General features: G+C 70.3%; 59 protein-coding genes and 1 pseudogene (2 of these 60 cut by a window edge). 26 read left to right on the forward strand and 34 right to left on the reverse strand.

Going from position 1 to position 53,485, the window contains the following annotated elements:
• Positions 1-118: the 3' portion of a DUF1465 family protein gene (locus tag VM685_RS08485; protein WP_325459708.1), read on the forward strand. The gene continues 392 nt to the left of window position 1, outside the view; 118 of the gene's 510 nt are visible here — the last part of the coding sequence; its start codon lies beyond the left edge, outside the window; its stop codon occupies positions 116-118.
• Between the two features lie 107 nt (positions 119-225).
• Here the strand turns inward: VM685_RS08485 and rpmE are convergent, their stop codons facing one another.
• Positions 226-450 (reverse strand): 50S ribosomal protein L31, encoded by a 225-nt coding sequence (gene rpmE, locus VM685_RS08490; protein WP_257815520.1) that lies wholly within the window; start codon positions 448-450, stop codon positions 226-228.
• 120 nt (positions 451-570) lie between these two features.
• On the opposite strand from rpmE, the gene VM685_RS08495 reads away from it, so the two are divergent.
• Positions 571-2,424, forward strand: coding sequence for an ABC transporter transmembrane domain-containing protein (locus tag VM685_RS08495; RefSeq protein WP_325459709.1), 1,854 nt, complete (start codon positions 571-573; stop codon positions 2,422-2,424).
• Here VM685_RS08495 and VM685_RS08500 read toward each other — a convergent pair.
• Both VM685_RS08500 and VM685_RS08505 read right to left on the reverse strand, forming a co-directional pair.
• On the reverse strand, positions 2,421-3,479 hold the full coding sequence (locus VM685_RS08500) for a glycerophosphodiester phosphodiesterase (protein WP_414693352.1): 1,059 nt from the start codon (positions 3,477-3,479) through the stop codon (positions 2,421-2,423). The two genes, VM685_RS08495 and VM685_RS08500, sit on opposite strands and share 4 nt — an antisense overlap.
• A 16-nt stretch (positions 3,480-3,495) precedes the next feature.
• Entirely contained in the window at positions 3,496-4,290 is a 795-nt protein-coding gene (locus VM685_RS08505; RefSeq protein WP_325459710.1) for an inositol monophosphatase family protein, read from the reverse strand.
• 86 nt (positions 4,291-4,376) lie between these two features.
• Here VM685_RS08505 and VM685_RS08510 point away from each other — a divergent pair, with 86 nt between their 5' ends.
• Positions 4,377-4,787: a GFA family protein gene (locus tag VM685_RS08510; RefSeq protein ID WP_325459711.1), complete on the forward strand. Its 411-nt coding sequence runs from the start codon at positions 4,377-4,379 to the stop codon at positions 4,785-4,787.
• On the opposite strand, the gene thiE is transcribed toward VM685_RS08510, so the two are convergent.
• From thiE to VM685_RS08530, 4 genes are read right to left on the reverse strand one after another with little or no spacing between them, the layout of a single operon-like run.
• The gene (thiE, locus tag VM685_RS08515; RefSeq protein ID WP_325459712.1) at positions 4,784-5,434 is read right to left on the reverse strand and encodes a thiamine phosphate synthase; all 651 of its coding nucleotides are present in this window, start codon (positions 5,432-5,434) and stop codon (positions 4,784-4,786) included. The two genes, VM685_RS08510 and thiE, sit on opposite strands and share 4 nt — an antisense overlap.
• Positions 5,435-5,448: 14 nt before the next feature.
• Positions 5,449-5,595: a DUF2474 domain-containing protein gene (locus VM685_RS08520; RefSeq protein WP_325459713.1), complete on the reverse strand. Its 147-nt coding sequence runs from the start codon at positions 5,593-5,595 to the stop codon at positions 5,449-5,451.
• The gene (gene cydB, locus VM685_RS08525; RefSeq protein WP_325459714.1) at positions 5,579-6,607 is read right to left on the reverse strand and encodes a cytochrome d ubiquinol oxidase subunit II; all 1,029 of its coding nucleotides are present in this window, start codon (positions 6,605-6,607) and stop codon (positions 5,579-5,581) included. Before cydB ends, VM685_RS08520 begins: the two co-directional genes overlap by 17 nt.
• The gene (locus VM685_RS08530) at positions 6,604-8,016 is read right to left on the reverse strand and encodes a cytochrome ubiquinol oxidase subunit I (protein WP_325459715.1); all 1,413 of its coding nucleotides are present in this window, start codon (positions 8,014-8,016) and stop codon (positions 6,604-6,606) included. Before VM685_RS08530 ends, cydB begins: the two co-directional genes overlap by 4 nt.
• 183 nt (positions 8,017-8,199) lie before the next feature.
• On the opposite strand from VM685_RS08530, the gene VM685_RS08535 reads away from it, so the two are divergent.
• The 3 genes from VM685_RS08535 (at position 8,200) to VM685_RS08545 (ending at position 9,508) form a co-directional block, all read left to right on the forward strand.
• The gene (locus tag VM685_RS08535; protein WP_325459716.1) at positions 8,200-8,385 is read left to right on the forward strand and encodes a (2Fe-2S)-binding protein; all 186 of its coding nucleotides are present in this window, start codon (positions 8,200-8,202) and stop codon (positions 8,383-8,385) included.
• Positions 8,386-8,498: 113 nt separating this feature from the next.
• Positions 8,499-8,981, forward strand: a complete 483-nt coding sequence (bfr, locus tag VM685_RS08540) for a bacterioferritin (RefSeq protein WP_325459717.1) — start codon at positions 8,499-8,501, stop codon at positions 8,979-8,981.
• 56 nt (positions 8,982-9,037) lie between these two features.
• The gene (locus VM685_RS08545; RefSeq protein WP_325459718.1) at positions 9,038-9,508 is read left to right on the forward strand and encodes a TspO/MBR family protein; all 471 of its coding nucleotides are present in this window, start codon (positions 9,038-9,040) and stop codon (positions 9,506-9,508) included.
• Positions 9,509-9,513: 5 nt separating this feature from the next.
• Here VM685_RS08545 and VM685_RS08550 read toward each other — a convergent pair whose 3' ends face one another.
• The 6 genes and pseudogenes from VM685_RS08550 to tkt all read right to left on the reverse strand — a co-directional run bounded on the left by VM685_RS08550 (position 9,514) and on the right by tkt (position 16,432).
• Entirely contained in the window at positions 9,514-9,759 is a 246-nt protein-coding gene (locus VM685_RS08550) for a hypothetical protein (protein WP_325459719.1), read from the reverse strand.
• 79 nt (positions 9,760-9,838) lie between these two features.
• Positions 9,839-10,861, reverse strand: coding sequence for a class I fructose-bisphosphate aldolase (locus VM685_RS08555; protein WP_325459720.1), 1,023 nt, complete (start codon positions 10,859-10,861; stop codon positions 9,839-9,841).
• Between the two features lie 14 nt (positions 10,862-10,875).
• On the reverse strand, positions 10,876-12,075 hold the full coding sequence (locus VM685_RS08560; protein ID WP_325459721.1) for a phosphoglycerate kinase: 1,200 nt from the start codon (positions 12,073-12,075) through the stop codon (positions 10,876-10,878).
• A gap of 10 nt (positions 12,076-12,085) precedes the next feature.
• Positions 12,086-13,093, reverse strand: a complete 1,008-nt coding sequence (gene gap / locus VM685_RS08565) for a type I glyceraldehyde-3-phosphate dehydrogenase (protein WP_325459722.1) — start codon at positions 13,091-13,093, stop codon at positions 12,086-12,088.
• A 172-nt stretch (positions 13,094-13,265) separates the two neighbouring features.
• Positions 13,266-14,468: pseudogene (gene purT / locus VM685_RS08570) on the reverse strand (formate-dependent phosphoribosylglycinamide formyltransferase); the annotation flags it as partial.
• On the reverse strand, positions 14,462-16,432 hold the full coding sequence (tkt, locus tag VM685_RS08575; protein WP_414693353.1) for a transketolase: 1,971 nt from the start codon (positions 16,430-16,432) through the stop codon (positions 14,462-14,464). The gene tkt and the pseudogene purT, both read right to left, overlap by 7 nt.
• 210 nt (positions 16,433-16,642) lie before the next feature.
• Between tkt and VM685_RS08580 the strand changes: the two genes are divergently transcribed.
• From VM685_RS08580 to VM685_RS08595, 4 genes are all read left to right on the forward strand, one after another.
• The gene (locus VM685_RS08580) at positions 16,643-16,912 is read left to right on the forward strand and encodes a DUF4164 family protein (RefSeq protein WP_325459724.1); all 270 of its coding nucleotides are present in this window, start codon (positions 16,643-16,645) and stop codon (positions 16,910-16,912) included.
• A 4-nt stretch (positions 16,913-16,916) separates the two neighbouring features.
• The gene (locus VM685_RS08585) at positions 16,917-17,255 is read left to right on the forward strand and encodes a cell division protein ZapA (RefSeq protein ID WP_325459725.1); all 339 of its coding nucleotides are present in this window, start codon (positions 16,917-16,919) and stop codon (positions 17,253-17,255) included.
• A 235-nt stretch (positions 17,256-17,490) separates the two neighbouring features.
• Entirely contained in the window at positions 17,491-18,057 is a 567-nt protein-coding gene (locus VM685_RS08590; RefSeq protein WP_325459726.1) for a 5-formyltetrahydrofolate cyclo-ligase, read from the forward strand.
• Positions 18,058-18,066: 9 nt separating this feature from the next.
• The gene (locus VM685_RS08595; protein ID WP_325459727.1) at positions 18,067-18,903 is read left to right on the forward strand and encodes a TIGR00282 family metallophosphoesterase; all 837 of its coding nucleotides are present in this window, start codon (positions 18,067-18,069) and stop codon (positions 18,901-18,903) included.
• Here the strand turns inward: VM685_RS08595 and VM685_RS08600 are convergent.
• A complete protein-coding gene (locus tag VM685_RS08600) occupies positions 18,900-20,618 on the reverse strand; it encodes an ATP-binding protein (protein WP_325459728.1) in 1,719 nt (572 codons plus the stop codon). The two genes, VM685_RS08595 and VM685_RS08600, sit on opposite strands and share 4 nt — an antisense overlap.
• Positions 20,619-20,806: 188 nt before the next feature.
• Here VM685_RS08600 and VM685_RS08605 point away from each other — a divergent pair, with 188 nt between their 5' ends.
• Together VM685_RS08605 and VM685_RS08610 are read left to right on the forward strand one after the other, a co-directional pair.
• The gene (locus tag VM685_RS08605) at positions 20,807-21,163 is read left to right on the forward strand and encodes a phage holin family protein (protein WP_325459729.1); all 357 of its coding nucleotides are present in this window, start codon (positions 20,807-20,809) and stop codon (positions 21,161-21,163) included.
• Between the two features lie 17 nt (positions 21,164-21,180).
• Entirely contained in the window at positions 21,181-21,432 is a 252-nt protein-coding gene (locus VM685_RS08610; RefSeq protein WP_325459730.1) for a hypothetical protein, read from the forward strand.
• Between the two features lie 69 nt (positions 21,433-21,501).
• Here VM685_RS08610 and groL read toward each other — a convergent pair whose 3' ends face one another.
• Together groL and groES are read right to left on the reverse strand one after the other, a co-directional pair.
• Positions 21,502-23,151: a chaperonin GroEL gene (gene groL, locus VM685_RS08615; RefSeq protein ID WP_325459731.1), complete on the reverse strand. Its 1,650-nt coding sequence runs from the start codon at positions 23,149-23,151 to the stop codon at positions 21,502-21,504.
• A gap of 41 nt (positions 23,152-23,192) precedes the next feature.
• Complete coding sequence (groES, locus tag VM685_RS08620; RefSeq protein ID WP_325459732.1) at positions 23,193-23,504, reverse strand: co-chaperone GroES; 312 nt, start codon at positions 23,502-23,504, stop codon at positions 23,193-23,195.
• 238 nt (positions 23,505-23,742) lie between these two features.
• On the opposite strand from groES, the gene VM685_RS08625 reads away from it, so the two are divergent.
• From VM685_RS08625 to VM685_RS08655, 7 genes are all read left to right on the forward strand, one after another.
• Positions 23,743-24,960 (forward strand): cyclopropane-fatty-acyl-phospholipid synthase family protein, encoded by a 1,218-nt coding sequence (locus VM685_RS08625; RefSeq protein WP_325459733.1) that lies wholly within the window; start codon positions 23,743-23,745, stop codon positions 24,958-24,960.
• 74 nt (positions 24,961-25,034) lie between these two features.
• On the forward strand, positions 25,035-25,445 hold the full coding sequence (locus VM685_RS08630) for a hypothetical protein (RefSeq protein ID WP_325459734.1): 411 nt from the start codon (positions 25,035-25,037) through the stop codon (positions 25,443-25,445).
• 261 nt (positions 25,446-25,706) lie between these two features.
• Entirely contained in the window at positions 25,707-26,102 is a 396-nt protein-coding gene (locus tag VM685_RS08635; protein ID WP_325459735.1) for a hypothetical protein, read from the forward strand.
• A 136-nt stretch (positions 26,103-26,238) separates the two neighbouring features.
• Entirely contained in the window at positions 26,239-27,564 is a 1,326-nt protein-coding gene (locus VM685_RS08640; RefSeq protein ID WP_325459736.1) for an acyl-CoA dehydrogenase family protein, read from the forward strand.
• Between the two features lie 95 nt (positions 27,565-27,659).
• Entirely contained in the window at positions 27,660-28,964 is a 1,305-nt protein-coding gene (locus VM685_RS08645) for an MFS transporter (RefSeq protein ID WP_325459737.1), read from the forward strand.
• A 165-nt stretch (positions 28,965-29,129) separates the two neighbouring features.
• Positions 29,130-29,885: a TSUP family transporter gene (locus VM685_RS08650; protein ID WP_325459738.1), complete on the forward strand. Its 756-nt coding sequence runs from the start codon at positions 29,130-29,132 to the stop codon at positions 29,883-29,885.
• A 139-nt stretch (positions 29,886-30,024) separates the two neighbouring features.
• Complete coding sequence (locus tag VM685_RS08655; protein ID WP_325459739.1) at positions 30,025-30,606, forward strand: GNAT family protein; 582 nt, start codon at positions 30,025-30,027, stop codon at positions 30,604-30,606.
• Here VM685_RS08655 and VM685_RS08660 read toward each other — a convergent pair.
• From VM685_RS08660 to tadA, 3 genes are all read right to left on the reverse strand, one after another.
• Entirely contained in the window at positions 30,603-31,487 is an 885-nt protein-coding gene (locus VM685_RS08660; protein ID WP_325459740.1) for an SDR family NAD(P)-dependent oxidoreductase, read from the reverse strand. The genes VM685_RS08655 and VM685_RS08660 overlap by 4 nt on opposite strands.
• 65 nt (positions 31,488-31,552) lie before the next feature.
• Complete coding sequence (locus VM685_RS08665) at positions 31,553-31,996, reverse strand: DUF6265 family protein (protein ID WP_325459741.1); 444 nt, start codon at positions 31,994-31,996, stop codon at positions 31,553-31,555.
• Positions 31,993-32,442, reverse strand: coding sequence for a tRNA adenosine(34) deaminase TadA (gene tadA, locus VM685_RS08670; RefSeq protein ID WP_325459742.1), 450 nt, complete (start codon positions 32,440-32,442; stop codon positions 31,993-31,995). The genes VM685_RS08665 and tadA overlap by 4 nt, the downstream gene beginning before the upstream one ends.
• A gap of 12 nt (positions 32,443-32,454) precedes the next feature.
• On the opposite strand from tadA, the gene VM685_RS08675 reads away from it, so the two are divergent.
• Both VM685_RS08675 and rsmD read left to right on the forward strand, forming a co-directional pair.
• Positions 32,455-33,603: a pseudouridine synthase gene (locus VM685_RS08675; protein WP_325459743.1), complete on the forward strand. Its 1,149-nt coding sequence runs from the start codon at positions 32,455-32,457 to the stop codon at positions 33,601-33,603.
• A 6-nt stretch (positions 33,604-33,609) separates the two neighbouring features.
• Positions 33,610-34,191, forward strand: a complete 582-nt coding sequence (rsmD, locus tag VM685_RS08680; RefSeq protein WP_325459744.1) for a 16S rRNA (guanine(966)-N(2))-methyltransferase RsmD — start codon at positions 33,610-33,612, stop codon at positions 34,189-34,191.
• 11 nt (positions 34,192-34,202) lie between these two features.
• Here rsmD and VM685_RS08685 read toward each other — a convergent pair whose 3' ends face one another.
• Both VM685_RS08685 and mutL read right to left on the reverse strand, forming a co-directional pair.
• Positions 34,203-34,613 carry a VOC family protein gene (locus VM685_RS08685; protein WP_325459745.1) on the reverse strand — a complete coding sequence of 137 codons (411 nt, stop codon included), beginning with the start codon at positions 34,611-34,613 and terminating at the stop codon, positions 34,203-34,205.
• Positions 34,614-34,666: 53 nt separating this feature from the next.
• Positions 34,667-36,520, reverse strand: coding sequence for a DNA mismatch repair endonuclease MutL (gene mutL, locus VM685_RS08690; RefSeq protein WP_325459746.1), 1,854 nt, complete (start codon positions 36,518-36,520; stop codon positions 34,667-34,669).
• A 72-nt stretch (positions 36,521-36,592) separates the two neighbouring features.
• Between mutL and VM685_RS08695 the strand changes: the two genes are divergently transcribed.
• Entirely contained in the window at positions 36,593-37,597 is a 1,005-nt protein-coding gene (locus VM685_RS08695) for a TraB/GumN family protein (RefSeq protein WP_325459747.1), read from the forward strand.
• 172 nt (positions 37,598-37,769) lie between these two features.
• Here VM685_RS08695 and VM685_RS08700 read toward each other — a convergent pair whose 3' ends face one another.
• The 7 genes from VM685_RS08700 to VM685_RS08730 all read right to left on the reverse strand — a co-directional run bounded on the left by VM685_RS08700 (position 37,770) and on the right by VM685_RS08730 (position 45,693).
• Complete coding sequence (locus VM685_RS08700; RefSeq protein ID WP_325459748.1) at positions 37,770-38,324, reverse strand: DUF3035 domain-containing protein; 555 nt, start codon at positions 38,322-38,324, stop codon at positions 37,770-37,772.
• A 78-nt stretch (positions 38,325-38,402) separates the two neighbouring features.
• On the reverse strand, positions 38,403-38,912 hold the full coding sequence (gene lspA, locus VM685_RS08705) for a signal peptidase II (protein WP_325459749.1): 510 nt from the start codon (positions 38,910-38,912) through the stop codon (positions 38,403-38,405).
• Positions 38,909-41,854 (reverse strand): isoleucine--tRNA ligase, encoded by a 2,946-nt coding sequence (gene ileS, locus VM685_RS08710; protein ID WP_325459750.1) that lies wholly within the window; start codon positions 41,852-41,854, stop codon positions 38,909-38,911. The genes lspA and ileS overlap by 4 nt, the downstream gene beginning before the upstream one ends.
• A 202-nt stretch (positions 41,855-42,056) precedes the next feature.
• Complete coding sequence (locus VM685_RS08715) at positions 42,057-43,007, reverse strand: bifunctional riboflavin kinase/FAD synthetase (protein ID WP_325459751.1); 951 nt, start codon at positions 43,005-43,007, stop codon at positions 42,057-42,059.
• Positions 43,004-43,426 carry a MaoC family dehydratase gene (locus VM685_RS08720; protein WP_325459752.1) on the reverse strand — a complete coding sequence of 141 codons (423 nt, stop codon included), beginning with the start codon at positions 43,424-43,426 and terminating at the stop codon, positions 43,004-43,006. Before VM685_RS08720 ends, VM685_RS08715 begins: the two co-directional genes overlap by 4 nt.
• Before the next feature lie 47 nt (positions 43,427-43,473).
• Positions 43,474-44,346 carry a TIGR01459 family HAD-type hydrolase gene (locus VM685_RS08725; protein WP_325459753.1) on the reverse strand — a complete coding sequence of 291 codons (873 nt, stop codon included), beginning with the start codon at positions 44,344-44,346 and terminating at the stop codon, positions 43,474-43,476.
• A gap of 60 nt (positions 44,347-44,406) precedes the next feature.
• The gene (locus VM685_RS08730) at positions 44,407-45,693 is read right to left on the reverse strand and encodes an EAL domain-containing protein (RefSeq protein ID WP_325459754.1); all 1,287 of its coding nucleotides are present in this window, start codon (positions 45,691-45,693) and stop codon (positions 44,407-44,409) included.
• Between the two features lie 169 nt (positions 45,694-45,862).
• Between VM685_RS08730 and VM685_RS08735 the strand changes: the two genes are divergently transcribed.
• On the forward strand, positions 45,863-47,344 hold the full coding sequence (locus tag VM685_RS08735; protein ID WP_325459755.1) for an NAD(P)/FAD-dependent oxidoreductase: 1,482 nt from the start codon (positions 45,863-45,865) through the stop codon (positions 47,342-47,344).
• A 9-nt stretch (positions 47,345-47,353) separates the two neighbouring features.
• Here the strand turns inward: VM685_RS08735 and VM685_RS08740 are convergent, their stop codons facing one another.
• Together VM685_RS08740 and gcvA are read right to left on the reverse strand one after the other, a co-directional pair.
• A complete protein-coding gene (locus VM685_RS08740) occupies positions 47,354-48,232 on the reverse strand; it encodes a 3-hydroxybutyryl-CoA dehydrogenase (RefSeq protein ID WP_325459756.1) in 879 nt (292 codons plus the stop codon).
• A 132-nt stretch (positions 48,233-48,364) separates the two neighbouring features.
• On the reverse strand, positions 48,365-49,270 hold the full coding sequence (gcvA, locus tag VM685_RS08745) for a transcriptional regulator GcvA (RefSeq protein WP_325459757.1): 906 nt from the start codon (positions 49,268-49,270) through the stop codon (positions 48,365-48,367).
• Positions 49,271-49,395: 125 nt separating this feature from the next.
• Here gcvA and VM685_RS08750 point away from each other — a divergent pair, with 125 nt between their 5' ends.
• Positions 49,396-49,758, forward strand: coding sequence for a hypothetical protein (locus VM685_RS08750; protein ID WP_325459758.1), 363 nt, complete (start codon positions 49,396-49,398; stop codon positions 49,756-49,758).
• 101 nt (positions 49,759-49,859) lie between these two features.
• Here the strand turns inward: VM685_RS08750 and VM685_RS08755 are convergent, their stop codons facing one another.
• Positions 49,860-50,804 (reverse strand): electron transfer flavoprotein subunit alpha/FixB family protein, encoded by a 945-nt coding sequence (locus VM685_RS08755; protein WP_325459759.1) that lies wholly within the window; start codon positions 50,802-50,804, stop codon positions 49,860-49,862.
• On the reverse strand, positions 50,804-51,556 hold the full coding sequence (locus VM685_RS08760; RefSeq protein WP_325459760.1) for an electron transfer flavoprotein subunit beta/FixA family protein: 753 nt from the start codon (positions 51,554-51,556) through the stop codon (positions 50,804-50,806). Before VM685_RS08760 ends, VM685_RS08755 begins: the two co-directional genes overlap by 1 nt.
• 156 nt (positions 51,557-51,712) lie before the next feature.
• On the opposite strand from VM685_RS08760, the gene VM685_RS08765 reads away from it, so the two are divergent.
• The gene (locus tag VM685_RS08765; protein WP_325459761.1) at positions 51,713-51,979 is read left to right on the forward strand and encodes a hypothetical protein; all 267 of its coding nucleotides are present in this window, start codon (positions 51,713-51,715) and stop codon (positions 51,977-51,979) included.
• Positions 51,980-51,982: 3 nt separating this feature from the next.
• Here the strand turns inward: VM685_RS08765 and VM685_RS08770 are convergent, their stop codons facing one another.
• Together VM685_RS08770 and VM685_RS08775 are read right to left on the reverse strand one after the other, a co-directional pair.
• A complete protein-coding gene (locus tag VM685_RS08770) occupies positions 51,983-52,552 on the reverse strand; it encodes a cob(I)yrinic acid a,c-diamide adenosyltransferase (RefSeq protein ID WP_325459762.1) in 570 nt (189 codons plus the stop codon).
• A 7-nt stretch (positions 52,553-52,559) separates the two neighbouring features.
• Positions 52,560-52,757, reverse strand: a complete 198-nt coding sequence (locus tag VM685_RS08775) for a twin transmembrane helix small protein (protein ID WP_325459763.1) — start codon at positions 52,755-52,757, stop codon at positions 52,560-52,562.
• Positions 52,758-53,181: 424 nt separating this feature from the next.
• On the opposite strand from VM685_RS08775, the gene VM685_RS08780 reads away from it, so the two are divergent.
• Positions 53,182-53,485, forward strand: the beginning of a protein-coding gene (locus VM685_RS08780) for a helix-turn-helix domain-containing protein (RefSeq protein WP_325459764.1). The gene runs 347 nt beyond the window's last position; the window shows 304 of its 651 coding nt (coding positions 1-304); its start codon is at positions 53,182-53,184; the stop codon falls past the right edge of the window.

Consider the following 53,485-nt stretch of genomic DNA (forward strand, 5'->3'; position numbering starts at 1 on the left):
CTATGAGCGCGTGCGCCACCTCGACCGGCGGATGTATGTCGAAGGGGCCGTGGACCAGGCGCCGCACCCCGTGCTCTCGCAGCTCGATCGGCTGAAGACGGCGCTCGGCGCGTTCTAAGGCTCAGGAGGCCAGGCAAAAAGAAGACGCCGCGGAGGAGACTCCGCGGCGTTCTTTTTGCCTGCAGTGGATCCCGACTTTCGCCGGGATGACCCGCCTGCGGCGGGTCACTTGCGGGTGAAGGCGCCGAACTTGGCGTTGAAGCGCGACACGCGACCGCCCCGGTCCAGCATCTGGTGACCGCCGCCCGTCCACGCCGGGTGGGTCTTCGGGTCGATGTCCAGGTTCAGGGTCGCGCCTTCCTTCCCGTAGGTCGAACGGGTCTGGTAGGTGGTGCCATCGGTCATCACCACGGTGATGAAGTGGTAGTCCGGGTGAGTGTCTTGTTTCATCGCGCGGGCGCCTGACGTAAAGGAGCGGCCAAAGTGAGAAGGCCGCCCGCGAAGGCGGCCTGCAAAAGGAAGCCGGGCGTATACCCGAAAGCCCGGCCGGATTGCAAGGTGTGAGCGCGTATGAGCGACCAGACGTCCGAGGCCCAGGCTGAGGGCCGGCCCAGCGTCGGCGCCGAACTCGCCCAGAGCCTCGCGACCGAGGGCCAGCGGCGGGGCAAGAGCCGCAACGTCCGCGCGCTCGGCCGGCTCATCCCCTTCGCCCGCGCCCACCTGACCGACGCCCTCCTTGCCCTGGTGTTCCTGGTCTTCACCGCCTCGGCGACCCTGGGGATTTCCGGCGCCCTGCGGCTGCTGGTGGACCACCTCACGGGCCAGGGCGGCGAGGCCCCGACCGTGCGGTCCGTCGCACCCTGGTTCTGGCTGCTGAGCAGCGTGGCCGTGGCGCTCGCGGTGGGCAGCGCGCTGCGCTACTTCTTTGTCACCAAGCTCGGCGAGCGGATCGTCGCCGATCTCAGGAAGGCGGTTTACCGCCACATCCTGACGCTGGACCCGGCCTTCTTCCTGCAGACCCGCACGGGCGAGGTGCTGTCGCGCCTGACCACCGACGTCCAGATCGTCGAGAACCTGCTCGCCACCTCGATCTCGTTCGCGCTGCGCAACCTGCTGACCCTGGTGGGCGCGCTGGTGCTGCTGGTGATCGTCAGCCCGCAGCTCACCGGCCTCGTGCTGCTGGTCTTCCCGGTGGTGCTGGCGCCGCTGTTCCTGTTCGGCCGTCAGGTGCGCAAGCTGACCACCAGCGCCCAGGACAAGTTCGCCGCCGCCGTGGGCTTCGCTGGCGAGAGCCTGGACGCGCTGGAGACCGTGCAGGCGTTCGGGCGCGAGCGCACGGCGGCCGAGCGGTTCGGCGCGGCGGTGGAGGATAGCTTCGCCACCTCGCTGACCCGGATGCGGGCCCGCGCCCTGATGACCGCCATGGTCATCGCGCTGGTGTTCGGCGGGATCGTGTTCGTCTTCTGGCTGGCCGTAGGCGCGGGCCTTCGCGGCGAGATGAGCTGGGGCCAGCTCTTCCAGTTCGCCTTCCTGGCGGTGATGGCGGGCAGCTCCGTGGGCGCGCTGGGCGAGGTCTGGGGCGAGGTGCAGAAGGCGGCCGGCGCCATGGAGCGGATCGCCGGCCTGCTGGACGCCCGGCCCGGCATCGCGCCGCCGGCCAAGCCCGTGCCCCTGCCCCGGCCACGCGGAGACGTCGCCTTCGAAGCGGTGACCTTCGCGTACCCGGGCCGGCCGGACCTGCCGGCGCTGAAGGGCTTTTCCCTCCACGTACACCCGGGCGAGCGGGTGGCGCTGGTGGGGCCGTCGGGATCGGGCAAGACCACGGTCTTCCGCCTGTTGCTGCGCTTCTACGATCCGCAGGCGGGTCGGGTGGTGCTGGACGGGGTCGATCTTCGCGACGCGGACCCGGCCGAGGTGCGGGCCAGGCTGGCGCTGGTCGCCCAGGACTCGGCGCTGTTCTCCGGCTCGGCGGCCGAGAACGTGCGCTTCGGGCGCGAGGACGCGAGCCCGGAGGCCATCCTCGCCGCGGTCCGCGCCGCCCAGGCGGAGAGCTTCCTGGAGGCCCTGCCGCAGGGCCTGGACACCCCGGTGGGCGAGCGGGCGCGGGGCCTATCCGGCGGCCAGCGCCAGCGGCTGGCGATCGCCCGGGCCCTGGTGCGCGAGGCGCCGGTCCTTCTGCTCGACGAGGCCACCAGCGCCCTGGACGCCGAGAACGAGCGGCTGGTGCAGGAAGCCCTCGACCGGGCCATGGAGGGCCGCACGACCCTGGTCATCGCCCACCGGCTGGCCACCGTGCTCAAGGCCGACCGCATCGTGGTCATGGAGGAGGGCCGGGTGGTGGAGGAGGGGACCCACCACGACCTGGTGGCGAAGGGCGGCCTCTATGCGCGCTTGGCGGCCCTGCAGTTCGGGGAAGCCGCCTAGCCGCAGCGCACGTGGAAGCGCGCCTTGGCGGCCAGGCCGGGGAAGTCGGAGAACACCCCGTCCACGCTCGCGCACTGCAGGGCGTCGAACACCGCCTCAGCATCACCGTGGTCGCCCGGCGAGGTCCCTCTACGCAGCTTGGCGGGCAGGAAATTGTTCTCCGCCCGCACCGTCCAGGGGTGGACCTGCAGGCCGGCGGCGTGCGCCCAGCCGACCAGGGGCGTGGGCGGGCCGAGCGCGCCGTCCGCCACCGGCACGACCAGCGGCCATTCCGGCCCAAGGCCATCGGCGAAGGCGGCGATGGCCTTCACGCCCGCCTCGCTCGTCACGTCGACGGGCGCGGGCCCCTGGGCCACCAGCATCACGCGCCGGGCCTTCGACAGCGCCATGAAGCGCTTCAGCGGCTCCACCTCGAAGCACTGGACGAACACGGGCGCGGTGCGGCTGTCGAGGCCGTTGGCCTTCAGGGCCTCGGCCAGGCGTTCCTCGAGCGGCAGGCCGATCCCGCGGAAGTAGGCCGGGTGCTTCATCTCGGGGTAGGTGCCGATGGTCCGCTTCAGTCGGCGGCTCTCGGTCTTCGCCAGGTCCACGACCTCCTGGTAGGTGGGGATGGCCTCCTGGCCGTCGAAGGCGGCGCTGGCGGGGCGCAGGTGCGGCAGGCGCTCGCGGGCGCGCAGCGTCTTCAGCTCGGCGAGGGTGAAGTCCTCGGTGAACCAGCCTGCGACCTTCTCGCCGTCGATCACCTTCTCCGCGCGGCGGGCCGCGAACTCGGGGCGGCGGGCCACGTCGGTCGTGCCGGAGATCTCGTTCTCGTGGCGGGCGACGAGGTGGCCGTCCTTCGTGGACACGAGGTCCGGCTCGATGAAGTCCGCGCCCTGGGCGATCGCCAGGCGGTAGGCGGACAGGGTGTGCTCGGGGCGCTCGCCGCTCGCCCCGCGGTGGGCGATCACCAGCGGCCGGCGCCCCATGCGGGCGGCGGCGGGCGTGGCGGCGAGGACGGCGGCGGAGGCGGCGAAGGCGCGGCGGGTGAGGCTCATGCCCGCCAGCTTAGCCATTCCTGTGACGGTTTCGCTATTTCGCGGCCTGCAGGCGGGCCAGCAGCAGCGGATGAATGTCGAGGTTGCCGCAGCAGACCGAGCCGGCCGCCAGGACGTCGTCGTCCCCGTCGGCCGAGGTGATCTTGCCGCCCGCCTCGGTGACCATCAGCACGCCCGCGGCGATGTCCCAGGGCTTCAGGTCGCGCTCCCAGTAGCCGTCGTAGCGGCCGGCCGCGACCCAGGCGAGGTCCAGGGCGGCCGAGCCGAAGCGGCGGACGCCCGCGACCCGCTGGCTGACCTGGTGCAGCTCCTTGAGGAACTTCGCGTGCTGGCCGTGGCCGAGGAACGGGATGCCGGTGGCCAGCACCGACTCGTCCAGCCGGGTGCGCGCCGCGACCCGCAGGCGATGGTCGTTGAGGTAGCAGCCCTTGCCCTTCTCGGCCCAGAAGGTCTCGTTGGTCACTGGGTTGTGGGTCAGCGCCGCCACGATCACGCCCTCGCGCTGCAGGGCGATGTTGATCGCGAAGTGCGGGATGGCGTGCAGGAAGTTGGTGGTGCCGTCGAGCGGGTCGACGATCCAGGTGTGGGTCTTGTCCGTGCCCTCGATCATCCCGCGCTCCTCCGCCAGGAAGCCGTAGCCGGGACGCGCCTTGGTCAGCGCCTCGAACAGCACCTGCTCGGCCTTCAGGTCGGCGGCGGAGACGAAGTCGGCGGGCGCCTTCTTGGCCACCTGGAGCTCGGCGAGCTCGCCGAAGTCGCGGTTGAGGCCGCGGGCCGCCTTGCGCGCGGCGTCGCTCATGACCTTCAGAAGGGCCGATTGGGAAATCACGGTGTGAAAGATCTCGGAGGCGATAGAGGGCGCGGAACCTAGTGGCGAGGGTCGCCCAAGGCAAGGCGCGTCGCTATCGTCCCCTCATGAACGAAGTCGTGACACGCGAGGCGACCTGCGCCTGCGGGGACCTGAGGGCGACGCTCGCGGGCGAGCCGCTGATGGTCTCGAGCTGTTGCTGCACCCGCTGCCAGCGCCGCACCGGGGCCTTCTTCGGGGTCACCGTCTACTACCGGCCCCGCCAGATGACGGCGCAGTCCGGGACGGCGGCGACCTTCCATCCGCCGGACGGCTCGACCACCTTCCACTTCTGCCCGCGGTGCGGGTCGAGCGTCTGGTGGGTCCCGGAAGAGGAGGACGACGTGATCGGCGTGGCCGGCGGCTGTTTCGCCGACACCAGCCTGCCTGCGCCCCAGCGGATGGTCTGGACCGAGCACCGGCACCCCTATGTGCGCCCGCCGCCCGGCGTGCCGACCTTCACGGGCGCGCCGGACTAGCCGCGCGCGGCGAGGCCTGCGGCGATCTCGGCGTTGAGGGCCTTCACCGCCGCGGCGGGGCCGTCGCCGTGGGACCAGACCCCGGCCGAGACGGCCAGGAAGTCGGCTCCGGCCGCGGCGAGGCCACGGGCGTTCTCCACCTTGATCCCGCCGATGGCGACGCAGGGGGTTTCCATGGTCTCCTGCCAGATGGTCAGGATCTCCGGGTCGGGATGGCCGATGGCCTCCTTGGTGGTGGTCGGGAAGAAGGCGCCGAAGGCGACATAGTCGGCGCCGGCCTCCGCGGCCTCCATAGCCAGGTGGCGGCTGTCGTGGCAGGTCACGCCGACCATGCGGTCCCTGCCGACGATCCGGCGGGCCTCGGCGTAAGGGGCGTCGTCCTGGCCCACGTGCACGCCGTCGCAGCCGAGCTTCGCCGTCAGGTCCGGGCGGTCGTTGAGGATCACCGCCACGCCGCGGGCATGCGCGATCGGCATGAGGACGTCCACGGCCGCGGCCACGACCTCGTCGGGCTGGTCCTTCAGCCGGATCTGCAGGGCCGCCACGTCGTCCGCGTCCAGGGCGTGCGCCAGGACGTGTCCGAAGGCCGCCAGGTCGTCGAGCCTGGGCGGCGTGATCAGGTAGAGGCGGCAGAGCGGCGGGGTCATGCGCGCCTAGAAGCCTATTTCAGCAGCGCCCTCAAGCCGTAGGCGACCAGGACGGTGGCGAGCGACGCGGCGACCGCCAGGCCGAAGAACCAGGCGAGCCGCTTCCAGAGCGGCGGCAGGGGCGCGCCGGGCTCGGGCGGCGGCTCAATGATAGCCGGCATCGGCCGAGACCTTGCCGCGGAACACCCAGTAGACCCAGGCCGTGTAGCCGAGGATGGCCGGTAGCAGGATCAGCACGCCCACCAGCATGAAGCCGAGCGCGTTGTCGGGCGAGGCGGCGTCTCGGAAAGTCATGTCGTAGGGCACGATGTTGGGGAAGAAGCCGACCGCCAGGCCGAGGTAACCCGACAGGAAAACCAGGAAGGCGCCGAGGAAGGGCCAGCCGTGCGAGCGCCGCAGGAGGCCCACGACGAGGAGCGCCAGACCGGCGAGCCCGACCACCGGAATCGGGAAGAGCGCCAAGAGGCGGTCGGGGTCGAAGGCCCCGCCATCGAAGCCCCAGCGGCTGGCGACGCGCGGGTGGACGAAGAGGGTGGCGATGCTGACGGCGGCCAGCATGGCTGCGGTCATGGCGCCGGACGCCCAGGCCCAAAGGCGGGCGCGTCCGTGCAGCTCGTTCTCGGTCTTCCAGATCAGCCAGGTGGCGCCCAGCAGGGCGTAGCCGGCGACCAGGCCGACGGCCACGAGGATCGTGTAGGGCGTCAGCCAGTCGAACCGGCCGCCGGCGAACCGCCCGGCCTCGTCCAGCGTGACGCCCTGGATGAACCCGCCGAGGACGAAGCCCTGGGCGACGGTCGCGGTGATCGAGCCCACCGCGAAGGCCACGGTCCAGAACTTCTTGCCGCGCCGGCGCCCGCGCAGGCGGAACTCGAACGCGACGCCGCGCAGGATCAGGGCCATCAGCATCAGGAGGATCGGGATGTAGAGCGCCGGCATCAGGGCCGCGTAGGCGTAGGGGAAGGCGGCGAAGAGGCCGCCGCCGCCCAGCACCAGCCAGGTCTCGTTGCCGTCCCAGACGGGGGCGACGGAGTCCATCATCACGTCACGGTCCGTGGGCGAGCCGGCGAACGGGAAGAGGATGCCGACGCCGAGGTCGAAGCCGTCCAGCAGGACGTACATCAGGACGCCGACGGCGATGACGGCCGCCCAGATCAGCGGCAGGTCGAGGTTCATCGGCGGACCTCCTCATCCGGCGCATCGGGGGCGGCGCCCAGGGCGTAGCCGGGCGGGCGGGGCTTCAGCGGCGGCTCGGTGTCCTGGGCGGGGGTCGGCCTCGGACCCTCGGCGATCAGCCGCAGGATGTAGAGCGCGCCGACGGTGAAGACGATGGCGTAGACCACCATGAACGCCAGGAGAGAGGCCGAGACCTCGCCCGCGCCCACAGGGGAGACGGCGTCACGCGTCCTGAGCACGCCCGTCACCACCCAGGGCTGGCGGCCCACTTCGGCGACGATCCAGCCGGCGATCACGGCGACGAAGCCCGTGGGCGACATGGCGACGGCGGCCTTCAGGAACAGCGGGTGCTTCTCGGGACCCCCGCCGCGCCAGATCAGCCAGACGCCCCAAAGCCCGAGGAGGATCATGGCGATGCCCAGGCCCACCATCACCCGGAAGGCCCAGAAGACGATAGCGACCGGCGGGCGGTCCTCCGGCGCGAAGGACTTGAGCCCCTTGATCTCGGCGTCGGAGCGGCCGGCCGTGATCCAGCTGCCGATCTTGGGGATGGAGATCTCCCAATGGTTCTTCTCAGCCGCCCGGTCGGGCCAGGCGGCGATGTGGAAGGGCTGTTCGGTGCGGGTCTCCCAGAAGGCCTCGATGGCGGCCAGCTTGGCGGGCTGCACCTCCAGGACCTCCTTGCCCGACAGGTCGCCCACCAGGAGCTGCAGCGGGGCGACGATGGCGAACATGCCGATGGCCATCTTGAGCGCGATGCAGGACTCCTGGTCCTCGCGGTTCTTCAGGAGCCGCCAGGCCGAGGCGCCGCCGACCACCAGGGCGGTGGTCAGGAAGGCGGCCAGCAGCATGTGCGCCAGCCGCTCGGGGAAGGTGTCGGTGAACACCACCTGCCAATAGTCGGTGGCCCGAAGCGTGCCGTCGGTGAGGCGCTCGAAGCCCTGCGGAAACTGCATCCAGCTGTTGGCCGAGATGATCCAGAAGGCCGAGATGATGGTGCCGATGGCGACCAGGCTGGTGGCCGCGAAGTGCAGGCCCGGGCCCACCTTCTTCCAGCCGAACAGCATGACGCCCAGGAAGCTCGCCTCGAGGAAGAAGGCGGTCAGCACCTCGAAGGCCAGCAGCGGCCCGATCACCGGCGAGGCCACGGCCGAGAAGACGCTCCAGTTGGTGCCGAGCTGGTAGCTCATCACCACGCCGGAGACGACGCCCATGCCGAAGGAGAGGGCGAAGATCTTGATCCAGAAGAGGTAGAGGGTCTTGAAAGCCTCGTTCTTCGTGGTCAGCCAGAGGCCTTCCAGCACCGCGAGATAGCTCGCCAGCCCGATCGTGAAGCTCGGGAAGATGATGTGGAACGCAATGGTGAAGGCGAACTGCAGCCTCGAAAGAAGCAGTGCGTCGAATTCCATGCCTGGCCTCGAACGTCGCACCGGCGGACCGGCCACGAGTCTCCCGCTGCCACAACGCACGAGACGCCGAAACAAGCCTTGCGACAGGACGCCGCATCCGGGCCTCTACGTAATTGCGAATGACTTGCAAACGCGTTCTCATTCGGGTTAAGTCTTAGTCACCAGTCGAGGAACGGGCGGTCCATGTACGTCTGCAACTGCAACGGCATCCGTGAGCGCGAGGTCCGCGCGGCGATCGCCGCCGGCGCGTCGCGGCCCGCGGAGATCTTCAAGGCCTGCGACAGCCGTCCCCAGTGCGCCCGCTGCGTCTGCGACATGCGCGAAATGCTCGAGAGCGAGCGCGAGATGCTCCGCTACGCGGCCGAATAGCCGGGGCCTGGTGGCCTTTCGGCGAGCGCAACTCAGTCGCAAACTTTGGCTTTGACTCCGCGAGGGGCGGGTACGAGGGTCCGCGCCGTTCACGATTTCAGCGGAGGCTTCCCGTGCAGGGCGACAAGGCGATCATCCGGCTGCTCAACCAGGTGCTCACCAACGAGCTGACCGCGGTCAACCAGTACTTCCTGCACGCGCGGATGTACGAGAACTGGGGTCTCAAGCGCCTCGGCAAGATCACCTACGACGAGTCGATCGGCGAGATGAAACACGCCGACCTGCTGATCAAGCGCATCCTGTTCCTGGACGGCCTGCCCAACCTGCAGGACCTGCACAAGCTGAAGATCGGCGAGACGGTGGGCGAATGCCTGGCCTCGGACCTGGAGGTCGAGGTGGGCGGGCGCTCGGTGCTCGTCGACGGCGTGAAGCAGTGCGAACTGGCGCAGGACTATGTGAGCCGCGAGATCCTCACCGAAATCCTCGTCGACACCGAGGAGCACATCGATTTCCTCGAGACCCAGCTTGGCCTCTTGAAGAGCCTGGGTGAGCAGAACTACCTGCAGAGCGCCATGGGCGAGCTCCCGGACAGCTGAGCCGGAACCGAGCCGGCGCCCGTGGATTAGGTCGCGAGACGTCAGGGAGGCCCGCCATGCTTGAGAACGCCCACGCGCCCGCGAGGGGGCGGCCGCTTGCGCAGGACGTGCTGACGGGCCTGGCGCTCACCGCCGGGGCCGTGGCGGTCTCCGCCGTGCTCGCCAAGGCCTTCTCGCCGCCCGAGGACTATCCGGAAGCCTATTCCGACTACGAGGATCCCAACCCGCCGGAGCCGGCGGCGGCCACGCCCCGGCGCACCCTGTTCGGCGTGCTCTGGCCGCCGCTGTTCCTGGCGCTCACCCTGTCGGGCCTGCGCATCTGGAGCGCGCCGCGGGGACCTGCAAGGACCCAGGCCCTGACCCTGTGGGCGATGGCCCAGGCGCTCAACACCGTCTGGATGGCCTTCGGGCCGCGGCGGCTGGGCGGCCAGGTGGCGTCCACCGTGGCCTCGATCGGCGCGGCCGGCGCCTACGCCATCCGCGCCCGCCGGGTCGACCCCGCGGCCAGTCGCGCGACGATGCACTGAGCCGTTTACCAGCGGTCGCGATCGACCCGGTCGTCGTAGCCGTGGTTGGCGGAATAGAAGGCGAGCCACATCAGGAAGCCGGCCAGGGCGGCGACCACGAGGACGCCGCCGACCACATAGGGCCAGATGGGGCCCAGGCTCGCCCAGCCGCCGCCGATCTCCGAGGCGGCGAAGAACGCCCAGCCGGCGAACACCGCAAACGCGGCGAGGCCCAGGAAGGCCAGCCCCAGGACGACGGCGTGTTTCCCCATGGACGGGCAACCGGCGCGCCGTCGCGGAAGTTCCTCAAATGAGGATCTCTCCCCGCCGGGGCGGGGAGAGGAAAGGGCCTCAGGCCGCCTTCTCGAGGGCGCCTTCCCATTGGCCGACGCTGGCCAGGCCGTTCATCCTGGCCCGGTGGGCGAAGGCGCGCTGGGCAGCGGCGATGTTCTCGGACTTCCCGGACCAGGCCTTCTGCGGCGCCGCCTGCAGGGCCCGGCCGTAGGAGAAGGTCATCTTCCAGGGGAAGCCGCCGATCTTGTTCATCGCGTCGAGGTGGGCCGTGGCCTCCTCGTCGCTCTGGCCGCCCGACAGGTAGGCGATGCCCGGCACCGCCGACGGCACGGTCGCCTTCAGCGCCGCGATGGTGCGATGCGCCACCTCGTCCACCGACGCGCGCTTCGTGCACTTCTTGCCGCAGACGACCATGTTCGGCTTCAGCACCATGCCTTCCAGGGCCACGCGCTGTTCGAACAGCTCTTGGAACACGGTGGAGAGCACCCACCGGGTGACCTCGTCGCAGCGGTCGATGTCGTGGGCGCCGTCCATCAGGATCTCGGGCTCGACGATCGGCACGATCTGGCTCGCCTGGCAGATGGCCGCGTAGCGCGCCAGGGCGTGGGCGTTGGCCTTCACCGCGCCCCAGGTGGGGATGCCGTCGGCGATGTCGATCACCGCGCGCCACTTGGCGAAGCGGGCGCCGCGCTCATAGTCCTTCTTCAGCCGGTCGCCGAGGCCGTCGAGGCCCTCGGTGATCGTCTCGCCCGGGAAGCCGGGGAGGGGCTTGGCGCCCTTGTCCACCTTGATGCCCGGCACGGAGCCGGCCTGGGTGATCAGGTCCACCAGCGGCGTGCCGTCGGCGGCGTTCTGGTAGAGGGTCTCCTCGAACAGGATCACGCCCGAGATGTGGTCGCGCATGGTCTCGGTCGCGCGGAACAGCAGCTCGCGGTAGTCGCGGCGGTTCTGTTCGGTGTTCTCGACGCCGATGGCGTCGAAGCGCTTCTGGATCGTGCCGGTGCTTTCGTCCGCCGCCAGGATGCCCTTGCCGGGCGTCACCATCTTCTCGGCGATTTCGTTCAGAGCCGCGAGATTCATCACTTCCCCACTCGTTATTGAGACAGGGCCGCCACTCCGGGCAGCTCCTTGCCTTCCATCCATTCCAAGAACGCACCGCCCGCCGTTGAGACGAAGGTGAAGTCGTCCACGACGCCGGCCGCGTTGAGGGCGGCGACCGTATCACCCCCGCCCGCCACCGCCACGAGCTCGCCGGACCTGGCGAGCCGTGCGGCCTCCTGCGCAGCTTGAACGGTCGCCTTGTCAAAGGGTTGCACTTCGAAGACGCCGAGCGGGCCGTTCCAGATCAGGGTCTTCGACTGGCGCATGGCACCGAGGATCTCGGCCACGGTCTCGGGACCGGCGTCGAAGATCTTGCGGGCCTCGCCGAGCGGCGTGTCCTTCGAGAGCTTCACCACCTCGCTCGCCGCGCCGGGCTTCAGGTCCTCGGCCACGACCACGTCGACCGGCAGGATGATCCGGCAACCGGCGGCTTCGGCCTTTTTCAGGATCTCGCGGGCGGTGTCGGCCATGTCCTTTTCGCAGAGCGAGCCGCCGACGTCGTAGCCCTGGGCGTACTGGAAGGTGTTGGCCATGCCGCCGCCGATGGCGAGGTACTGCAGCCGGCCCACCAGGTTGTTCAGGAGGTCGAGCTTGGTGGAGACCTTGGCGCCGCCGACGATGCCCATCACCGGCCGCTCGGGCTTGCCCAGGGCCATGTCGAGGGCTTCCAGCTCCCGCCGCATCTGCTCGCCCGCATAGGCCGGCATGAGCCGCGCCAGGCCCTCGGTGGAGGCGTGCGCCCGGTGGGCGGCCGAGAAGGCGTCGTTGACGTAGAGGTCGCCGTTGGCGGCCAGGGCCTTGGCGAATTCCGGTTCGTTCTTCTCCTCGCCCGCCTCGTAGCGGACGTTCTCCAGCAGCAGCACGCCGCCGGCCGGGAGGGCGTCCACGGCGGCCTTGGCCGCCTCGCCGGAGCAGTCGTCGGCGAAGGCCACCGGCGCGCCGAGCAGCTTCGAGAGCGGCTCGACCACCGGCTTCAGGCTCATCTCCGGCACGCGCTTGCCCTTCGGCCGGTCAAAGTGGGCCAGCAGGACGACCTTCGCGCCGCCCTTGCGCAGCTTCTCGATGGTCGGCAGGGCCGCGCGCAGCCGGGTGTCGTCGGTCACACGGCCGTCCGCCATCGGGACGTTGAAGTCGACGCGGACCAGTGCGCGCCGGCCCTGGAGTTCGGCGTCGTCGAGGGTGCGGAAGGCCATCGTCGCGGTCTTAGAGGTACTTCGCCATGTGGACGGCGGTGTCGCTCATCCGGGTCGAGAAGCCCCACTCGTTGTCGTACCAGGAGAGCACGCGGGCGAGCTGGCCCTCGATCACCTGGGTCTGCGGCAGGGCGACGGTGGACGAGGCGGGGTTGTGGTTGAAGTCCATGGAGACCAGCGGCTCGTGAGTCACCGCCAGGACGCCCTTCAGCGGGCCGTTCGCGGCGGCCTCGAGGGCGGCGTTGATCTCGTCCTTGGTCACCGAGCGGCCCGGCACGAACTTCAGGTCGACGACCGAGACGTTCGGGGTCGGCACGCGGATCGAGGAGCCGTCCAGCTTGCCGGTCAGCGCCGGGATCACCAGGCCCAGCGCCTTGGCCGCGCCGGTGGAGGTGGGGATCATGGACATGGCCGCGGCGCGGGCGCGGTAGAGGTCCTTGTGCATGGTGTCCAGCGTCGGCTGGTCGCCCGTGTAGGAGTGGATCGTGGTCATGTAGCCACGCTCGATCCCGCAGAGGTCCTGCAGCACCTTGGCCACCGGCGCCAGGCAGTTGGTGGTGCACGAGGCGTTGGAGATGATGGTGTCGTCGGCGGACAGGGTGTCGTGGTTCACGCCGTAGACGATGGTCTTGTCGACGCCGTCGCCGGGGGCCGAGATGATCACCCGCTTGGCGCCGGCCTCCAGGTGGGCGGCGGCCTTGTCGCGGGCGGTGAACAGGCCGGTGCACTCGAGCGCGATGTCCACGCCCAGGTCCTTGTGCGGCAGCTCGGCCGGATTGCGGATCGCGGTGACCTTGATCTTGCCCCGGCCGACGTCGATCGTGTCGCCGTCCACCGTCACGGATTGCGGGAAGCGGCCGTGGACGCTGTCGTAGCGCAGCAGGTGGGCGTTGGTCTCCACCGGGCCCAGGTCGTTGATGGCCACGACCTCGATGTCCGTCCGCCCATGTTCGACGATCGACCGCAGGACCAGGCGGCCGATGCGACCGAAACCGTTGATGGCGACGCGAACGGGCATGGGGAGGACCTCCTTGGCGGCCTAAGGGCGTGATTGCGGGGCGTTCTTTCGGTCGCCGACAGCCAAGTCAACCCCTGGCGGGGTCAACTCTGGCGCCGCTTTGTGACCGACACCGCTGTCATCCCGCGAACAGGGGCTCAATCCATGAAACCGCGGATCGTGCCCCGGAAAATCAGCCGCGGACCGGCTTGACCTTGCCGGCGGCCTGCCGGGCCCGTTCGCGAGCCTCCTCGACGTTCCCGCCGCGGGCCACGGCGACGCCCATCCGCCGGCGCTCGAAGCTCTCCGGCTTGCCGAACAGGCGCAGGTCGGCGCCCGGCACGGAAAGGGCGTCGGCGACGCCCTCGAAGGCGATGCCCGTGGCCTCCATGCCGCCGTAGATCACCGCGCTGGCGCCCGGCTCCTTCAGGCGCGTGTCCACCGGCAGGCCGAGGATGGCGCGGGCGTGCAGCTTGAACTCGCTCATCTGCTGGCTGACCAGGGTGACGAGGCCGGTGTCGTGCGGGCGCGGGCTGACCTCGCTGAACCACACCTCATTGCCCTTCACGAACAGTTCGACGCCGAAGATCCCCAGGCCGCCCAGGGCCTCGGTGACCGCGCGGCTGATCTCCCGCGCCTTCTTCAGCGCCGGCGGGCTCATGCCCTGCGGCTGCCAGCTCTCGACGTAGTCGCCCTTCACCTGCCGGTGGCCGATGGGGTCGCAGAAGCTGGTGACCACCTCGCCGTGGACCAGGCTGCGCACGGTGAGCTGGGTGATCTCGAAGTCGAAGTCCACGCGGCTCTCGACGATGACCCGGGGCTGCTCCACGCGGCCGCCCTCGAGGGCGTAGCGCCAGGCTTCGGCGATCTGCTCGGGACCTTCCACATAGGACTGGCCCTTGCCCGACGAGCTCATCACCGGCTTCACGAAGCAGGGAAAGCCGGTCACCTCGGCCGCCGCCTGGGCGAGTTCCGCCTCCGTGGAGGCGAAGGCGTAGGCGCTGGTGGGCAGGCCGAGCTCCTCGGCGGCCAGCCGGCGGATGCCTTCGCGGTTCATCGTCAGCTGGGCGGCGCGGGCGGTGGGGATGACGGTCGCCAGCCCCTCGGCCTCGATCTTCACCAACTCGTCGGTGGCGATGGCCTCAATCTCCGGCACGATCAGGTGCGGCCGCTCCTGCTCGACCAGGGCCCGCAGCGCGGCTCCGTCTGTCATGGCGATGACATGCGACCGGTGCGCCACCTGCTGGGCCGGCGCGTCCGGATAGCGGTCGACCGCAATCACCTCGCAGCCCAGCCGCTGCAGCTCGATGGCGACCTCCTTGCCGAGCTCGCCCGAGCCCAGCAGCATCACCCTGACCGCGGTGGGCGAGAGCGGCGTGCCCAGGCGCATCAGTCGAGCTTCGCCTTGGCGGCTTCGGCCACGGCCTCGGCAGTGATGCCGAAGTGCTTGTAGAGCGCCTTGTCGGGGGCGCTGGCGCCGAAGCCGGTCATGCCGACGAAGACGCCGTCCGAGCCGATGAAGCGGTCCCAGCCCATGCGCACGCCCGCCTCGACGGCCACGCGCACCGGCGTCTCGCCGATCAGGGCGTCCTGGTAGTCGCGCGGCTGGGCCTCGAAGAGCTCGAAGCAGGGCACGGAGACCACCCGGGCGCCGACGCCGTCGGCCTCCAGGAGGTCGCGGGCCGCCAGCGCCACGGGCACCTCGGTGCCGGAAGCGAAGATGGTCACCTGGGCCGGGTGGCCGGCGGCGGCGAGCTGGTAGGCGCCGCGGGCAGAGAGGTTCTCGCCGGCCTGCCCGCGCACCGCGGCGGTCTTCTGGCGGGACAGCGCCATCACCGTGGGCGTGCGCTTCGCGTCGAGCGCCAGCTTCCAGCACTCGGCGGTCTCGATCAGGTCGGCCGGGCGGAAGACGTTGAGGTTGGGCATGGCGCGCAGGGCGGCCAGGTGCTCCACCGGCTGGTGTGTCGGGCCGTCCTCGCCGAGGCCGATGGAATCGTGCGTGCCCACGTGGATCACCCGCACCCCCATCAGGGCGGCCAGGCGGATCGCCGGCCGGCTGTAGTCGGTGAAGACGAGGAACGTCCCGCCGTAGGGGATCACCCCGCCGTGCAGGGCCAGGCCGTTCATGGCCGCGGCCATGCCGAACTCGCGCACGCCGTAGTTCACGTAGCGGCCGGCGTAGTCCGGCGCATCGAAGATCGGGGTGTTCTTGACGAAGGTGTTGTTGGAGCCGGTGAGGTCGGCCGAGCCGCCGACCAACTCGGGAATCTCGCCGAAGATCGTCTCCAGCACCGCGCCGGAGTGCTGGCGCGTGGCGGCGGCAGGCTTCGAGGTCGCGGCTTCGGCCATCAGAGCGTCGAGGCGCTCGAAGGCGTGGGCCGGCAGGTCGCCGGCGATGGCGCGCTCGAACTCCGCCCGCTGCGGCGAGGCGGCGAGGCGCTGCTCCCAGGCCTTCAGCAGCTTGCGGCCGCGGCGGCCGGCGGCGCGCCAGGGGCGGTAGACCTCGTCGGGCACCACGAAGGGCTCGTGCGGCCAGCCGAGGTTCTCGCGGGTCTTGACCACCTCGTCCTTGCCCAGCGCCTTGCCGTGCACGTCGTGAGTGCCGGCGAAGGTGGGCGAGCCCTTGCCGATGATGGTCTTGCAGGCGATCAGGCTCGGCCGGTCCTGCTTGGTCGCCCAGGCGAGCGCCCGGCGGATCTGGCCCTCGTCGTGGCCGTCGATCCGCTTCACCGCCCAGCCGGCGGCCTTGAAGCGGGCGAGCTGGTCGGTGGCGTCGGACAGGCCCACGTGGCCGTCGATGGTGATGTCGTTGTCGTCCCAGAGGACCGTCAGCTTGGCGAGCTTCAGCCGGCCGGCCAGGCTGATCGCCTCGTGGCTGACGCCCTCCATCAGGCAGCCGTCGCCGGCCAGCACCCAGGTGCGGTGGTCGACGAGGTCGTCGCCGAAGCGGGCGGCGAGCTTGCGCTCGGCCATGGCCATGCCCACGGCGGTGGCCAGCCCCTGGCCCAGCGGCCCGGTCGTGGTCTCGACGCCGGGCGTGTGGCCCCACTCAGGGTGCCCCGCTGTGTTGGAGCCGAGCTGCCGGAAGTTCCTGATCTGGTCGAGGGTGACCGCCTTCACGCCCGTCAGGTGCAGGAGCGAATAGAGCAGCATCGAGCCGTGGCCGGCCGACAGCACGAACCGGTCGCGGTCCGCCCAGTCGGGACGGGCGGCGTCGTACTTGAGGAACCTGGTCCAGAGCACCGTAGCCACGTCGGCCATGCCCATGGGCATGCCGGGGTGGCCGGAGTTGGCCTGCTCGACGGCGTCCATCGAGAGCACGCGGATGGCGTCGGCCATGATCTTCAGGGGCGCAGGCATCGAGATCCGGAAATCCTGGGGGCGGAGGGAATGGCGCGGGGGGTGGCATGCGCAGGCGCGAGGGTCAAGGCGAGCGGGGCCGCAGGCGCGCGCAGTCAGGAACCCGGAAGAAAACGGCCCGTGCGAGCTTCCCGGCATAAACCCGTGGATTCACAAGGAACCCCGCACGGGTCTATAGATTAGGCCGCCATACCTTTTCGGGAGGACGGCATGAACGCGGGCGAAAGCGCGCTCGAACTTGCGGCCAAGCGCCTGGAGCGGGCGGTCGCCATGCTGGAGCAGCGCCTGGCCGAGCGTCTGAAGGACGCCGACACCGGCGGTCTCTTCGACCAGGACCGGGCGAGGCTCGCCGCCGAACTCGACCAGGCCCGGGCCCGGGAGAAGGAGCTGGAGGCGGCCGGCGCCGAGGCCTCCGCCGCGCTGGGGCGCGCCATCCTCGAGATCCGCGCCGCCCTGAATGGCGCCGCCCAGGAGCACTGAAGCCATGGCCCAGATCCAGATCGAGGTGAACGGCCGGCCCTACGCCGTCGGCTGCGAGGACGGCCAGGAGCAGCACCTCATGGAGCTGGCCAAGCTCTTCGACCGCCAGGTCCGCCACGTGAGCGCCGACATGGGCCAGCTCGGCGACACCCGCCTGTTCCTGATGGGCGCCCTGCTGCTGGCCGACGAGCTCGCCGACGCCCGCAACCGCCTGAACAGCCTGCAGGCCGAGCTCGCCCGTCTGCAGTCGGATCGCGCCCGCATGGAGACACGGGCGGTGGCGGCGCTGGAGAACGCCGCCAAGCGGATCGAGAAACTGGCCGTCGACGACGTCGCCGCCTGAGGCCTCGCTTGAGGAAGGGGGCCGGGCGCACTACCTTAGGAGCCGGCGGGTCTGCTGCGGCTCGCGTCGAAGGCGACATATTCCAGCGACCTTAATTCACTCATAGGGAGCTGTCCCTGCCCCGGACCGTGGTCTTGGGCACACGGCGCCCACCTGGTCTATCCAGGTCGAGGGAATGAAACAGTCCTTCACGGCTCTCGCGGCGCCGCCACCGACTTCCTGCTATGAGCAGGGGGTGAAGACCCTCGACAAGACGACGCTCCGGGTCCTGCTGCGCCAGGTCCGCCGCAAGCTGGCCGCCGAGGCGCCGGACGCGGCCGCCCGCGCCGCCGAGCGCCTGCCGCTCGACCGGCTGCCCGCCTTCCGCACCTTCTCAGGCTATCAGCCGACCGGCTCCGAGATGGACCCGCGACCGCTGATGCGCCGCCTGTGCGAGACCGGCGCCGCCGCGGCCCTGCCGGTCGCCGAGCGCCGCGACGCGCCGCTGGCCTTCCGGGTGTGGGATCCGGACCAGGCGCTGGAGCCCGACGCCTTCGGCATCCCGGCTCCGCCGCCGGGGGCGGCCGCGGTCCTGCCGGACCTGGTCATCGCGCCGCTGCTTGCCTTCGACCGGCGGGGACAGCGGCTCGGGCAGGGGGCCGGGCACTACGACCGGACGCTGGCGAACCTTCGGGCGGTCCAGTCCGTTTTCGTGCTTGGCCTCGCCTATTCGGGCCAGGAAGTGGAGGAACTGCCCGCCGAACCCCACGACGAGCGGCTCGATGCGATCCTGACCGAGACGGACTACATCGAGGTCGGCTAAGGACGCTGCATGAAATTCGCCTTCTTTGGAGACGTGGTGGGCCGCTCGGGCCGCGAGGGTCTCGCCGAGCACCTTCCCGGCCTCCGCCGCCGCCTTGACCTCGAGTTCGTGATCGTCAACGGCGAGAACGCCGCGGCGGGCTTCGGCATCACCGAGTCCACCGCCCGGGAGCTGTTCGACGCGGGCGCCGACGCGCTGACGCTCGGCAACCACTCCTGGGACCAGAAGGAGGCGCTCACCTACATCGTCCGCGAGCCCCGCCTGATCCGGCCGCTGAACTATCCCAAGCTCGCCGACGCGCCCGGCCGCGGCGCGCAGCTCTTCGAGACGCATTCGGGCAAGCGGATCCTGGTCGTCAACCTGCTGGGCCGTGTGTTCATGGACGCCCTCGACGACCCGTTCGCTGCGGTGGACGCCGAGCTGGAGGCCTGCCCGCTCGGCATGGCGGCCGACGCCGTGGTGGTGGACATCCACGCGGAGGCGACGTCCGAGAAGATGGCGATGGGCCACTTCTGCGACGGCCGCGCGAGCCTGGTGGTGGGCACCCACAGCCACGTGCCGACCGCCGACGCCCAGCTCCTGCCCGGCGGCACGGCCTACCAGACCGACGCCGGGGCCTGCGCCGACTACGACAGCGTGATCGGCAACCAGAAGGAGGAGCCGCTGCGGCGGTTCACGACACGGATCTCGGGCGGCCGCTACAAGCCCGCGGAAGGGCCGGCCACGGTGTGCGGGGTCTATGTGGAGACCGACGACCGCACGGGCCTCGCCCGCCGCATCGAGCCGATCCGCATCGGCGGCCGGCTCTCGCAGACGATCCCCGTGCTGGAGTCCGTGCAGGCCTAGGCGACCCGCCGGGCCTCCAGGGTCCGCTCGATGGCGGCGAACAGCTGGGCGGGCTGGATCGGCTTGCCCTGCAGGGCGTCGAAGCCGAGGCCCCTGAGCCGCTCCTCCTCGCCGGGCGAGGCGTCGGCGGTGAGCGCGATCACCGGAATCCCGGCGGGACCGGCCCCGCCCTCGCGGATGCGGCGCACGGCTTCGATCCCGTCCATCACCGGCATGCGCACATCCATCAGGACAATGTCGAAGAGCTCGACCTGCAGGCGCTCCAGGGCCTCGGCGCCGTGCACGGCCACCTCCACGGCGGCGCCGGCGGATTCGAGCAGGGCGCGCGCCACCGCCAGGTTGATCGGGTTGTCGTCAGTCACGAGGATGCGCAGCGGCGGGAGCTCGGCGGCGGGGGCCTCGCTGGTGTCCACGGGGCGGCTTTCCGCGGCCGGCAGCGGCAGCCAGACGCGGAAGGTGGAGCCCTTGCCGGGCTCGCTCTCGACGCCGATGTCGCCGCCCATCATCGAGGTCAGCTTGCGGCAGATGGAGAGCCCGAGGCCCGTGCCGCCGTACTTTCGGGCGGTGGAGGCCTCCGCCTGGCTGTAGGGGCGGAACAGGCGCGCCACCTGCTCGGCGGTCATGCCCGGGCCGGTGTCGCTGACCAGGATCTCGATCGCGCCCTCACCGTCGGCATGCGGCGCCGAACGCACCGTCAGGCTGACCCGGCCCTCTTCCGTGAACTTCAGGGCGTTGGAGAGCAGGTTCAGGATGATCTGGCGCACCCGGGTCTCGTCGCCCTGGACATGGTGCGGCACCTGCGGGTCGATCTCGCAGGCGAGCTCCAGGTCCTTGGCGGCGGCGGCCTCCGTCCAGAGCTGGACCGACTGTTCGCTGACCGCGCGCAGGTTGAAGGGCGCCACCTCCAGGTCCAGCCGGCCGGCCTCGATCTTGGAGTGGTCGAGCACGTCGTTGAGGATGGAGAGCAGGCTGTCGCCGGAGCGGACGATGGTTTCCAGGTAGTCGCGCTGGCGGGAGCTGAGGTCGGTGTGCTGCAGGGCGCGGGCCATGCCGAGGACGCCGTTCATCGGCGTCCGCAGCTCGTGCGTGACCATGCTGAGGAAGGCGGACTTGGCCTCGTTGGCCTCGTTCGCCCGGCGCTCGGCGTCGGCCAGGGCGGCGGCGTTCTGGGCGGTGGCGCGCGCGGCGGCGGCGACGTAGGCCAGAGCCATGGCGAAGCCGAAGCCGACGATCATCAGGTCGCCGAGATCGTAGCCGCCGAAGACGGTGGGCAGCAGCATCCAGAGAAGGGCGGCGGGCACGCCCATGACCACCAGGGCGGCGGGCGTGTGGGACGAGAATCCTTGGGCGTGGACGAGCACGGTGACCAGGATCGCCACGGCCGCCAGGCGCAGGGATTCCTCGCCGGACACCCAGCCGCGGACCGCCAGCGCGCACCACACCAGGCCCGCCAGCGCCATCCAGATCACATAGCCGAGGCGGGCCGAGGGCGGCAGGGCGCCGCCCCGGGCGGCCTTGCGCGAGGCGAAGCGGGCGCCCGCCTCGGTCAGGGCGAAGCAGGCGAGCCAGCCGAGACTCCAGGCGAGGCCGAACGGCTCGATCGACAGCAGGGTCGCGGCCAGCCCCGCGGCGATGCGGACAGCGAGCACCTCGAACGACGTGCGCGCCACGATATCCAGCCGCTCGTTGAGCGCCCTCCACTGCGGTTTGCCCACGCGCAGTCCCCCCTTGCTTTGTACTTGTGGCCCCTGCCGGACCCCCTCCCCCGAGGCGAATCGGCGCGTCCGTGTACAACGGTTCCGCCGAACGGCGCTACCTCGGTTGCATAGGCGGCTACGCTTTCCGGTCCTGGTTGCGACCGCGCCGAAACGCGGCTCTAGTGCGAGTGCAACGGGAGGGTCTGATGCTCGCAAAATTCATCGTCCGCGCCATCTTTGCGGCGCTCGGGCTGTGGCTGGCCTCCAGGTTCGTGCCGGGGGTGCGGGTGGACGACACCGGCACGCTGATCCTCGCCGCCGTGCTGCTGGGGATCGTCAACGCCTTCGTTCGCCCGGTGGTCTTCGTGCTGACCCTTCCGATCACCCTCCTGACCCTGGGCCTGTTCCTGCTGGTAGTGAACGCCGCCATGATCGGGCTGGTGGCCTGGCTGCTGTCCGGCTTCCACGTGGACGGCCTGGTGGCCGGGATCCTCGCCGCCATCGTCACCGGGGTGACGAGCTGGATCGGCTACATGGTCCTGGGCGACGCCCGGCGGGACTAGGCCCGAGGCCGATGCGCATGGGCGAGAAGGACATCTGGTTCAGGTACGAGGTCACCGCCGGCCGGTTCAGCGGGACGCCCGTGAACTGGAAGGGCTGGCTCGCCCTGGCCGGCCTGATCGGCGCGCCCACGGGCCTCCTGCTGCTCGCCATGCCGTGGCTGCGGCCGCTCGGCCCGCTGGGCGTGATCCTCGGGCTTGCGGTGGTGTTCGCGATCGTCTTCCCGGGCGCCGTCGCCCTCGTCCGCGCCAAGGGCCGGCGGGTGAACTGACGGACGAGGGGCAAAGAAAAAGGGCGGAGCCTCGCGGCCCCGCCCTCCATCTCAGTCAGCAGGCGTGGACTAGAAGTCCATGTCGCCCATGCCGCCCATGCCGCCGCCCGGCATGCCGCCCGCGCCGGCGCCGCCCTTCTTGGGGGCCTCGACGATCGCGGCTTCCGTGGTGATCAGCAGGCCGGCCACCGAGGCGGCGTCCTGCAGAGCGGTGCGCACGACCTTGGCCGGGTCGATCACGCCGGCCTGCACGAGGTCGACGTACTCTTCCGTCTGGGCGTTGAAGCCGAAGGTGGGCGAGGCGTTCTCGAGCACCTTGCCGACCACGATCGAGCCTTCCACGCCGGCGTTCTCGGCGATCTGACGGATCGGGGCCTGCAGGGCGCGGCGCACGATGGCCACGCCGGCTTCCTGGTCGTCGTTGTCGCCCTTGAAGCCGTCGAGGACCTTCGAGGCCTTCAGGAGCGCGACGCCGCCGCCGGGGACGATGCCTTCTTCCACCGCAGCGCGGGTGGCGTTCAGGGCGTCGTCGACGCGGTCCTTCTTCTCCTTCACCTCGACTTCGGTCGCGCCGCCGACCCGGATCACCGCAACGCCGCCCGCCAGCTTGGCGAGACGCTCTTGCAGCTTTTCCTTGTCGTAGTCGGAGGTGGTGTCCTCGATCTGCTTCTTGATCTGAGCCACGCGGCCTTCGATGCCGGCCTTGTCACCCGAGCCGTCGACGATCGTGGTGTCGTCCTTGGTGATGGTGACCTTCTTGGCGCGGCCGAGCATGTCGAGCGAGACGTTCTCGAGCTTGATGCCGAGGTCTTCGGAGATCAGCTGGCCGCCGGTCAGGATGGCGATGTCTTCCAGCATGGCCTTGCGGCGGTCGCCGAAGCCCGGAGCCTTCACCGCCGCAACGCGCAGGCCGCCGCGCAGCTTGTTGACCACGAGGGTCGCCAGCGCTTCGCCTTCCACGTCTTCCGCGATGATCAGCAGCGGACGGCCCGACTGCACCACGGCCTCGAGGACCGGCAGCAGGGGCTGCAGCGAGGAGAGCTTCTTTTCGAAGAGCAGGATCAGCGGCTCTTCGAGGTCGGCCTCCATCTTCTCGGCGTTCGTGATGAAGTACGGCGAGAGGTAGCCGCGGTCGAACTGCATGCCCTCGACGACGTCGAGTTCGGTCTCGGCGGTCTTGGCTTCCTCGACGGTGATGACACCCTCGTTGCCGACCTTCTCCATGGCGCGGGCGATCATCTCGCCCACTTCCAGGTCGCCGTTGGCGGAGATGGTGCCGACCTGGGCGATTTCCGAGTTGGCGGACACCTTCTTGGCGTTCGACTTGATCTCCTCGATGACCTTGGCGACCGCCTTGTCGACGCCGCGCTTCAGGTCCATCGGGTTCATGCCGGCGGCCACCGACTTCAGGCCTTCGACGACGATCGCCTGGGCCAGGACCGTGGCGGTCGTGGTGCCGTCACCGGCCTTGTCGTTGGTCTTGGAAGCCACTTCGCGGATCAGCTGGGCGCCCAGGTTCTCGAACTTGTCGGACAGTTCGATTTCCTTGGCGACCGACACGCCGTCCTTGGTCGAGCGCGGGGCGCCGAAGGACTTCTCGATGACCACGTTGCGGCCCTTGGGGCCCAGGGTCACCTTCACCGCGTTGGCGAGGATGTTGACGCCGCGCAGCATGCGGTCGCGCGCGTCGGAGGAGAAATAGACGTCTTTGGCAGCCATGTTGCTGTCCCTTTTTTCTAACGATGCCTGGATGTGAGCGCTTAGGCGGCCTTGGCGGCCTTCTCGGGCTCCAGAACGCCCAGGATGTCGCTTTCCTTCATGATCAGCAGGTCCTTGCCCTCGAGCTTGACCTCGGTGCCCGACCACTTGCCGAACAGGATGCGGTCGCCGGCCTTGACGTCCAGCGGCTGGACCTTGCCGGACTCGTCGCGGGCGCCCGGGCCCACGGCGATGACTTCGCCTTCCTGCGGCTTCTCCTTGGCGGTGTCGGGGATGATGATCCCGCCCCGGGTTTTCTCTTCTTCCTCGACACGCCGGACGAGGACCCGGTCACCCAAAGGACGAAACGCCATGTTCTTATCTCCGTCGAGACGGTTGCAAATGCGGTCACGCAGGCACTGAAGGGGCGCTGTTAGCAGTCGCGGCCCTTGAGTGCTAACGCGGGCTGGGAGTTAGGAAAGTGGCCCTCCGGAGTCAAGCGGAAGGCCGAAAAACCCTGCGGAACCGGGCATCCGGATCCGCGTTCGCGGAACCTTGGCCGTGGATTGCGGGTTTCCAGCTGCACCAGGGACACCACGAGGGGTGCGGGCGATGGCTCTGCAAGCCTTCCTGCGCAAGACGATCCGTGAGGGCGACCTGACCGTCCGGCTGCCGGGCGGTGGGGTCCTGGCACTGGGCGATGGGACCGGTCCGCCGGTGACGGTTGCGATCACCTCCAGGGCCTGGGCCGCCCGGATCGCGCTCAATCCGCAGCTGGCCGTCGGCGAGGCCTACATGGAGGGTGGTCTCGTCCTCGAGCGCGGCGGGATCTGGGACTTCGTGGACCTGATCGGCCGCAACGCCAGGCACAGGCCGCTGAAGCGCGCCGGTCCGCTTGCCCGCTGGTGGCTGGACCGCCGGCTGCAGGCCAACGCGCGCGCCGCCGCCCGGCGCAACGTCGCCCACCACTACGACCTGTCGGTGGAGCTCTACAGGCTCTTCCTCGACCCCGACCTGCAGTACTCCTGCGCTTATTTCCCGGACCCCTATGCGAGTCTGGAGGAGGCCCAGCTCGCCAAGAAGCGCCACCTCGCCGCCAAGCTCCTCCTGCGGCCCGGCCACCGTGTGCTCGACATCGGCTGCGGCTGGGGCGGTCTGGCCCTGACGCTGGCCGAGGAGACCGGGGCGGACGCGGAGGGCGTCACGCTGTCGACCGAGCAGTTCGCCACCGCCAGCCAACGGGCGGAGGCCCAGGGCCTCGCCGGCCGGGCGAAGTTCTCGCTCACCGACTACCGCGACGTGGAAGGCCCCTACGACCGCATCGTCTCGGTGGGGATGTTCGAGCATGTGGGCCGGCCCAACTTCCAGGCCTATTTCGACCAGGTGGCGCGGCTGCTGAACGACGACGGCGTGGCGGTGATCCACTCCATCGGCCGCACGGAGGGCCCGGCCTTCACCCAGCCGTGGATCGCCAAGTACATCTTCCCCGGCGGCTACATCCCGGCGCTCTCGGAGGTGCTGGCCGCCGTCGAGCGCTCCGGCCTGATCGTCACGGACGTGGAGATCCTGCGGCTGCACTACGCCGAAACCCTCAAGGCGTGGCGCGAGCGGTTCCAGGCGCGGCGCGCGGACGCGGCGCGGATGTACGACGACCGCTTCTGTCGGATGTGGGAGTTCTACCTCGCGGTCAGCGAGCTCGCCTTCCGCTACCGCGGCCACATGGTCTTCCAGCTGCAGCTCGCCAAGCGGGTCGACGCCGTGCCGCTGACCCGAGACTACATCGGCGAGGCCGAGGCCTGGCTCCATCGGCCCAGGCGCCGCGCCGCCTGATTTCCCTTGGTCGCCGCGCGCCGCGGCCGCTAGGGTCGGCCAAGGGATTGAAACGCCTGTTGGAGTAACTACCCATGCGCCGCGTCATCGCGCTCGCCGCCGCGACCGCCTTCGCCGCCACCGCCGCGTCTGCGGAAACCTGGACCAAGTTCGTGGACGGGCCCGGGGGCACGCAGTGGTCCTACGACGCCGACTACACCTACAAGGACAAGGCCTCGGGCCGCCTCGTGGTCATGCAGGCGGTCTCCAAACCCGAGGCCAAGCTCGGGCCCTCCGGCCCCGGCAAGCCGGACGGCGTGGGCTACGTCTACGCCATCGACTGCGCCAAGAAGAACCTGATCACCGTGGCGGCCTACAAGCCCTCCACGGCCTTCGCGATTCCCGCCAAGTGGCGCGACGAGACGCCGAAGAAGGCCACCGGCGCGGAGAACGAGGCCCTGCTGGCGGCGGTCTGCCCACACGCGGACCACGTCCCGGTGAAATAGGCTCGCGGGCGGCCGGGCGAACTCTGTCCAAAGCTTAACTGGAAAGCCCGGCTGCCGCTTCCTATCTGAAGGGCCATGGGATGGTGGCTGAAACTCCTTCCGGCCCTGGCCGTGCTCGCGCTGGCGATCGCGCTTGTCCTGTCCGCCAAGGCGCCGCCGCTCTACTCATGACCTGACGGGTAATCGACCCGCCTCCGCCGGCGGGGAATGCTCCCCTCGTCGCCGCCCCTCCCGGGCCGCGACGAATATGAGGAGCAAGCCATGTCCGCCGTCCAGTCGTCCTTCCTGCGCCGCGTGATCGCCGTCGACGCCGCCGCCTGCGCCGCGTCCGGTGCGCTGATGGCCTTCGCCGCCCAGCCGCTGGCCGCGCTCACCGGCCTGCAGCCGGCGCTCACCCAGCCGGCCGGCGTCTTCCTGCTGGTCTGGGCCGCCCTGCTGGCCTTCCTCGCCACACGTCCCGCCTTGCCGCGACCGGTGGTCTGGACCCTGATCGGCGTCAACGTCCTGTGGGTCGTGGAAAGCGCTCTCGTCCTGATGCCGGGCTGGGCCCAGCCGACCGCGCTCGGCTACGGCTTCGTGATCGCCCAGGCGGCCGCGGTGGCGGTGATCGCCGACCTGCAGTTCATGGGCCTGCGCCGGGCCGAGCGCCTGGCCTGACCTGGCGGAGCGCGCCGAAGGGTCGCCCGTCGGCGCGCTATCCGCAACCGTCGCCGAACAGTTGTTTGATTTTCTCCCGATCTGCGCCCATGGTCGCCGGCTGATGATCGGCTCCAGCACTCTGGGAGGAGTGACCATGAACAACGTCGCCGCGGAACGCGCGAACTCGAGCTTCGGGCTGAGCCCGCAGGACGAACTCAATGACCTGCGGATGTCCGACAAGGCGGTGCCGCTCTATAACCAGGTGAAGGCGTTCATCCGCGAGGTGGTCGAGCCGGCCGCCGAGGAGTTCCACCGGCTGGGCGAAGGCCGCCCGAATGTCTGGGACTATGCGCCCGGCCAGCTGGAAGTGCTCGAAGCCGCAAAGGACAAGGCCAAGGCCCAGGGCCTGTGGAACTTCTTCCTGCCGAACGCCGAGACCGGCGAGGGCCTGTCCAACCTCGACTACGCCTATATCGCCGTCGAGCTGGGCAAGAACCGGCTGGCCTCCGAGATCATGAACTGCGCGGCGCCCGACACCGGAAACATGGAGGTGCTGGAGCGCGTCGGCACGCCGGAGCAGAAGGAGCAGTGGCTGAAGCCGCTGCTGGAAGGGAAGATCCGCTCGGCCTACTGCATGACCGAGCTGAACACCGCCAGCTCCGACGCCAAGAACATCGACACCCGCGCCGTGCGCGTCGGCGACGAATACATCCTGACCGGCGAGAAGCACTACATCTCCGGCGCCGGCGACCCGCGCTGCAAGATCATGATCACCATGGTCAAGACCGGCGGCGAGAACGACCCGCCGCACCTGCAGCAGTCACAGATCCTGGTGCCGCTGCCCTGCGAGGGCGTGGAGATCGTCGGCGGCCAGCAGGTCTTCGGCGACTATGACGCGCCGCACGGCCACATGCACATCCGCTTCAACAACGCCCGGGTGCCGGCCTCCAACATGCTGCTGGGCGAGGGCCGCGGCTTCGAGATCAGCCAGCTGCGTCTCGGCCCCGGCCGGATCCACCACTGCATGCGCGCCATCGGCTCGGCCGAGAAGGCGCTCGACCTCATGGTGACCCGCGGCATGCAGCGCGTGGCGTTCGGCAAGCCGATCATCCAGCTGGGCGGCAACCTCGAGATCGTCAGCCGCGCGCGGATCGAGATCGAGGCCATGCGCCTGATGGTGCTGAAGGCCGCCAAGGCCATGGACGTGCTGGGCAACCGCGAGGCCCGCGTGTGGATCCACATGGTCAAGGCCATGGTGCCCGAGCGGGTCTGCAAGATCATCGACCAGGCGATCCAGATGCACGGCGCGCTCGGGGTGTCGCAGCACACCCCGCTGGCCCGCATGTACGCCAACACCCGCACCCTGCGGATCGCCGACGGCCCGGACGAGGTCCACCACATGGTGGTCGGCCGCAACGAGCTGCAGCAGTTCCGCGAGGGGCCGCACGACAGCTCGATGTCGGCGGTGTTCCGGAACTGACCACGCGTCCCGCGCCTGCCGTCGCATAACGACGGTAGGCGCGGCCGCCCGGCTGTGCTGTTATCGCTCCCATAAGACGTTGGGAGGGAGAGCGCATGAGCCCGGCTGTCGCCGCCGTCGACCAGGCGAGCGTGCTTCGGAAGATCACCTTCCGGCTCCTGCCGTTCATCGGCCTGCTCTACTTCGTGGCCTATCTGGACCGGGTGAACGTCGGCTACGCGGCGCTCACCATGAACGCCGACATCGGCCTCTCCGCGGCGGCCTATGGCGCGGGCGCGGGCATCTTCTTCATCGGCTACTTCTTCTTCGAGGTCCCCTCGAACCTGATCATGGAGAAGGTCGGCGCCCGGCGCTGGATCGCCCGGATCATGGTCAGCTGGGGCGTCCTGTCGTCCGGCATGGCCTTCATCGACGGGCCAATGTCCTTCTATGTCGTCCGTTTCCTGCTGGGCGTGGCCGAGGCCGGTTTCTTCCCCGGAATGATCCTCTATCTCACCTACTGGTTCCCCTGGGCCGAGCGGGGCCGGATCATCGCGGCCTTCATGCTGGCCATCCCGATCTCCAGCGTGATCGGCGCGCCGATCTCCACGGCCCTGCTGGACGTCTCGGTGTTCGGCCTCGCCGGCTGGCGGACCATGTTCCTGCTGGAGGGGCTGCCGGCGGTGATCCTGGGCGTGGTGGTGTGGATGTGGCTGACCGACCGCCCGGCGCTCGCCCACTGGCTGACCGACGCCGAGAAGGCGACCCTGCAGGCGGCGCTGGACCGCGACCACCTGCCGTCCGACGACCATGTGCACGCCCTGAAGGGGGCGCTGGCGAGCCCCAAGGTCTGGCGCTTCGCCATGGTCTATTTCGGCCTCGTCACCGGCAACTACGGCCTGGGCTTCTGGATGCCGCAGATCGTCAAGGGCTTCGGCGGGCTGACCAACGCCCAGACCGGCCTGCTCACGGCGGCGCCCTACCTGGTGGCCGCGGTGGCCATGGTGCTCTGGGGGCGCCACGCCGACCGCACGGGCGAGCGGCTCTGGCACTTTGTCCTGCCCGCCGTCCTGGCCTCGTCCGGCTTCCTGCTCGCCGCCCAGGGCGGCAGCCCGGTGCTGCAGTTCGCGGGCCTGGCCATGGGCGCGATCGGGGTGAACTGCGCCGCGCCGGCCTTCTGGGCCCTGCCGACCCGGTTCCTGCGGGCGACCGCGGCGGCGGGCGGCATCGCCCTGATCAATTCGGTCGGCAACCTGGCGGGCTACCTCGGTCCCTCGATCATGGGCTTCCTCAAGGAACGCACCGGCGCCTATGGCGCGGGCCTGCTGGCCCTGTCGGTCGCCCTGCTGATCGCCGCGGCGCTGGCGCCCGACTGGGGCGCGCGGCGCCGAAGCTTGGCCTTGGACGCCGAGCGGGTGTAAGCCTGGGCCGTCCCATGACGGCCACCCGCCCCCATTCCCATGGCGCTCGCCCGGTGCGGCTCGCAGCGCCCGTTCCGCTCCGCGCACGATGCGCCGGAGGTCCGCCGCCCGGGGGAGCCTGTGCCTCCTCCGCGGGACGGGCTCCACGTCCGGAGGACCCCACCCATGCCGATCCTCACCGCCGCCTTCGTGGCGGCCATGGCCTTCGTCACCGCGACGCTCTCCGGCGTCTTCGGCATGGCGGGCGGCCTCCTGCTCATGGGGGCGCTCGCCCTCGTCCTGCCGGTTAGCGCCGCTTTCGTCACCCACGGCGTCCTGCAGCTCGTCGCCAACGGCTGGCGCGCCGTCCTCCACCGCCGCCACGTCCGCTGGGACATCGTCGGCTGGTACGCGCTGGCCTCGCTGATCGCCGGGATCGCCGTCGCCCTGATCGCGCTCGCGCCGTCGAAGCCGCTCCTGTTCCTGCTGCTGGGCCTGATCCCGCTCCTCACCTGGCTGCCGCAGCGCTGGATCAGCCTCGACGCGGCCCGGCCGACGCAGGCCTTCCTCTCGGGCCTCAGCGTCACCGGGCTGAACCTCTCGGCGGGGGTCGCCGGGCCGCTGCTCGACATCTTCTTCGTGAGGACCGAGCTCACCCGCCACGCCATCGTCGCCACCAAGGCGGCCACCCAGGTCTTCGCCCACCTGGCCAAGATCGTGGTCTATGGCGCGCCGCTCGCGGGCGTCGCGGGCTCGGGCGTGCCGCCGCTCTGGGTGTTCGCCGCAGCGATCCCGCTTTCCATGCTCGGGACGGCGCTCGGCGGCCGGATCCTCGACCGCATGAGCGACGTGAACTTCAAGCGGTGGACCCGCTGGATCGTCACGGGGATCGGGGGGCTCTACCTCGTCCAGGCGGCGCAGCTCTTCCTGCGCGGCGGCTGAAGGCAAAAAAACACCCGGGACCGTGAGGTCCCGGGTGGGGAAGTCATAGGGAGGAAACGCCCAGGATGGGCGACCCCTCACGTATGTGCGCAATCGGGCCGTACAAGGGCGGCGGCCGAAAAATGTTTGAGGTCGGGCGATGAATCTTGAATCGAAGGTGCTGGAAGACCGGTTCGTGCGGCTGGAGCCCATGGCCGAAACCCACAAGGCGGGTCTGCGGGAGGCCTGCGACTCCGATCCCGACACCTGGAACCGCCTCTATCCGTTCAGCATGGTCGGCGATCACTTCGACCCGGCCTGGGACCGGATGTTCGCGGCGCCCGCGCCCGGCTGCCTGAACTTCGCCGTGATGGACGGCGGCGCGTGCCGGGGCATGACCTGCTACCTTGGGATCGACCCGGCGAACCGGATCCTGGAGATCGGCGCCACCTACTACCATCCGGCGCTGCGCGGCGGTCCCGTCAACCCGGCGGCCAAACGCCTGCTGCTCGCCCACGCCTTCGCGTCCGGAGCGCGGCGGGTGCAGTTCAAGGTCGACGCGATCAACGCCCGCTCCCGCGCGGCCGTGCTGAAGCTCGGCGCCGTGCAGGAGGGAATCCTCCGCCAGGACCGGCTCACCTGGACCGGCCGCATCCGCGACACCGTGATCTTTTCGGTCCTCGACAGCGAGTGGCCGGCCGTCCGCGCCCGGCTGGACGAGCGGCTCGCCGCCTTCGGCTAGGCCGGCGCGAGGCGGCCGATGCGGTGCACGTTCTCCGGCTCGGCGAAGAAAACCTTGTCGGCGGCGGCGGCGACTTCCTGGGCGGTGTAGGGCCGGCCGGGCTGGAAGCCCTCGGTCTCGACCATCTTGATCTCGCGCACGCCGCGCGCCGAGACGCCGAGGATCTTGCCCGAGTGCTCGGCGGCCAGGTCGCTGACCATGTAGAGCACGCCGGGGGCTACGTTCTCCGGCAGGCTGAGCGGATCGGGCGCCTTGCCCTGGCGGCCGGGCAGGTCGGAGGTCATCCGGGTGTAGGCGCCGGGCGCCAGACCCATGACGCGGATGTTGTACTTGCGGCCCTCGATGCTCATCACCCGGACCATGCCGTAGATCCCGGCCTTGGCCGCCCCGTAGTTGGTCTGGCCGAAGTTGCCGTAGAGGCCCGACGTCGACGAGGTCAGCACCATCGACCCGCCGCCGTTCTCCTTCATCCATTTCCAGACCGGCAGGGCCGTGCAGTAGGTCCCCTTGAGGTGGACCTTGATCACCGCGTCCCAGTCGGCCTCGGAGGTGTTGGCGAAGGTGCGGTCGCGCAGGATGCCGGCGTTGCAGACCAGGATGTCGGCCCGGCCGAAGCTGTCGAGGGCCGTCGCCAGGATGTTCTCGCCGCCCTGGACGGTCGACACGTCGTCGCCGTTGGCAACGGCGCGGCCGCCTTCGGCGGCGATCGCGTCCACCACCTTCTGGGCCGCGGAGCGGTCGGCGCCGGTGCCGTCGCGGGCGCCGCCCAGGTCGTTGACCACCACGCTCGCGCCCTCGCGGGCGAACAGCTTCGCATAGGCCTCGCCCAGGCCGTTCCCGGCGCCGGTGATGATCGCCACCTTGCCGTCGAGCAGTCCCATCGCATCCTCCCTTATGTTCTAACTATGAGAGGATCATCCCGCCGGGCGCGGCGGTGTGGCAAGGGTCAGGGCGCGACCCGGACGTAGCGCCATTCCTGGGCTTGCAGCTTCCCCTCCACCGTCCCCTCCACGCGTGCGCAGAGGTCCACGCCGCAGCGGCGGTAGATCACCCGCTGCGGGAAGTCGTGGGCGAGGTTCTCGAACACCGCCTCGCCGTCGGGGCCGGGCTTCATCACGAAGGCGGTCGGCGGCTGGTTCCCCACCACGACGGTGAAGGTGGCGCCGGCCGGCTCGGCGGTGATGCGGGTGAACTCGATGGAGGGCCGGCGGCCCGGCCGGTTGGTCTGGGCGGCGCCCGCCATCGCCCCGTCCCGAGGCGCCAGCCAGGTCTCGCGGACGACCACGCCGTCCTTCTCCTGCATCCAGGAGCCGGCCATCCAGCCGAGCTTCGCCACGTCGCCCGCGGCGTCGGCCATCAGGACTACGGCGGCCAGGCCTGCGAGGATCATCCGGCGGCTCCCTTCCTTCGGGCGCGGAAGAAGGCCTTCAGCATGGCCGAGCTCTCCTCCGCCAGCACGCCGGCCTCGACCTTGGGCCGCCAGTGGCAGGTGGGCTGGTCGAAGAAGCGCGGGCCGTGGACGATCGCCCCGCCCTTGGGATCCTCGGCGCCGAACACCAACCGCCCGATGCGGGCATGGCTGATCGCGCCGGCGCACATGGCGCAGGGCTCCAGGGTGACCACCAGGGTGAGGCCGGTCAGCCGGTAGTTGCCCAGCTTCTGGGCCGCCCGGCGAAGGGCCACGATCTCGGCGTGGGCGGTGGGGTCGTGGGCGCCGATCGGCTGGTTGGCGCCGGTGGCGACCACCTCGCCGGTCGCCGGATCGACCACGACGGCGCCCACCGGCGTCTCGCCGGCGTCGGCTGCCGCTTGCGCGGCTTCGAGCGCGATGCGCATTGTCGCGATGTCATGGTCCACGATCCGCACCGAACCCACGGCAAGCCCGCCGGTCAAGCCCGCACGCCCGGTCCAGGGGCCGGCGGCGAACGCATCGCCAAGGCGCTGGCCCGCGCCGGCGTCGGCTCGCGCCGCGACGTCGAGCGCCTTATCGCCGCGGGCCGCATCGCGCTGAACGGCCAGGTGCTGACCACCCCGGCCGTGAAGGTGGAGCCGGGCGACATCCTCACCCTCGACGGGGCGGTGGTGGGCGAGGCCGAGCCCACCCGCCTGTTCCGCTACCACAAGCCGGTGGGCCTGCTCACCAGCCACAAGGACCCTCAGGGGCGGCCGACGGTGTTCGAGGCGCTGCCGGAGGGCCTGCCGCGGCTGATCTCGGTGGGCCGGCTGGACATCAACTCCGAGGGCCTGCTGCTGCTCACCAACGACGGTGAGCTGGCCCGCGCGCTCGAGCTGCCCCAGGCCGGCGTCGTCCGCCGCTACCGCGCCCGGGCGCACGGCCGGATCACCCAGGAGCGGCTCGACAAGCTGAAGGACGGGATCACCGTCGAGGGCGTCCGCTACGGATCGATCGACGCGAAGCTCGACAAGGCCAAGGAGGGGCCGCAGGGCGCGAACCTGTGGATCACCGTGACCCTGTCGGAAGGCAAGAACCGCGAAGTCCGGCGGGTGCTGGAGGCGCTGGGCCTGAAGGTGAACCGGCTGATCCGGCTGGCCTACGGCCCCTTCGTGCTGGGGACCCTGGCGCTGGGCGAGATCGAGGAGGTCGGCCCGCGGGTGATCCGCGAGCAGCTCGCCGAGCACATCGCGCCCGAGAACATGCCCAAGGGCGACCGACCGCAGTTCCAGAAGGCCGCCACGCCGACGCCCAGCCGCCGCGGCAAGGCCCCGCCGGAGGGGACGCTGATCGAGCGGGGCCCGCGCCGCGACGAACCCCGCGCCCGACCCGCCGGGCCGCGCGCCGGCCGCCCGGGCCGGCCGCCGCCGAAGGGGGAGCGTCCCGCCGCCGGCCCTGGCCGTCCCGCAGCGCCCAAGCGCGCACGCCCGACCGCCGAGGGCGAGGGGGCGAAGAAGAAGGTGTTCAAGGCCGGCTGGGCCAAGCCGAAGCCCAAGGCCTCCCACCCGCCGAAGAAGCCCGGCGGCCCGAAGCGGCGCGGCTAGGCTCCCATGCGCATCGTTTCCGGAGACTTCCGCGGCAAGACGCTGGTCGCGCCCGCCGGCCAGGCGACGCGGCCGACGTCCGACCGCGCCCGCCAGGCGATCTTCAACATCCTGGAGCACGCCCCGTGGTCGAAGGGGGTGCGCGACGCGCGCGTCATCGACCTGTTCGCGGGCTCCGGGGCGCTCGGCTTCGAGGCGCTCTCGCGCGGGGCGGCCTTCTGCCTGTTCGTGGAGACGGACGAGGCGGCGCGCGGCGCGATCCGCGAGAACGTCGACGCCCTGAGTGGAGCAGGAGGGGGCCTGTTCGGCCGCACGCGGGTGCACCGGCGCGACGCCACCAACCTCGGCCAGCGGCCGGGCGCGGACGGACCGGCCTTCGACCTCGCCTTCCTCGACCCGCCCTACGCCAAGGGTCTCGGCGAGGCGGCGCTGGCGAGGCTGGCCGAGGGCGGCTGGCTCGCGCCCGAGGCCACGGTGGTGTTCGAGCGCGGCGTCGCCGAGCCGGCGTTCAGCGTCCCGGGATTCGAGGCGCTCGACTCCCGCGACTACGGCGCGGCGCGGGTGCACTTCCTCCGCTACGCGCCCTGATCGCCGAGGCCTCAGACGGACGTGATCGTGACGCTCTCCGCCGACCGCTCGCTGGGACCGTGGAACACCGCCTCGATGTTGTTGCCGTCCGGGTCGAGGAAGAAGGCGCCGTAGTAACCCGGGTGATAGTCCCGCTCGCCGGGCGCGCCGTTGTCCTTGCCGCCGGCCGCCAGAGCCGCCTTGTAGGCCGCCTCCACGGTCGCGCGGTCCTTCGCCTGAAAGGCCAGGTGCACGTGGCTCTGGCCGCCGGGATAGGCGTCGACGGCGTCGATCCAAAGTTCGTCGGCCTGGAAGTGGGTGTCGTCGGCCACGTAGGGAATCCCCAGCACGTCCAGCACCGCCGCGTAGAATCGCGACGCGGCCTCCAGGTCGCGGGTGCGCAGGTGGATGTGGTCAATCAGCCTTCCGATGTGGACTTGCATGGCGGCGCTCCGATGGGGGCTGACCCATCAAACGCCAAGCCGCGGCGTCCCGTTCAGCGCCGGCCGAACAGGCGCTCGATGTCGGCCAGCTTCAGCTCAACATAGGTGGGGCGGCCGTGGTTGCACTGGCCGGAGTGGGGCGTGGCCTCCATCTGGCGCAGAAGGGCGTTCATCTCCGGGGCGGTGAGGCGGCGGCCCGCGCGCACGCTGCCGTGGCAGGCCATGGTCCCGCAGACCTCCTCCAGCCGCTCCTTGAGCGCCAGCGCCTGGCCGTTCTCGGCGAGGTCGTCGGCGATGTCGCGCACCAGGCCGTGGACATCGGTCTCGCCCAGCAGGGCCGGCGTCTCGCGCACCAGGACCGCGCCCGGGCCGAACGGCTCGACGACGAGGCCCAAGGCCGCCAGTTCCTCGGCGCGGGCGGTCACCCGCTCGGCCTCGGCCGGGTCGAGTTCCACCACCTCGGGCAGCAGCAGCGCCTGGCGGGCGACGCCGCCTTCGGCCATTTCCACCTTCATTCGCTCGTAGACCAGCCGCTCGTGGGCGGCGTGCTGGTCGACGATGACCACGCCGTCGCGGGTCTGGGCGACGATGTAGGTCTCGTGCACCTGGGCCCGGGCCGCGCCCAGCGGATAGTCCACCGGGTCGAACACCGGGGCCGCGGCCGGGGCCTCGGCGAGGCCGGGCGAGGGCTCCCATTGTGCATCCCATTGGGGCTCGGCGCGGGCGGAGATCTCGGAGAGGCCCGGGATCGCCTGGGCGACGGCGGCGAGCGGGGCGGGCGTCCAGCCGCCCTGCCGCCAGGCCGAGAAGCCGCCGGGCGGCTGCGGCGGGGCCTCCTGCGGGCGAAAGCCGCCGAGCGCCGCCATGGAGACGGTGGTGGAGGCCCGGTGGCCGGCGGCGGCGAGCGCGTGGCGCAGGCCGCCGACGATCAGGCCGCGCACCAGCCCCGGATCGCGGAACCGTACCTCGGCCTTGGCCGGGTGGACGTTGACGTCCACGTAGTGCGGGTCGAGCTCGACGTAGAGGGCGGCCAGCGGATGGCGGTCGCGGGCCAGGAAGTCGGCGTAGGCGGCGCGCAGGGCGCCCTGCAGCAGCCGGTCGCGCACCGGTCGGCCGTTGACGAACAGGTACTGGTGGGCGGCGTTGCCGCGGTTGTAGGTGGGCAGGCCCGCGAAGCCGGTCAGCCGCACGCCCTCGCGCTCATGGTCGATCCCGAGCGCATTGTCCGAGAAGTCCCGGCCCATGATCGCCGAGAGGCGCGCCAGGCGTCCGTCGGGCCCCTTGGCCTCCGCGGGCAGCCGCAGCGTGCGGCGGCCGTCCAGGTCTAGGGCGAAGCTCACCGCCTCGTGGGCCATGGCCTGGCGCTTCAGCTCCTCGGTGATGGCCAGGGCCTCGGACCGCTCCGACTTCATGAACTTCAGCCGGGCCGGCGTGGCGTAGAACAGGTCGCGCACCTCCACCCGGGCGCCGTGCGGGCCGGGGAAGGCGGCCGGCGACACCGCGCCCACCGCGCCGCCCTCGACGAAGATGGCGTGCGCGTCGGCCAGGCCCTTCGCGCGGGAGGTGATCGACAGCCGCGCCACCGAGCCGATCGAGGGCAGGGCCTCGCCGCGGAAGCCCAGGGTCAGGATCTTCAGGAGGTCGTAGTCGCCGTCCTCGCCCGGCGCGAGCTTGGAGGTGGCGTGCCGCTCCACCGCCAGCGGCAGCTCCTCGGGCGGCAGGCCATTGCCGTCGTCGGCCACCAGGATGCGGGTCAGCCCGCCGCCGTCGGCCTGCACCTCGATGCGGCTCGAACCGGCGTCCAGGGCGTTTTCCACCAGCTCCTTGACCGCGCTGGCAGGCCGCTCCACCACCTCGCCGGCGGCGATGCGGTTGATGAGGTCTGGCGGCAGGCGGCGGATCGGCATGGCAAGGCTTTCGCGGACCTCGCAATATAGGACGATTCCGCCGGGGCTGGGGCGCGTCGAAGGGAAACACCCATGCGGGCCTTGAAGCTGGCCGTCCTCGCGCTCGCCCTCGCGGCGGGCCCTCTCCAGGCCCAGGCGCCGGCCCCGCCGGCGGCGATGGTCGATCCTGACGCGGCGCTGGTGGAGGAGCTGGTGGTCACCGGACGGCTGCCGGGTCCGGCCTGGTGGACGGTCTCCGACGCCGACACCACGGTCCATGTGCTGGGCGTGCCGAGCCTGGCGCCCAAGCGCATGCAGTGGGACCGGGCGATCTTCGAGAAGCGGCTCTCCGGGGCCAACGCCGTGATCCTGCCCTTCACCAACATCCGGGCGAAGACCTCGGGCATTCTGGGCGCGGGCTTCAACCTGCTCAGGCTGCGCTCCGGCGGCCCGTTCGAGAACCGGCTGGACCCGGCGACCCGGACCCGTTTCGTGGCCGTGCGCAGCCGGCTGGGCCACGACGCGCGCCACTACCCGACCGGCAATGCGCTGGCCGCCGGCGTACAGCTCGCCGCCGACTACCGGGAGCGGTCGGAGCTGACCACGACCGACCCGGCCAAGCTGGTGGAGCTGCTGGCCCGCCGCGCCGGCGTGCCGGTGGTGGAGAAGACCTACGACATCGGGCCGCTATTGGGAGCGATCATCCGCACATCGCCGCAGGCCGGCCGGATCTGCTTCGACGAGGTGCTGGCGCAGGCGGAGGCGGGGCCGGGGGTCACCCTGGCCGCGGCGCGCGCGTGGGCGGTGGGCGACGTGCCGGGCGCGCTGGAGAACGAACGGACCTACGAGCGCTGCCTGGCGGCGGTGCCCGGCGGGCGCCAGTTCGACGAGCGGATGAAGGCCGACACCGCCGCGGCCATCGCCTCGGCCCTGAAGACGCCGGGCCACGCGATCGCGCTTGTGCCGCTCCGTCCGCTGCTCGCCGAGCGCGGCGTGCTGGACCGTTTGCGCGGCCAGGGGCTGAAGGTCACGACGCCGGGCGAGGTGGTGGAGGAGGAGGCGTCCGGATCGGCATCGTCAGATGCTGGAGGGGCTTAAGCCTCATGGTGGATGCGAGCCTGTCGGCTCAGGCGTGTCAAGGACGCGCCCAGCGGGCGCGCCCCCCGCGGCCGGCCTGCGGCCGGTCCTTGAGACGCCTGAGCCGGCAGGCAGACTGGCTGCCATGAGATTTAAGCCGCAGTGCGCCCCCTGAGGGGGCGCGGTCCGGATCTCAGAGCCCCGGAAGCTTGAACCGGCGCGAGCCGGCGCGCTCGATGACGATGGTCTTTCCGCCGGTGAGCGACTTCACGCGCTCTTCCTCGGACTGGGCGTCGACGGGCGTGGGGGTGTTGTCCACCGCGGCCCCGGCCGGCTGCTCGGTCTTGTCCGAGCGCCAGAACATCACCCGGTCGGCGAAGCTCTTGTCCTTGTGGGCCACGTCGCCGAACTCGTCGTCGACCACGTAGCGGATCAGCGGGTCGGCCTTCTCGGCGCCGGCCTTGGCGACCAGCAGCTTCTCGCCGTCGGAGCGGACCTGGGCCTCGCGCTGGCCGAGCAGGGCCGTGCGCGCGGCGCTTTCCGGCTGCAGCTCCTGCGGGCGCGGCTCGCCCGGGGCCGGCGGGCGCAGGGCGTAGTCGGGCGGCACCACGAGGGGCGCCTTGGTCACCACGCGGAATTCGTCGGGGGTCACCTTGGACATGCCCAGCGCCTTGGAGGTCGACTGGCACCCGGCGAGGCCGGCCGCCGCGAGGATGGCGGTGGCCACGATCACTCGGTTGACGCTCATGAAATCAGAAGCTCCTCAGGGCCGCCCCCGGCCGAACTGGGTGGATACCGCAAGACACCGTTCGGCGCCAACGCGCTTTCAGGCCGCATCCTCGGTCGGGTGGGCGGACGTGCCCCGCTTTTCGCCCCGGATCATGTCGATAAGAAGGAGCGCGATGCCGATGTTGATGGCCGCGTCGGCGATATTGAACACCCAGGGGAAGTAGAGCGCCGACACGTCGATGAAGTCGGCCACCGCTCCGAAGCGGATGCGGTCGATGACGTTGCCGATCGCCCCGCCCATGATCAGGCCCAGCGCACAGGCAAGGATCGCCCGGCCCGCCTTGCGCACCCACAGCGCCAGGACGACCGAAACCCCGATGGCGAAGGCCGCCAGGGCCCAGCGCGTGAGGTCCTGGTCGGCGCGCAGCAGGCCGAAGCTGACGCCCTGGTTCCAGACCATGGTCAGGTTCAGCGGCCCGGCGACCGGGACACTGCCCCGGGCCGGCAGCTCGAAGACATAGAGAATCCAGTACTTCGAGAGCTGGTCCAGCAGGACGCTCACCGCCGCGATCGCATAGGCGATCCAGCCGAGCTTCGTCACCTTCATGCGTCCACCTTGCCGTGCGCCTCGTCCCAGACCGCGACGGCGTCGTCGCAGCGCACGCAGAGGTACTTCGGCGTCGAGACTTCCGGAAGCACGCGCCAGCAGCGCGCGCATTTGTGGCCGGGCGCGCGCTCGACCAGGGCGGCGACCGCGGGGTCCTCCGCATGGCGCTCCGCGCCGGCCGGGGGCGGCTCACGGACGATCCGCGTGGCGCTGGTGACGAAGACCTCGGAGAACATCTGCTCGGGCGCCAGGCCGTCGACCTGGACATCCGCTCCGCCGGCGTCCCCGAATTTCGCGGGGTCGTAGTAGAGGACCGCCCGCGCTTCGAGGTTGGCGCCGATCTCCTTGGCCACGCGCGCCTGCTCGAGCTTGGCGTTGACCATGGCCTTGGTCTTGAGCAGCGCGCCCCAGCGGATCGCCTCAGCCTCGTTCTTCCACTCGGACGGGGTGTCCGGGATCACCCGCAGGGCGTTGGAATGGGCCTGCGGATAGCGGGTGAGCCAGGCCTCTTCCATGGTGAAGGGGATCAGCGGCGCGAGCCAGGCGGTCAGGCGCTCGAAGGCGGCGTCCATCACCGTGCGGGCCGCGCGCCGGCGCAGCGCGTCGGGGCGGTCGCAATAGAGGCTGTCGCGGCGGATGTCGAAGAAGATGGCCGACAGGTCGTTCTGGCAGAAGTCGAGCAGCGGCCGGATCACGTCCTGGAAGACATAGCCCTCGTAGGCCGCGCGCACCTGCCCATCCAGCTCGTGCAGGCGGTGCAGGATGAACCGCTCCAGCGAGGGCATGTCGGCGTAATCCACCGCCTCGTCGGGGGTGTAGTCGGAGAGCGCGCCCAGCATGTAGCGCAGGGTATTTCGGAGCTTGCGGTAGGCGTCGGAGGTGGTCTGCAGGACCGTCTTGCCGATCCGGCTGTCGTCCGAATAGTCGATCATCGCCGCCCACAGGCGGATGATCTCGGCGCCGCTCTCGCGGATCACCTGCTCGGGATCGACGACGTTGCCCTTGGACTTGGACATCTTCTCGCCGGCCTCGTCCATGGTGAAGCCGTGGGTGAGGATGGCGTCGTAGGGCGCCCGGCCGCGCGTGCCGGAGCTCTCCAGCAGCGAGGACTGGAACCAGCCGCGGTGTTGGTCGGAGCCTTCCAGGTAGAGGTCCGCCGGCCACTTGGTGTGGGCGCGGCCCTCCAGGGTGAAGGCGTGGGTCGAGCCGGAATCGAACCAGACGTCGAGGATGTCCTCGACCTTCTCGTAGCGCTCGGGATCATGATTGCCCAGGAAGTCGGACGCCGGGCGGTTGAACCAGGCGTCGGCGCCCTCCTGGCGGATCGCGTCGACTATGCGGCGGTCCACGTCGGGGTCGTGCAGCGGATGGCCGGTGTCCTTGTCCACGAACATGGCGAGCGGCGCGCCCCAGGCCCGCTGGCGGCTGACCAGCCAGTCCGGGCGGCTCTCGACCATGGCGCGGATGCGGTTCTTCCCCTGGGCCGGATAGAAGGCGGTGGCCTCGATGGCCTCCAGCGCCGCCTCGCGCAGGGTGCGGCCGCCGAGCTCCTTCGTCTGCACCGGCTCGTCCATGCGGATGAACCACTGCGGGGTGTTGCGGAAGATCACCGGCGCCTTGGAGCGCCAGGAGTGCGGGTAGGAGTGCTCCAGCCGGCCGCGGGCCAGCAGGCGGCCCGCCTCGATCAACTTGCCGATGACGGCGTCGTTGGCCGGCCCGAACTTGCCGGCCTTCTTGCCCTCGGTCTCCAGCACCTTCAGACCGCCGAACAGCGCGACGTGCGGGTAGTAGGCGCCGTCCGGATCCACGGTCTCCGGGATCTCGCGATGGCCGTGGGCGAGCCAGACCAGATAGTCGTCGGCGCCGTGGCCCGGCGCGGTGTGCACGAAGCCCGTGCCGGCGTCGTCGGTGACGTGGTCGCCGGCCAGCATGGGCACCTGGAAGCCGTAGTGGCCGTCCAGGGCGGCCAGCGGATGCTCCAGGACCATGCCCTGGCAGTCCACGGACTCGACCTTGCGGTATGCGGCGACCTTGGCCGCCTTCATCACCTCGTCGGCCAGCTTCTCGGCCAGGATCAGCCGGTCGCCCGGCTTGGCCCACGGCTCGAAGGCCAGGTCCTGCTCCATCGCGTCCACCTGGTAGACGGCGTAGGCGATGTCGGGGTTGTAGCTGACCGCCCGGTTCGCCGGGATCGTCCAGGGGGTGGTCGTCCAGATCACCACGCAGGCGTGGCGGACGGCGTCGGAGCCCTCGACCACCGGGAACTTCACCCAGATCGTGGGGCTGACGTGGTCGTGGTACTCGACCTCGGCGTCGGCCAGCGCCGTGCGCTCCACCGGGCTCCACATCACCGGCTTGGAGCCGCGGTAGAGCTGGCCGGACGCCACGAACTTGTGGAACTCGGCGACGATGGCGGCCTCGGAGCCGTAGTCCATGGTCGCGTAGCGGTTCTCCCAGTCCCCCAGCACGCCCAGGCGCTTGAAGCCCTGCTTCTGCACCTCGATCCAGTGGGCGGCGTACTCGCGGCAGCGCTGGCGGAACTCGGCCTTGGAGACCTCATCCTTGCGGCGGCCCTTGGCGCGCAGCTCCTCCTCGATCTTCCACTCGATCGGCAGGCCGTGGCAGTCCCAGCCCGGCACGAAGTCGACGTCGTAGCCCAGCAGGAACCGCGAGCGGACGACGAAGTCCTTCAGCGTCTTCTGCAGGGCGTGGCCGATGTGGATCGCGCCGTTGGCGTAGGGCGGTCCGTCGTGCAGCACGAACAGCTCCGACCCCGCCCGCTGCCGCTCGGCGCGGATCGCGTGGTAGAGCCGGGCCTCGTCCCACTTCGCCAGGATCTGCGGCTCCTTCTGCGGGAGCCCGGCGCGCATGGGGAAGGGCGTCTCGGGAAGGAAGACGGTCTCGCGATAGTCGCGCGCAGGCTTTTCGGCGTCGTCGGCCATTGAACTCTGTTCCGGCTGGCTCGGGATCAAGGGGTGCGGGAGGTAACCCGGCGCGCGCTGGAGATCGTCCGGCGGCGTCACGCCGGGCGGTTAATTCGCACGCTCGTCCGAACCTGGGTCATGGGGCCGAGCCTCTAACAGAGTAGGGCGGCCGTTGGAATGCCCTCTCCCTGCGCCCTCCGCCGAGCGGGAGAGGAGATTCTCATTCGAACTCCGGCATCAGCAGGTCGCGGGCGGCCTGGGCGTCCCTCATGACCTGGGCGGTCATCTCCTCCAGGCTCGCGAACTTCTCTTCGGGGCGGAGGAAGGCGATGAGGTCGGTCTCGATGACCTGGTCGTAGAGGTCCTCGTCGAAGTCGAAGAGCCACACTTCCAGCAGCGGGGCAGTGATCCCGTCCACCGTCGGGTTCACGCCGATGTTGGCGACGCCCGGGACGCGCCGGCCGTCCTGCAGCCGGGTCCGGGTGGCGTAGACGCCGAACCGCGGCGCCACATAGTCGCCGAGGCGGACGTTGGCCGTGGGGAACCCCAGCTTCCGGCCGAGCTGGCGCCCGCGCTGCACCACGCCCTCGATGGCGAACGGGCGGCCGAGGATGGCCGCGGCCTCTTCCGGGCGGCCCTGGCGCAGCGCCTCGCGCACGGCGGTGGAGGAGAACTTGTCGCCGCTCTCGCCCGCCACCGGCTCGGCCACCGAGACCCCGAAGCCGAGCTCCTGGCCGTACTGGCGCATGGTCTGGGGTGTGCCGGTGCGCCCCTTGCCGAAGGAGTTGTCGAAACCCACCGCCACGTGCCGGGCGCCCAGCCCCTCGTGGAGCACCTTGGTGGCGAACTCGCGGTCGGTCATGTTGGCGAGCTCGGCGTCCCACGGCAGGACGTAGACGGTGTCCACGCCCAGCGCTTCCAGGGCCCGGGCCAGCTGGTCGAACCGCATCAGGCGGAAGGCGGGCTCGTCGGGGCGGAAATAGGTCCTGGGGTGTGGATCGAAGGTGATCACGCCCAGGGGCGCCTTCAGCTCGCCGGCCGCCCGGGCGGCCAGGGCGATCACCTTCTGGTGGCCGCGGTGGACGCCGTCGAAGCTGCCCATGGCCACCGCGGCTCCGCGGTCGGCATCCGGCAGGTCCTTCCAGCCGCGGATGACCCGGACGCGGCTCATGTGGCCCGACGCGGGACCATGACCACGGCCTCGCCGTCGATCACCGTCTTGCCGTTCACCTGGCAGACCGTCTCCAGGGTCGCGTGGCCGCGCTTATCGTCGAGCGACTTCACGGTCACCTTCGCGGTCACCGGATCGCCGATCTTCACCGGCCGGCGGAAGCGCAGGGCCTGCGACAGGTAGATGGCCCCCGGCCCCGGCAGCTTCGTGCCCAGCACGGCGGAGATGTAGGCCGCGCCCAGCATGCCGTGGGCGATCCGCCCGCCGAAGGTGGTGGCGCGCGCGTAGTCCTCGTCCAGGTGCACGGGGTTGGTGTCGTGGCTGACCTCCGCGAACGCCTCGATGTCGGCGGCGCCCACCACGTGGGTCAGTTCCGCGGTCTGCCCCACGGAAAGATCGTCGAAATAGAAACCCTGCACGCCCGGCCGCTCCCCTTCTCCCGATCCTTACCTAGGAACGGCGCGCCTCACCAGACCAGGTCGGCCATGGCCCAGGTGGCCGACAGGCCCTCGATGGAGAGCAGGTGCTCCACGACCTTGGGCTGGAGCACGCCGTCGCGCACCGTCTCCTCCCCGTGGATGCCGTTGGCGATGAAGAGGACGTCCAGCTTCTGGGCGTTGGCGCCGCGGATGTCGGTGCCGAGGCCGTCGCCGATGCAGAGCACGCGCGCGCGGTCCACGGGCCGGCCCAGCCGCTCGGCGGCCGTGGCCAGCGCCAGGTCGTAGATCGCGGGGTGCGGCTTGCCGGCCATCAGAACGCGGCCGTCCAGCGCCTCGTAGAGCTGGGCCAGCGCGCCGCCGCAGTAGATCAGCTTGTCGCCCCGCTGCACGACGATGTCCGGGTTGGCGCAGATCATCTCCAGCCCGCGCTCGATCGCCCGGCAGAAGTCCTCGCGATAGTCCTCCGGCACGTCGTTCTCGTCGTCGAACGGACCGGTGCAGGAGATGAAGGCGGCGCGTTCCAGCGGCGCCTCCTCCAGGCCCAGGCCTTCGTAGAGCGGCCAGTCGCGGTCGGGGCCGATCTTCCAGGCCGGGCCCGGCGCGCGCTCGGCCAGCAGGACCCGGGTGGCGTCGCCGGAGGTGACCACCTCGGCGAAGGCGTCGCGCGGCACGCCGAAGCCCATCAGCTGCTCGATCACCGGCGGATGGGGCCGCGGCGCGTTGGAGATCAGGACCACGGGCCCGCGTTCGGCGTTGAACCGGCTCAGCGCCTCGCAGGCTGCTGGGAAGGCCTCGCGCCCGTTGTGGATGACACCCCAGATGTCGCAGAGCACCACATCGTAGCGGTCGGAGATCTCGGCGAGGCCGGAGGCGAAGGCGGGCTGGGCGGCGGCGGTCATGGCCGCGCGGGGCTAGCCCAAGATGGCGGCGTCGGAAAGCCGGAAAAAGCCCGGCGCCGGTCAGTACCGGCCGCCGACCACGCGGCGGGCCAGCGGATGGGCGGGCTGCGGGCGGAGCGCCGGGGCGGGCGGCGTGGCCTCGGCCAGCACCGAGTCCTTGATGGCGCGGGGCTCGCCGAACAGGTGGCCCTGGCCGTAGGCGATGTCGAGCTCCAGGATGTCGACCACCTGGCGCTCGCTCTCCACCTTCTCGGCGATGATCTCGACGCCGTAGCGGCGGTTCAGGGCGGCGAAGTCCTCGGCGGCGAGATCCGGCAGGCTGCGCAGCACCAGCCGGCCGTCCACCTCAGTGAGCTCGTTCAGCAGCATCTCCGCGCCGATCTTGATGAACTTCACGTCGGCGCGCGCCAGGTCCTGCAGGTCGAGGTCGAGGTTGGTCACCTTGTCGAGGCTGAAGCGGAAGCCGAGCTCGGCCAGCCGGCCCATGTTGCGGGCCTCGATGGGGCCGCGGGTGTCGAAGGCGGCCTGGCCGACCTCGAAGATCAGCGCGCCGGCGAGGTCGCGGTTGTCCTTCAGGAGGTCGAGGAACTGCGGGAAGAAGCTCTCGTCGGCCAGGCTGGCCATGGAGATGTTGCAGAAAATCCCGACGCGGCGGTCCTTGGCGGCCAGGCGACGCACGATCTGCACGCAGCGGAACAGCAGCAGGTTGTCGATGGCGGTGACGAGCCCGCCCGGCTCGGCGACGGTGAGGTACTCCGCCGGCATCATCACCCGGCCCGTCTCGTCGCGCAGGCGCGAGAAGCTCTCGTAGAAGACCGTCTTGCGTTGCGGCAGGGCGACGACCGGCTGCAGGTAGAGGTCGACGCGGTTCTCGGTCAGCGCCTCGCGGACGGTGTCCATGAGCAGGCCCGCGGCGCGGTGGTCGGAGTTGTGGCCGAGGCGGGCGGCCAGCGGCGAGGGGCTGGCCGCGGCGGGGCGCTCCTCCAGCCGCTGCTGCATCCGCTCGACGAGGCTCTCCAGCAGGTGGACCTCGTCCAGGATCTCTTCGGACTTGTGGGCGTCGGCGGCCGCGGTTTCGGCGACCTCCGCCACGCGGGCGTCGAGCCGTTCGACCTGATCGATGAGGATCTTGTGGGCCTCGCGCACGGCGTCCATCTCGGCGCGGATGGCGGTGTTCTCGATGATCCGGGCGATGATGCCGTGCAGGGCCATGCACAGGCCGATCGTCGCCACGAACGCCGACACGCCCGAGCCCCAGCCGCCGCCGTTCCGCCACAGCGAAAGTGCGACGGTCAGGGAGACGCAGAGATAGGTCGCGCCCAGAAGGGCAGGGGTGAGCCGTCGCATGGTCCCATCCGAATCACCTGCGAGTATCCGACGGCGAATCCGTTGAAGTCGAATGGATTAACCGTCGCAGTGGGGGCCTGTGCGCCGGGGCGGAGTGGCGTTCGAGCCCGACTTATGTGATCAATGTTCATGTGACCTCCGCGCACGAGACGGAGGACTTCGGGGACGGATGATGGCCGAGCATTTCGACGTGGTGATCGTGGGCGCGGGGCTGTCCGGAGTGGGCGCCGGCTGGCACCTGCAGAACGAGGCGCCGGACCGCTCCTACGTAATCCTCGAGGGCCGCGAGGCGATCGGCGGCACCTGGGACCTGTTCCGCTACCCGGGCATCCGCTCGGACAGCGACATGTACACCCTGGGCTACGCTTTCAAGCCGTGGACCGAGGCCAAGGCGATCGCCGACGGGCCGTCGATCCTGAACTATGTGCGCGAGACCGCTGTCGAGCACGGCATCGACCGGCACATCCGCTTCCGCCACCAGGTGAAGCGCGCCGCCTGGTCGACCCAGGACGCGCTCTGGACCGTGGAGGCCGAGAGCGAGGGCCAGATCCGCCGCTTCACCTGCAGCTTCCTGTTCCTCTGCGGCGGCTACTATTCCTACGAGGCCGGCTACACGCCGGAATTCCCGGGTCTGGACCGGTTCAAGGGCCGGTTCGTCCACCCGCAGCACTGGCCGGCCGACCTCGACTACGCCGGTAAGCAGGTGGTGGTGATCGGCTCGGGCGCGACGGCCGTGACCCTGGTGCCGGAGATGGCCAGGACCGCCGGCCACGTCACCATGCTGCAGCGCTCGCCCACCTATGTGGTCAGCCGTCCGGCCGAGGACCGCATGGCCAACTGGCTGCGCGCCCGCCTGCCGGGCAAGCTCGCCTACGACATCGTCCGATGGCGCAACGTGCTGTTCGGCATGTACTTCTTCAACATGGCCCGGAAGAAGCCGGCGGCCGTGAAACAGCGGATCATCGACATGGTCCGCGCCGAGCTCGGGCCCGACTACGACGTCGAGACCCACTTCACGCCCAGCTACAATCCCTGGGACCAGCGGCTCTGCCTCGTGCCCGACTCCGACATGTTCCAGGCCATCAAGGCCGGGACGGCCTCGGTGGTCACCGACCACATCGAGACCTTCACGGAGGGCGGGATCCGCCTGAAGTCCGGCCAGGAGCTGAAAGCGGACCTGATCGTCAGCGCCACGGGGCTGAACCTGCAGGTGATGAACGGGCTGGAGCTCACCGTGGACGGCCGCAGGGTCGAGCCGGGCCAGACGCTCTCCTACAAGGGCATGATGTACGAGGGCGTGCCGAACCTGGCCTCGGCCTTCGGCTACACCAATGCGTCGTGGACGCTGAAATGCGACCTGACGTGCGAATACGTCACCCGGCTCCTGAACCACATGCGGAAGACCGGCCTGCGCCAGGCGACGCCGCGCAACACCGATCCGGACATCGGCACGGCGCCGTGGCTGGACTTCTCGTCGGGTTATGTGACCCGGGCGATGGACAAGTTCCCGAAGCAGGGGACCAAGGCCCCGTGGAAGCTTCACCAGAACTACGCCATGGACCTCATGACGCTGCGCTACGCGAAGCTGGAGGACGGGGTGATGGAGTTCTCCAACCCCGAGCGCCCGGCCCTCCGCCTCGCGGCGGAGTAGCCGAACGGGTCACCGCGTCGGGATCGGGTGCTCGCCGCGGTAGTCGTAGAAGCCGCGGCCTGCCTTGCGACCGAGCCAGCCGGCCTCGACGTACTTCACCAGCAGCGGGCACGGGCGGTACTTGGAGTCCGCCAGGCCCTCGTGCAGCACGTTCATGATCGACAGCACCGTGTCTAGACCGATGAAGTCGCCGAGCTCCAGCGGGCCCATCGGATGGTTGGCGCCCAGCTTCATGGCCGTGTCGATGGCCTCAACCGTGCCCACGCCCTCGTAGAGGGTGTAGATCGCCTCGTTGATCATCGGCACCAGGATCCGGTTGACGATGAAGGCGGGGAAGTCCTCGGCGTTGGACGTGGTCTTGCCCAGCGACTGGGCGAAGGCGACGGCGGTCTCGTAGGTGTCAGGGCCGGTGGCGATGCCGCGGATGATCTCCACGAGCTTCATCAGCGGCACCGGGTTCATGAAGTGCAGGCCGATGAACCGCTCGGGCCGGTCGGTGGCCGAGGCGAGCCGGGTGATCGAGATGGACGAGGTGTTGGAGGCCAGGAGGGTGTCCTTGCCGAGGTGAGGCGAGAGCGCCTTGAAGATGGTCTTCTTGACCTCCTCGTCCTCGGTGGCCGCCTCGATGGCCAGGTCCGTGCCGCCGATGGTCTGCAGCTCCGGCGCGGCCTTGATGCGCTTGAGCGCCGCGTCCATCGCCTCGTGGTCGATGATGCCGCGGGCGACCTGGCGGGTCATGTTCTTCTCGATGGCGGCCAGGCCGGCCTTGATCCGGTCCTCGCTGACGTCGTGCAGCAGGACGTCGTAACCGCCGAGCGCACAGACGTGGGTGATGCCGGAACCCATCTGGCCCGCGCCGATGACGCCGACCGATCTGATTTGAACCATTGAGCTTTAAGCCTCGCAGGCGGGCGCATTCCTTCGCACCCGCGGTATGGGGCCGCTATTAACATCGCCTATTGCGGCGCAGACAAGGCCTTTGCTGCGACGCAGCGTAGCCTTCACCATACGGTGTTGCGCTCACGCCCCGGCGGGCTCTTCCGTGGGTTGCATGGCCCGCACTTCGGCCAGGAGCCAGTCGCGCAGGGCGTGTATCCGGTGCAGCTTGCGGCTGCCCGGCCGCCAGACGACGTAGAAGCCCAGCTCCGAGGGCACCGCCACCTCCACCGGCCGCACCAGCCGGCCCGCGCGCAGGTCCTGCTCGATGAGGCCGCTGCGGGCCAGCGCCACGCCGAGGCCCTGGGCTGCGGCCTCCAGCAGCATCACCGAATCCTCGAACAGCATTCCCTGCTGCGGCGGGGCCTCCAGGCCGAACTGGCGGAACCACAGATCCCAGGGCCTGTGGCTGTGGTGGAGCAGGGGCGCGTCCAGGAGGTCCTGCGGCGCGCGCCAGGCGTGGCTGGCCGCGACGCCGGGGCTGCAGACCGGAACCAGGGTCTCGGTGAACAGGTGGGTCGCCTCCACGCCGTCCCAGCGACCGGCGCCGTAGCGCACCGCGATGTCCACCCCGTCGGTGACGAAGTTGGCTCGCCGTTCCTCCACGCGGATCTCGAGCTTCGACCCGGCCGGCGCGGCGAGCAGGCGGGGCAGGCGCGGCGGCAGCCAGCGGCTGGCGAACTGCGGGTCGAGGCTGACCACCACGGGGTCGCGCTCGGCGGCGGCGGCGAACTCGGCCACGGCGTTCTGCATCACGCCAAGCCCGCGGCCCACCTCCGCGGCGAGCCGGGCGGCCTCTGCCGTCGGGATCATGGCGTTGCCGCGCCGCTCGAAGAGGCGCGCGCCGAGTTCCTCCTCGAGGCGGCGGATCTGCTGGCTGACGGCGCCGTGGGTGACCGCCAGCTCCTGGGCTGCGCGGCTATAGCTCTGGTGCCGGGCGGCGGCTTCCAGGGCGCGCAGGGCGAAGAACGGCGGAAGGCGGACGGTCACGGCTAAGGTTGTTAGCTCAGATAACAACCGCACGCAAAAACTATCGTTCGCGGACGCGGCCGCGGGCGACTACATCCTTCTCAACGGCGCCGCACGAAACCACAGCCAAAACAAGGAACTAGACCATGAAAGCCACGCTTGTCGTGCTGGCTGCGGCCGGCCTGCTGCTGGGCGTCGAAGGCGTCCGCGCCGCGCCCGCCAGCCTCAACCAGATCTATGTCGCCAGCGTCTCGGCTCAAGCGGACGCAAAGCTGGCCAACGCCGGCGTCGCCCTGCCGGGTCGGACCGTGAAGGTGCGCGGGACGCTCAGCGGCGACCGGCTCGTCGGTGCGCGGGTGGTGGAGTCCACCGGCGACCTCGCCGTCGACCGCGCCGTCGAGGACGCCCTGCGCCGGATGCGCACCGCGCCCATCCCGGCCGAGCTCTCCGGCCGGGACATCACCCTGACGCTCGGCGACTCCGCGATCGTCCAGGCCAAGGTTCCTTAGCGGCCCCCCAGCGCGCGACCCCACCGCGTGCCAGGCCCAAGGAAAAGGGGCGGTCCCGCGCGGGACCGCCCCTGATTTTTTCGGCTAAGTCCGAGTTCGGCTTACTTGCCGACCTTCGTGAGCTCGCTCATCAGCTCCGGAACGGCGGCCTTGTAATCCGCCACCAGGCCGTAGTCCGCGACGGCGAAGATCGGGGCGTCGGGATCCTTGTTGATCGCGACGATCACCTTGGAGTCCTTCATGCCGGCGAGGTGCTGGATGGCGCCGGAGATGCCCACGGCCACGTAGAGCTCCGGGGCGACCACCTTGCCGGTCTGGCCGACCTGGTAGTCGTTGGGCGCGTAGCCCGCATCCACCGCGGCGCGGCTGGCGCCGACCGCCGCGCCGAGCTTGTCGGCGAGCGGCTCGATGACCTTCTGGAACTCTTCCGCCGAACCCAGGGCGCGGCCGCCGGAGACCACGATCTTGGCGCCGCCCAGTTCGGGGCGGGCCGACTTCACGATCTGCTGGTCGACGAACTTGGCCTTGGCCGGCGCGGCCGGGGCCGCGATGGTCTCGACGGTGGCCGAGCCGCCTTCCGCCGCCGCCTTGAAGACGGTCGGACGGACGGTGACGACCTTCTTGGCGTCGGACGACTGGACGGTCTCCAGCGCGTTGCCGGCGTAGATGGGGCGCACGAAGGTGTTGGCGTCGACGATCTCGATGGCGTCGGAGATCTGGGCCACGTCCAGCTTCGCGGCGATGCGCGGGCTGATGTTGCGGCCCTGGGAGGTCGCCGGCGTCAGGATGGCGTCATAGTTGGCCGCGAGCGGCACGACGAGCGCCTCGAAAGCCTCGGCCAGGCCCTGGCCCAGCTCGGCGCTTTCCGCGACCAGCACCTTGCGGACGCCCTGGATGGACGCGGCGGCCTTGGCCACCTCGCCCACGCCCTGGCCGGCCACCAGGACGTCGATGTCGCCCGAGAGCTTCTGGGCGGCGGTGACGACCTTGTGGGTGTTGTCGCGCAGGGACGCGTTGTCGTGATCGGCGATGACGAGAACGGCCATTAGAGCACCCCCGCTTCGTTCTTCAGCTTCATGACCAGGTCGGCGGCGGTCTCAACCTTGATGCCGCCGGCGCGCTTCGGCGGCTCGGTGACCTTCACGACCTTCAGGCGCGGCGCGATGTCGGCGCCGACCGAGGCCAGCTCCTTCACGTCGAGCGGCTTCTTCTTCGCCTTCATGATGTTCGGCAGCGAGGCGTAGCGCGGCTCGTTGAGGCGCAGGTCCGCCGTGACGATGGCGGGCAGATCGACCTCGATGGTCTGCAGGCCGCCGTCGACCTCACGGGTCACCTTGGCCTTGCCGCCGGCCACTTCCACCGCCGAGGCGAAGGTCGCCTGCGGCCAGTCGAGGATGGCGGCGAGCATCTGGCCGGTGGCCGAATTGTCGCCGTCGATGGCCTGCTTGCCCATGATCACCAGGTCCGGGTTCTCCTCGGCGATCACGGCCTTGAGCACCTTGGCCACCGCCAGCGGCTCCAGGTCCTGGTCGTTGGCGTTCACGAGGATCGCGCGGTCGGCGCCCATGGCCAGCGCCGTACGCAGGGTTTCCTGCGCCTGGGTCGGACCCACGGAGACGGCGACCACCTCGGTGGCGACGCCCTTCTCCTTCAGGCGAACCGCTTCTTCGACGCCAATTTCGTCGAAGGGGTTCATCGACATCTTCACATTGGCCAGGTCGACGCCGGACTGGTCCGGCTTCACCCGCGCCTTGACGTTGTAATCAATCACCCGCTTGACGGTGACCAATACCTTCATGGCCTACGCCTCAAAATTTGCATTGCGGAAAAATCGGTCGCAGGGGGCAATAACGGTTCCGGCGCACTTTGCAAACCGCCTCGACTTCGCAGGCGCCGCATTTCCGTCGGAAGGCGCCGCTAGCCAGACGCCGCGCCCGCGCTTAGAGAGCCAACGATGAACCGCACCATCAACCGCCTGAAGCTGATCTTCCTGGGAGTGTTCGCCGTCCTGTCGGTCGGCGTGCTCGTCTGGCAGGTCGGCTGGGTCATGCCGATGAAGAAGTGCGAGGAGGCCCACAAGTGGTGGGACCATGGGCAGCGTGTCTGCGCCCAGCCCGTGCTGATCTCCGACATCACCGGCCGCACGATCCAGGACAAGCAGGCCGAGGCCGCCGCCCGCGCCGCCATCGGCCGTCCGCCGGCGTCCGTACAGAATCCCTAGGGCCTAGCGGGTCGCCCCGGATTTCCAGAACACCTCGGCCGCCCCGCGGTCGTTGGCGAAGCGCGCGGCCACGAACAGGAAGTCGGAGAGCCGGTTCAGGTAGCGCAGCGCCGGCCCGCTCACCGGCTCGCCGGTTTCCATCAGCCGCACGGCCTCGCGCTCCGCACGCCGGCAGACGGTGCGCGCCAGGTGCAGGGCCGCCGCCGCCGGAGTCCCGCCGGGCAGGATGAAAGACTGCAGCGGCGGCAGGACCCCGTTAAGTTCGTCGATCTCCTGCTCCAGCCTGGCCACCTGGCTGTCGAGGATCCGCAGGGTGGCGGCCTCGTCCTCCCGCGGCGGGGTGGAGAGATCCGCGCCGAGGTCGAAGAGCTCGTTCTGGATGCGGGCAAGCATGGGATCGAGTTCGGCGGCCTGGGCCGTGTGCAGCCGGGCCAGGCCGACGCAGGCGTTGGCCTCGTCCACCGCGCCGTAGGCCTCGACGCGTGGACCGGCCTTGCTGACGGGCTCGCCAGTGGCCAGCCGGGTGCGGCCGTCGTCGCCCGTTCGGGTGTAGATCCGGTTCAGCGTGACCATTTGTCGCTCAATGGCTCGCGCGCCACCAAACCGCGCCCATCAGCACGGCGATGGCCACGGCCTGCATCACCACCCGCAGGCGCATCAGCTTGTTGGAGTAGGAGCGGCCGAAATCACCCCCGCGGAAGAGGGCGAAGATGCCGAAGGCGAGCACGGTCGCGACGGCGATCAGCGCCGCCGGGATCAGGTAGTCGAACAGGTCCATAGCCCCAATTTAGGCCGCCGACGCCTGTTCGGCCATCGAGAACAGTGATTTACGGATACCGCTGCAATTGAAGCTTGACCGTCCCCGGATTGATCATGTTCAACGATCCGGATTCGGCGGTTGCGTCGCAAATCAGCCACACTCGAAAGGGATGGTCAGACGTAAAGCTCGTCACGGGACCCAGGGTCGCTCTGACGGACCAGGTCTCCTGCGTTGATTGTAGCGTTCTCCCCGTATCGCGGAACGGGGGATACTGAACATGTTCAATCCAAGTCCCCGCCAGGACGCGCCGCGGCGGGGCGCCGAGGGACGGACCCGGCCAGATGGCAGCCGACTTTGCGACGTTCCGGCCCCCCGGAGCCCGCGCCATCACACTTGAGCAGTCAAACGAGCGCCTCCCCCGCGCTCCCTCGAAGGTCATGAGATGAAGCACGTTTCTCCCCTCCAGCCCGCCGCCGAAACCAAGGTGAAGGTGCCCACCCGGCGTGCGCTCGCGAAGCAGCAGACGCGCGCCAAGGTGCTGGCCGCCGCGCGCCGCCTGTTCAGCGAGCAGGGCTATGAAGGCGCCACCATCCGCGACATCGCCGCCGCTGCGGGCATGTCCACCGGCGCGGTGTTCGCCAACTTCACCGACAAGTCCGATCTCTTCCGGGAGATCATGATGGCCGACATGATCGCGCTCAGCGACGCCATGCGCGAAGCCGCCGGCCGTGGACGGACGATCGAGG

The sequence above is a fragment of the Phenylobacterium sp. genome, from assembly GCF_035539035.1.
Lineage (GTDB): Bacteria > Pseudomonadota > Alphaproteobacteria > Caulobacterales > Caulobacteraceae > Phenylobacterium.

Coding starts and splice junctions, on each gene's coding strand:
- VM685_RS08580 (WP_325459724.1), top strand. CDS start 16,643: ATGAACGCGGGCGAAAGCGCGCTCGAACTTGCGGCCAAGCGCCTGGAG.
- VM685_RS08495 (WP_325459709.1), top strand. CDS start 571: ATGAGCGACCAGACGTCCGAGGCCCAGGCTGAGGGCCGGCCCAGCGTC.
- mutL (WP_325459746.1), bottom strand. CDS start 36,520: ATGCCGATCCGCCGCCTGCCGCCAGACCTCATCAACCGCATCGCCGCC.
- VM685_RS08765 (WP_325459761.1), top strand. CDS start 51,713: ATGAACCGCACCATCAACCGCCTGAAGCTGATCTTCCTGGGAGTGTTC.
- tkt (WP_414693353.1), bottom strand. CDS start 16,432: ATGCCTGCGCCCCTGAAGATCATGGCCGACGCCATCCGCGTGCTCTCG.
- VM685_RS08535 (WP_325459716.1), top strand. CDS start 8,200: ATGTACGTCTGCAACTGCAACGGCATCCGTGAGCGCGAGGTCCGCGCG.
- VM685_RS08695 (WP_325459747.1), top strand. CDS start 36,593: ATGCGGGCCTTGAAGCTGGCCGTCCTCGCGCTCGCCCTCGCGGCGGGC.
- VM685_RS08510 (WP_325459711.1), top strand. CDS start 4,377: ATGAACGAAGTCGTGACACGCGAGGCGACCTGCGCCTGCGGGGACCTG.
- VM685_RS08625 (WP_325459733.1), top strand. CDS start 23,743: ATGGCTCTGCAAGCCTTCCTGCGCAAGACGATCCGTGAGGGCGACCTG.
- VM685_RS08645 (WP_325459737.1), top strand. CDS start 27,660: ATGAGCCCGGCTGTCGCCGCCGTCGACCAGGCGAGCGTGCTTCGGAAG.
- VM685_RS08730 (WP_325459754.1), bottom strand. CDS start 45,693: ATGCGACGGCTCACCCCTGCCCTTCTGGGCGCGACCTATCTCTGCGTC.
- rpmE (WP_257815520.1), bottom strand. CDS start 450: ATGAAACAAGACACTCACCCGGACTACCACTTCATCACCGTGGTGATG.
- VM685_RS08700 (WP_325459748.1), bottom strand. CDS start 38,324: ATGAGCGTCAACCGAGTGATCGTGGCCACCGCCATCCTCGCGGCGGCC.
- VM685_RS08555 (WP_325459720.1), bottom strand. CDS start 10,861: ATGAATCTCGCGGCTCTGAACGAAATCGCCGAGAAGATGGTGACGCCC.
- VM685_RS08650 (WP_325459738.1), top strand. CDS start 29,130: ATGCCGATCCTCACCGCCGCCTTCGTGGCGGCCATGGCCTTCGTCACC.
- VM685_RS08675 (WP_325459743.1), top strand. CDS start 32,455: ATGGTCCACGATCCGCACCGAACCCACGGCAAGCCCGCCGGTCAAGCC.
- VM685_RS08770 (WP_325459762.1), bottom strand. CDS start 52,552: ATGGTCACGCTGAACCGGATCTACACCCGAACGGGCGACGACGGCCGC.
- VM685_RS08605 (WP_325459729.1), top strand. CDS start 20,807: ATGCTCGCAAAATTCATCGTCCGCGCCATCTTTGCGGCGCTCGGGCTG.
- groES (WP_325459732.1), bottom strand. CDS start 23,504: ATGGCGTTTCGTCCTTTGGGTGACCGGGTCCTCGTCCGGCGTGTCGAG.
- VM685_RS08630 (WP_325459734.1), top strand. CDS start 25,035: ATGCGCCGCGTCATCGCGCTCGCCGCCGCGACCGCCTTCGCCGCCACC.
- VM685_RS08500 (WP_414693352.1), bottom strand. CDS start 3,479: ATGGCTAAGCTGGCGGGCATGAGCCTCACCCGCCGCGCCTTCGCCGCC.
- lspA (WP_325459749.1), bottom strand. CDS start 38,912: ATGAAGGTGACGAAGCTCGGCTGGATCGCCTATGCGATCGCGGCGGTG.
- VM685_RS08655 (WP_325459739.1), top strand. CDS start 30,025: ATGAATCTTGAATCGAAGGTGCTGGAAGACCGGTTCGTGCGGCTGGAG.
- VM685_RS08610 (WP_325459730.1), top strand. CDS start 21,181: ATGGGCGAGAAGGACATCTGGTTCAGGTACGAGGTCACCGCCGGCCGG.
- VM685_RS08740 (WP_325459756.1), bottom strand. CDS start 48,232: ATGGTTCAAATCAGATCGGTCGGCGTCATCGGCGCGGGCCAGATGGGT.
- VM685_RS08520 (WP_325459713.1), bottom strand. CDS start 5,595: ATGCCGGCTATCATTGAGCCGCCGCCCGAGCCCGGCGCGCCCCTGCCG.
- VM685_RS08750 (WP_325459758.1), top strand. CDS start 49,396: ATGAAAGCCACGCTTGTCGTGCTGGCTGCGGCCGGCCTGCTGCTGGGC.
- VM685_RS08640 (WP_325459736.1), top strand. CDS start 26,239: ATGAACAACGTCGCCGCGGAACGCGCGAACTCGAGCTTCGGGCTGAGC.
- VM685_RS08685 (WP_325459745.1), bottom strand. CDS start 34,613: ATGCAAGTCCACATCGGAAGGCTGATTGACCACATCCACCTGCGCACC.
- ileS (WP_325459750.1), bottom strand. CDS start 41,854: ATGGCCGACGACGCCGAAAAGCCTGCGCGCGACTATCGCGAGACCGTC.
- VM685_RS08550 (WP_325459719.1), bottom strand. CDS start 9,759: ATGGGGAAACACGCCGTCGTCCTGGGGCTGGCCTTCCTGGGCCTCGCC.
- thiE (WP_325459712.1), bottom strand. CDS start 5,434: ATGACCCCGCCGCTCTGCCGCCTCTACCTGATCACGCCGCCCAGGCTC.
- VM685_RS08760 (WP_325459760.1), bottom strand. CDS start 51,556: ATGAAGGTATTGGTCACCGTCAAGCGGGTGATTGATTACAACGTCAAG.
- VM685_RS08665 (WP_325459741.1), bottom strand. CDS start 31,996: ATGATCCTCGCAGGCCTGGCCGCCGTAGTCCTGATGGCCGACGCCGCG.
- VM685_RS08530 (WP_325459715.1), bottom strand. CDS start 8,016: ATGGAATTCGACGCACTGCTTCTTTCGAGGCTGCAGTTCGCCTTCACC.
- groL (WP_325459731.1), bottom strand. CDS start 23,151: ATGGCTGCCAAAGACGTCTATTTCTCCTCCGACGCGCGCGACCGCATG.
- VM685_RS08545 (WP_325459718.1), top strand. CDS start 9,038: ATGCTTGAGAACGCCCACGCGCCCGCGAGGGGGCGGCCGCTTGCGCAG.
- gap (WP_325459722.1), bottom strand. CDS start 13,093: ATGCCCGTTCGCGTCGCCATCAACGGTTTCGGTCGCATCGGCCGCCTG.
- VM685_RS08735 (WP_325459755.1), top strand. CDS start 45,863: ATGATGGCCGAGCATTTCGACGTGGTGATCGTGGGCGCGGGGCTGTCC.
- VM685_RS08725 (WP_325459753.1), bottom strand. CDS start 44,346: ATGACCGCCGCCGCCCAGCCCGCCTTCGCCTCCGGCCTCGCCGAGATC.
- VM685_RS08585 (WP_325459725.1), top strand. CDS start 16,917: ATGGCCCAGATCCAGATCGAGGTGAACGGCCGGCCCTACGCCGTCGGC.
- VM685_RS08755 (WP_325459759.1), bottom strand. CDS start 50,804: ATGGCCGTTCTCGTCATCGCCGATCACGACAACGCGTCCCTGCGCGAC.
- VM685_RS08660 (WP_325459740.1), bottom strand. CDS start 31,487: ATGGGACTGCTCGACGGCAAGGTGGCGATCATCACCGGCGCCGGGAAC.
- tadA (WP_325459742.1), bottom strand. CDS start 32,442: ATGCGCATCGCGCTCGAAGCCGCGCAAGCGGCAGCCGACGCCGGCGAG.
- VM685_RS08635 (WP_325459735.1), top strand. CDS start 25,707: ATGTCCGCCGTCCAGTCGTCCTTCCTGCGCCGCGTGATCGCCGTCGAC.
- VM685_RS08715 (WP_325459751.1), bottom strand. CDS start 43,007: ATGAGCCGCGTCCGGGTCATCCGCGGCTGGAAGGACCTGCCGGATGCC.
- VM685_RS08775 (WP_325459763.1), bottom strand. CDS start 52,757: ATGGACCTGTTCGACTACCTGATCCCGGCGGCGCTGATCGCCGTCGCG.
- rsmD (WP_325459744.1), top strand. CDS start 33,610: ATGCGCATCGTTTCCGGAGACTTCCGCGGCAAGACGCTGGTCGCGCCC.
- VM685_RS08595 (WP_325459727.1), top strand. CDS start 18,067: ATGAAATTCGCCTTCTTTGGAGACGTGGTGGGCCGCTCGGGCCGCGAG.
- cydB (WP_325459714.1), bottom strand. CDS start 6,607: ATGAACCTCGACCTGCCGCTGATCTGGGCGGCCGTCATCGCCGTCGGC.
- VM685_RS08560 (WP_325459721.1), bottom strand. CDS start 12,075: ATGGCCTTCCGCACCCTCGACGACGCCGAACTCCAGGGCCGGCGCGCA.